47 protein-coding genes, 1 tRNA gene and 1 pseudogene (1 of these 49 running past the window's edge) are annotated in these 57671 nt (G+C 66.1%); 30 read left to right on the top strand and 19 right to left on the bottom strand.

Annotation, left to right across the window (positions count from 1 at the left end):
• The 6 genes from B9Y64_RS17450 to B9Y64_RS17425 all read left to right on the top strand — a co-directional run.
• Positions 1 to 492, top strand: partial view of a hypothetical protein gene (locus tag B9Y64_RS17450; protein ID WP_100441802.1) — the 3' portion only. It extends 396 nt beyond the left edge of the window; 492 of the gene's 888 nt are visible here — the last part of the coding sequence; its start codon lies off the left edge, out of view; it ends in the stop codon at positions 490 to 492.
• A gap of 14 nt (positions 493 to 506) precedes the next feature.
• Entirely contained in the window at positions 507 to 1352 is an 846-nt protein-coding gene (locus B9Y64_RS17445; protein WP_100441801.1) for a hypothetical protein, read from the top strand.
• Positions 1349 to 2668: an XVIPCD domain-containing protein gene (locus B9Y64_RS17440; protein ID WP_100441800.1), complete on the top strand. Its 1320-nt coding sequence runs from the start codon at positions 1349 to 1351 to the stop codon at positions 2666 to 2668. The genes B9Y64_RS17445 and B9Y64_RS17440 overlap by 4 nt, the downstream gene beginning before the upstream one ends.
• 143 nt (positions 2669 to 2811) lie before the next feature.
• Positions 2812 to 3483, top strand: coding sequence for a ComF family protein (locus B9Y64_RS17435; RefSeq protein WP_100441799.1), 672 nt, complete (start codon positions 2812 to 2814; stop codon positions 3481 to 3483).
• A gap of 58 nt (positions 3484 to 3541) precedes the next feature.
• Positions 3542 to 4093, top strand: a complete 552-nt coding sequence (locus B9Y64_RS17430) for an HdeD family acid-resistance protein (RefSeq protein WP_100441798.1) — start codon at positions 3542 to 3544, stop codon at positions 4091 to 4093.
• Positions 4090 to 4560 (top strand): SecDF P1 head subdomain-containing protein, encoded by a 471-nt coding sequence (locus tag B9Y64_RS17425; protein ID WP_100441797.1) that lies wholly within the window; start codon positions 4090 to 4092, stop codon positions 4558 to 4560. Before B9Y64_RS17430 ends, B9Y64_RS17425 begins: the two co-directional genes overlap by 4 nt.
• 135 nt (positions 4561 to 4695) lie before the next feature.
• Here the strand turns inward: B9Y64_RS17425 and B9Y64_RS17420 are convergent, their stop codons facing one another.
• The 6 genes from B9Y64_RS17420 to B9Y64_RS17395 form a co-directional block, all read right to left on the bottom strand.
• Positions 4696 to 6474 carry an MFS transporter gene (locus B9Y64_RS17420; RefSeq protein ID WP_100441796.1) on the bottom strand — a complete coding sequence of 593 codons (1779 nt, stop codon included), beginning with the start codon at positions 6472 to 6474 and terminating at the stop codon, positions 4696 to 4698.
• Between the two features lie 163 nt (positions 6475 to 6637).
• Entirely contained in the window at positions 6638 to 7753 is a 1116-nt protein-coding gene (locus tag B9Y64_RS17415) for an N-acetylglucosamine-6-phosphate deacetylase (RefSeq protein ID WP_100441795.1), read from the bottom strand.
• Complete coding sequence (locus B9Y64_RS17410) at positions 7750 to 8526, bottom strand: DeoR family transcriptional regulator (protein WP_100441949.1); 777 nt, start codon at positions 8524 to 8526, stop codon at positions 7750 to 7752. Before B9Y64_RS17410 ends, B9Y64_RS17415 begins: the two co-directional genes overlap by 4 nt.
• 33 nt (positions 8527 to 8559) lie before the next feature.
• A complete protein-coding gene (locus tag B9Y64_RS17405; protein ID WP_100441794.1) occupies positions 8560 to 9894 on the bottom strand; it encodes a D-tagatose-bisphosphate aldolase, class II, non-catalytic subunit in 1335 nt (444 codons plus the stop codon).
• A 16-nt stretch (positions 9895 to 9910) separates the two neighbouring features.
• Positions 9911 to 10849, bottom strand: coding sequence for an ROK family protein (locus B9Y64_RS17400; protein WP_100441793.1), 939 nt, complete (start codon positions 10847 to 10849; stop codon positions 9911 to 9913).
• Complete coding sequence (locus B9Y64_RS17395; RefSeq protein WP_100441792.1) at positions 10842 to 11996, bottom strand: SIS domain-containing protein; 1155 nt, start codon at positions 11994 to 11996, stop codon at positions 10842 to 10844. The genes B9Y64_RS17400 and B9Y64_RS17395 overlap by 8 nt, the downstream gene beginning before the upstream one ends.
• Before the next feature lie 322 nt (positions 11997 to 12318).
• On the opposite strand from B9Y64_RS17395, the gene B9Y64_RS17390 reads away from it, so the two are divergent.
• The 12 genes and pseudogenes from B9Y64_RS17390 to B9Y64_RS17335 all read left to right on the top strand — a co-directional run bounded on the left by B9Y64_RS17390 (position 12319) and on the right by B9Y64_RS17335 (position 29759).
• A complete protein-coding gene (locus B9Y64_RS17390) occupies positions 12319 to 15678 on the top strand; it encodes a TIM-barrel domain-containing protein (protein ID WP_100441791.1) in 3360 nt (1119 codons plus the stop codon).
• Between the two features lie 134 nt (positions 15679 to 15812).
• Complete coding sequence (locus tag B9Y64_RS17385; protein WP_100441790.1) at positions 15813 to 18788, top strand: TonB-dependent receptor; 2976 nt, start codon at positions 15813 to 15815, stop codon at positions 18786 to 18788.
• Positions 18789 to 18853: 65 nt separating this feature from the next.
• A complete protein-coding gene (locus B9Y64_RS17380; protein WP_100441948.1) occupies positions 18854 to 20209 on the top strand; it encodes a Gfo/Idh/MocA family protein in 1356 nt (451 codons plus the stop codon).
• A gap of 317 nt (positions 20210 to 20526) precedes the next feature.
• Positions 20527 to 25241, top strand: a pseudogene (locus B9Y64_RS17375) (RHS repeat-associated core domain-containing protein).
• A 4-nt stretch (positions 25242 to 25245) separates the two neighbouring features.
• Positions 25246 to 25611 (top strand): hypothetical protein, encoded by a 366-nt coding sequence (locus B9Y64_RS22020; protein WP_157804536.1) that lies wholly within the window; start codon positions 25246 to 25248, stop codon positions 25609 to 25611.
• A gap of 276 nt (positions 25612 to 25887) precedes the next feature.
• Positions 25888 to 26277 carry an ankyrin repeat domain-containing protein gene (locus B9Y64_RS17365; protein WP_100441788.1) on the top strand — a complete coding sequence of 130 codons (390 nt, stop codon included), beginning with the start codon at positions 25888 to 25890 and terminating at the stop codon, positions 26275 to 26277.
• Positions 26278 to 26305: 28 nt separating this feature from the next.
• A complete protein-coding gene (locus B9Y64_RS17360; protein WP_100441787.1) occupies positions 26306 to 26725 on the top strand; it encodes a hypothetical protein in 420 nt (139 codons plus the stop codon).
• Between the two features lie 115 nt (positions 26726 to 26840).
• Positions 26841 to 27338 carry a hypothetical protein gene (locus B9Y64_RS17355; protein ID WP_238379934.1) on the top strand — a complete coding sequence of 166 codons (498 nt, stop codon included), beginning with the start codon at positions 26841 to 26843 and terminating at the stop codon, positions 27336 to 27338.
• Between the two features lie 686 nt (positions 27339 to 28024).
• Positions 28025 to 28318: a hypothetical protein gene (locus B9Y64_RS17350; RefSeq protein WP_100441786.1), complete on the top strand. Its 294-nt coding sequence runs from the start codon at positions 28025 to 28027 to the stop codon at positions 28316 to 28318.
• Positions 28319 to 28523: 205 nt separating this feature from the next.
• Entirely contained in the window at positions 28524 to 28790 is a 267-nt protein-coding gene (locus tag B9Y64_RS17345; protein WP_100441785.1) for a hypothetical protein, read from the top strand.
• Between the two features lie 88 nt (positions 28791 to 28878).
• Positions 28879 to 29313: a hypothetical protein gene (locus B9Y64_RS17340; protein ID WP_100441784.1), complete on the top strand. Its 435-nt coding sequence runs from the start codon at positions 28879 to 28881 to the stop codon at positions 29311 to 29313.
• A complete protein-coding gene (locus tag B9Y64_RS17335) occupies positions 29310 to 29759 on the top strand; it encodes an adhesin (RefSeq protein WP_100441783.1) in 450 nt (149 codons plus the stop codon). The genes B9Y64_RS17340 and B9Y64_RS17335 overlap by 4 nt, the downstream gene beginning before the upstream one ends.
• Positions 29760 to 29850: 91 nt before the next feature.
• Here B9Y64_RS17335 and B9Y64_RS17330 read toward each other — a convergent pair whose 3' ends face one another.
• The 3 genes from B9Y64_RS17330 to B9Y64_RS17320 all read right to left on the bottom strand — a co-directional run bounded on the left by B9Y64_RS17330 (position 29851) and on the right by B9Y64_RS17320 (position 33088).
• Positions 29851 to 31728 carry an aspartyl protease family protein gene (locus tag B9Y64_RS17330; protein ID WP_100441782.1) on the bottom strand — a complete coding sequence of 626 codons (1878 nt, stop codon included), beginning with the start codon at positions 31726 to 31728 and terminating at the stop codon, positions 29851 to 29853.
• Between the two features lie 82 nt (positions 31729 to 31810).
• A complete protein-coding gene (locus B9Y64_RS17325) occupies positions 31811 to 33001 on the bottom strand; it encodes a helix-turn-helix domain-containing protein (RefSeq protein ID WP_238379933.1) in 1191 nt (396 codons plus the stop codon).
• A 10-nt stretch (positions 33002 to 33011) separates the two neighbouring features.
• Positions 33012 to 33088, bottom strand: a tRNA-Arg gene (locus tag B9Y64_RS17320).
• A gap of 149 nt (positions 33089 to 33237) precedes the next feature.
• On the opposite strand from B9Y64_RS17320, the gene ubiA reads away from it, so the two are divergent.
• The 3 genes from ubiA (at position 33238) to B9Y64_RS22170 (ending at position 36167) form a co-directional block, all read left to right on the top strand.
• Complete coding sequence (ubiA, locus tag B9Y64_RS17315; protein ID WP_100441780.1) at positions 33238 to 34131, top strand: 4-hydroxybenzoate octaprenyltransferase; 894 nt, start codon at positions 33238 to 33240, stop codon at positions 34129 to 34131.
• Between the two features lie 176 nt (positions 34132 to 34307).
• Complete coding sequence (locus tag B9Y64_RS17310) at positions 34308 to 35732, top strand: short-chain fatty acid transporter (protein ID WP_100441779.1); 1425 nt, start codon at positions 34308 to 34310, stop codon at positions 35730 to 35732.
• A gap of 273 nt (positions 35733 to 36005) precedes the next feature.
• Positions 36006 to 36167 carry a hypothetical protein gene (locus tag B9Y64_RS22170; protein ID WP_010482135.1) on the top strand — a complete coding sequence of 54 codons (162 nt, stop codon included), beginning with the start codon at positions 36006 to 36008 and terminating at the stop codon, positions 36165 to 36167.
• Positions 36168 to 36221: 54 nt separating this feature from the next.
• Here B9Y64_RS22170 and B9Y64_RS17305 read toward each other — a convergent pair whose 3' ends face one another.
• Positions 36222 to 36848, bottom strand: coding sequence for a YiiX/YebB-like N1pC/P60 family cysteine hydrolase (locus B9Y64_RS17305; protein WP_100441778.1), 627 nt, complete (start codon positions 36846 to 36848; stop codon positions 36222 to 36224).
• An 81-nt stretch (positions 36849 to 36929) separates the two neighbouring features.
• Here B9Y64_RS17305 and B9Y64_RS17300 point away from each other — a divergent pair, with 81 nt between their 5' ends.
• Both B9Y64_RS17300 and B9Y64_RS17295 read left to right on the top strand, forming a co-directional pair.
• Positions 36930 to 37457, top strand: a complete 528-nt coding sequence (locus B9Y64_RS17300) for a hypothetical protein (RefSeq protein ID WP_100441777.1) — start codon at positions 36930 to 36932, stop codon at positions 37455 to 37457.
• Positions 37458 to 37530: 73 nt separating this feature from the next.
• Entirely contained in the window at positions 37531 to 39375 is a 1845-nt protein-coding gene (locus B9Y64_RS17295; protein WP_100441776.1) for a M3 family metallopeptidase, read from the top strand.
• Between the two features lie 9 nt (positions 39376 to 39384).
• On the opposite strand, the gene B9Y64_RS17290 is transcribed toward B9Y64_RS17295, so the two are convergent.
• Genes B9Y64_RS17290 through B9Y64_RS17280 form a run of 3 tightly spaced genes read right to left on the bottom strand, consistent with a single transcriptional unit; the run spans position 39385 to position 42031 of the window.
• Positions 39385 to 40056 carry a VOC family protein gene (locus tag B9Y64_RS17290; protein ID WP_100441775.1) on the bottom strand — a complete coding sequence of 224 codons (672 nt, stop codon included), beginning with the start codon at positions 40054 to 40056 and terminating at the stop codon, positions 39385 to 39387.
• A gap of 54 nt (positions 40057 to 40110) precedes the next feature.
• Positions 40111 to 41190 carry an alpha/beta hydrolase family protein gene (locus B9Y64_RS17285; RefSeq protein ID WP_100441946.1) on the bottom strand — a complete coding sequence of 360 codons (1080 nt, stop codon included), beginning with the start codon at positions 41188 to 41190 and terminating at the stop codon, positions 40111 to 40113.
• A 13-nt stretch (positions 41191 to 41203) separates the two neighbouring features.
• Complete coding sequence (locus tag B9Y64_RS17280) at positions 41204 to 42031, bottom strand: AraC family transcriptional regulator (RefSeq protein ID WP_100441774.1); 828 nt, start codon at positions 42029 to 42031, stop codon at positions 41204 to 41206.
• Positions 42032 to 42231: 200 nt separating this feature from the next.
• Here B9Y64_RS17280 and B9Y64_RS17275 point away from each other — a divergent pair, with 200 nt between their 5' ends.
• Positions 42232 to 44634: a TonB-dependent receptor plug domain-containing protein gene (locus tag B9Y64_RS17275; protein WP_100441773.1), complete on the top strand. Its 2403-nt coding sequence runs from the start codon at positions 42232 to 42234 to the stop codon at positions 44632 to 44634.
• Positions 44634 to 45935, top strand: a complete 1302-nt coding sequence (locus B9Y64_RS17270; protein WP_100441772.1) for an aminotransferase class V-fold PLP-dependent enzyme — start codon at positions 44634 to 44636, stop codon at positions 45933 to 45935. Before B9Y64_RS17275 ends, B9Y64_RS17270 begins: the two co-directional genes overlap by 1 nt.
• Positions 45936 to 46244: 309 nt before the next feature.
• Here the strand turns inward: B9Y64_RS17270 and B9Y64_RS17265 are convergent, their stop codons facing one another.
• From B9Y64_RS17265 to B9Y64_RS17250, 4 genes are read right to left on the bottom strand one after another with little or no spacing between them, the layout of a single operon-like run.
• Positions 46245 to 47759, bottom strand: a complete 1515-nt coding sequence (locus B9Y64_RS17265; protein WP_100441771.1) for a PLP-dependent aminotransferase family protein — start codon at positions 47757 to 47759, stop codon at positions 46245 to 46247.
• A 9-nt stretch (positions 47760 to 47768) separates the two neighbouring features.
• A complete protein-coding gene (locus B9Y64_RS17260) occupies positions 47769 to 48368 on the bottom strand; it encodes a DUF6436 domain-containing protein (RefSeq protein ID WP_100441770.1) in 600 nt (199 codons plus the stop codon).
• Positions 48368 to 48646 (bottom strand): hypothetical protein, encoded by a 279-nt coding sequence (locus B9Y64_RS17255; RefSeq protein WP_238379932.1) that lies wholly within the window; start codon positions 48644 to 48646, stop codon positions 48368 to 48370. The genes B9Y64_RS17260 and B9Y64_RS17255 overlap by 1 nt, the downstream gene beginning before the upstream one ends.
• A gap of 55 nt (positions 48647 to 48701) precedes the next feature.
• Positions 48702 to 50117: a PLP-dependent aminotransferase family protein gene (locus B9Y64_RS17250; RefSeq protein ID WP_100441769.1), complete on the bottom strand. Its 1416-nt coding sequence runs from the start codon at positions 50115 to 50117 to the stop codon at positions 48702 to 48704.
• A 182-nt stretch (positions 50118 to 50299) separates the two neighbouring features.
• On the opposite strand from B9Y64_RS17250, the gene cyoA reads away from it, so the two are divergent.
• Genes cyoA through B9Y64_RS17225 form a run of 5 tightly spaced genes read left to right on the top strand, consistent with a single transcriptional unit; the run spans position 50300 to position 54845 of the window.
• Entirely contained in the window at positions 50300 to 51205 is a 906-nt protein-coding gene (gene cyoA / locus B9Y64_RS17245; protein WP_100441768.1) for a ubiquinol oxidase subunit II, read from the top strand.
• A gap of 5 nt (positions 51206 to 51210) precedes the next feature.
• A complete protein-coding gene (gene cyoB, locus B9Y64_RS17240) occupies positions 51211 to 53187 on the top strand; it encodes a cytochrome o ubiquinol oxidase subunit I (protein ID WP_100441767.1) in 1977 nt (658 codons plus the stop codon).
• Entirely contained in the window at positions 53184 to 53819 is a 636-nt protein-coding gene (cyoC, locus tag B9Y64_RS17235; RefSeq protein WP_100441766.1) for a cytochrome o ubiquinol oxidase subunit III, read from the top strand. The genes cyoB and cyoC overlap by 4 nt, the downstream gene beginning before the upstream one ends.
• Position 53820: 1 nt before the next feature.
• On the top strand, positions 53821 to 54153 hold the full coding sequence (gene cyoD / locus B9Y64_RS17230; RefSeq protein WP_006399830.1) for a cytochrome o ubiquinol oxidase subunit IV: 333 nt from the start codon (positions 53821 to 53823) through the stop codon (positions 54151 to 54153).
• Between the two features lie 11 nt (positions 54154 to 54164).
• Positions 54165 to 54845, top strand: a complete 681-nt coding sequence (locus B9Y64_RS17225; protein ID WP_100441765.1) for an SCO family protein — start codon at positions 54165 to 54167, stop codon at positions 54843 to 54845.
• Positions 54846 to 54961: 116 nt separating this feature from the next.
• On the opposite strand, the gene B9Y64_RS17220 is transcribed toward B9Y64_RS17225, so the two are convergent.
• On the bottom strand, positions 54962 to 55540 hold the full coding sequence (locus B9Y64_RS17220; protein ID WP_100441764.1) for a DNA breaking-rejoining protein: 579 nt from the start codon (positions 55538 to 55540) through the stop codon (positions 54962 to 54964).
• On the bottom strand, positions 55540 to 57306 hold the full coding sequence (locus B9Y64_RS17215; RefSeq protein ID WP_100441763.1) for a S8 family serine peptidase: 1767 nt from the start codon (positions 57304 to 57306) through the stop codon (positions 55540 to 55542). The genes B9Y64_RS17220 and B9Y64_RS17215 overlap by 1 nt, the downstream gene beginning before the upstream one ends.
• Between the last annotated feature and the right edge of the window lie 365 nt (positions 57307 to 57671).

Raw genomic sequence — 57671 nt, 5'->3', positions numbered from 1 at the left:
ACTCCGCGGGGGTCGCAGAAGGGCAATCCGGGTGCCTCGCTGGAGGAGCGTGTTATGGGAGCGCCAGTCTTTGGGCTCACACCGTACTACGCTGATTTGCCGCGGATTCGTGCCTATGAGCGCTCTCTGGGAGGACGGACCGGTGAACGTGATCAGAAGACGACAGCCGAACACCTGCCGGTCGTACGGCCCTTTCTGGATATGGACTGGTATGTCACCCGGGATGAGCGGGGCGAGATTGATCGATTGATCAAGTGCACCACGCGGGAGATGCACGGCACAGGTATAGAGATTCGTGATGGCAGGATCTTCAAGCGCAAGGATGAGCAGACCCCCTATTGCGACCACATGTTCATGGTTCCTGCAATGAACGCTTGGGGCGATATCAGCTACCCACGCTTCATGTTGGACCGCTGGCAGGACATGGAAGAGCGCGCGCGCGAGCTGCTGGCGCAGGGTTTGAAGAAAGATTTCGGTGAGGTGAGCAAATGAGTAGGCAATGGCGCATGTATCTGCTGGCGCTGCTGCTGCCCCTGGCGGGGTGCGCGCAGGACGCGCCGGTGCCGCTGACCCAGTCCAACGAAGAGGGTTGCACCTGGCTGCGCAGCCTCGGCCCGCAGGACCCGTATGCCGACCCGGTGCCGATCAAGCAGGCCTGTGTGGGACCGTACCTGCTGGAGTTCCCGCAGAACTACTTCGACGAGCAGATGGGGGCGGATTTCCAGGGCAGCTTCCGTCTGGCACTGGAGTATCCCTCTCTGCAGCCCTTCAAGGCGGGTGAGCGGGCGAGGCGGGATGTGGATATGGCGATGCGTACGGTCAAGATTGGGTACTCCTATCCGCGGAAGCCGGTACGGGAGGCGATGCGCAGCGTCTACACCCCGTGGGAGTCGCAGAAGGACAATCCAGCCGAATCCCTGGAGGGGCGGACCGAGGGAGAGCCTGTGTTTGGCCTCACGCCCTACTACGCAGATATGTCGCGCATCCACGCTTACCAGCGGAGCAAGGGACAGAACGAGACTGCCCCGGTCATGCGGGCCACCTGGCATGTGGACTGGTACGTGACCCGCGACGCAGCTGGTGAGGTCGAGCGCCTGATCAAGTGTGATTCTCGCGCGATGCCGGGAACTGGCGTTGAGATGCACGACGGAAAGATAGTCAAGCGCAAGGATGAGCAGACTCCCCTGTGCAACCACAGGTTCATGGTGCCGGAGATGAATATCTGGGGCGCCATCCGCTACCCACGCTTCATGCTGGACCGTTGGCAGGACATGGAAGAACGTGCGCGCGAGCTGCTGGCGCAGGGTTTGAAGAAAGATTTCGGTGAGGCAGGTAGAGAGGAGGGGAAATGAGCGGGTTGTCGCAGAAGGATCTGGATGTTCTGAGGTTCTATCAGGACAAGGGGAATCGGGAGCTCTACTTCAACTATCTGGCGCAGAAGGAGGGCAACGACGGCTACGGTCTGCTTGCATTGGGTGTTGTGCGCAATGATAACGTTCCCGGTGCAGTGGCCAACAGCTTCGCCGCAAATCAGGCGCGCCAGGATGGCGTACGTCTTGGATCACGTGATTGGCAGGCGGTGGGCATCGACTTGATCAGGAATGACTTTGCTCTGCGCGAAGAATACGTTCGAAATGGGCAGCCAGATGTAGCCCTGAACCTCCGCGAGGTGGATATACGAGATTCGCATGACCCCATCTTTGAGAATCGCGGAATCAGCGCCGACGCCTGGACTCCGCGCCAGCTGCTGGAGGCCGCCCGCCGCAAGGGGGGCAGTGAAGAGGCCGAGAAGATCTGGTCGATGATGCTGGACAACCGCTGGATGGGTGTGGCGCGCGGCATGGGCACGCTGGCGGCCGTCGCCGAGCGCTACGAGGACGCCGAATTCAGGGCTGCACCGTATGTGGCGGCAATGGCCCAGGCGCGCGCCGGCGTCGGCGTCGTCGATCCACACGCCCATCAGGACCCTGACAGGATCGTAATGGATGGCAAGGAGTACACCTTCCATCGCGAGGCGGACGTCTGGCGCGGCCCTGCCCGGATTGAATCGCGGATTTCGATCAAGCTGGAAGTCAGTGATCCGGCAATCATCCAGACCCTGAACGAAGAGCGTGAAGTCCGCCTGGAGCGCGAGCAGCTGCGCATGCAGTTCCATCCCGATGATCCCCATCGTGATCGGCCACTGATGCCCAGTCCACGCCTGTTCTCCGCTGAGGACATCGAGCCGGGCAGGCCGCAGCGCCTGGCGAGCGACCCGACGTCGGCCGACCATCCGCGCCATGCGCTGTACCAGCAGTGCGCCACCGGGGTGCGTGCCGTCGATGCCAGCCTGGGACGGGCCTGGGATGCGCACAGTGCCTGCATGGCGGCCAGCCTGACCACCCTGGCTGCCCGCCATGGGCTGGAGCGGGTCGACCATGTAGTGCTGAGCCAGGCAACGCCGCAGCTGGCGGCAGGTGCCAACGTGTTCGTAGTGCAGGGCGCGTTGGCCGACCCGACGCAGCTGCGCGCGCACATGCCCACGCAGGAGGCAATAGCGCAGGCGCCGGAGCGGTCTTTCCAACAACTGCAGGACATCGATCTGCAACGTTCGCAGCAGCTGTCCCAGCAGCGCGAACAGGACGAGCAGCTGCAGCAGGCACGCAGCAGCCCGCTGATGCACGCATGAACGCACGCCTGCCCCCGCGTGTGCCAGGCGATGCCTGACGCATTGTGAGGAGGTGATCCGGTACGCCCAGGGGGCGACACCTGATCCTGCGTGCGCTCACTTCCGGAAATACTGGAGCCGGTCCTCCCGCTGGAAACCTCGCCGTGCATCTTTCCCTGCAGGCCCTGCTTCGCCTGCTGCTGCCACTGCGCTGCCTGGTCTGCGGTGATCCCGGCCACGACGATCTTGATCTCTGCCGGGCCTGTTACGCCGATCTGCCCTGGCCGGGCCGCAGTTGCCTGCGCTGCGCGCTGCCGCTGCCCGACACTGCGCTGGTGGTCTGCGGCAGCTGCCGCGAGGAAGCACCGCCGCAGGCGGCCACCCATGCCAGCCTGCTGTACCTGCCGCCGGTTGACCAGCTGCTGGTGCGCTACAAGTTCCATCAGGACCTGGCAGCCGGTCGCCTGCTGGTGCAGCTGATGCAGCGGGCAGCGCCGCCGTGGTCGTGCCTGCCGCTGGTACCGGTGCCATTGCACCGCCGGCGCCTGCGCCAGCGCGGCTACAACCAGGCCGCCGAGCTGTGCCGGTTGCTGCCGATGCCGGTCTGGCACGGGCTGTACCGGCGGCGGCACACCGCACCGCAGTCCGAACGCACGGCCGAACAGCGCAGGGAGAACCTGTTCGATGCGTTCGATGTACGTGGGCCGGTGCCCACGCGCCTGACCGTGGTCGATGATGTGATGACCACCGGCAGCACGGTGATGGAGATTGCCGAGACCCTGCGCGGGGCCGGAGCGGGAGAGGTGCGGGTGTGGGTCTGTGCGCGGGTGCCGTGATCGCCCCCTTCATCGCCAAGGGCTAGGATGAGGCCGTTTCCGGACCGAAGGAGTCGCCATGAATTCCCCCTTGTCTCCCCTGCTGTCGGCGGTTGCACGCAGCTGGTGGATCCTGCTGCTGTACGGGCTGGTCGCGTTGGGTTTCGGCATCGTTGCCGTCGGCTGGCCGCTGTCGGCGGCGATGGCATTGGCGTGGACGCTGGGCGTGGTGGCCATTGTCGAAGGGGTGATCAGCCTGTTCGCGCTGGTGACCGGCGGTAGTGGCGCGCCGCGCGGCTGGCTGGCGCTGTATGCCATCGCCTCGCTGGGCTTCGGCATCCTGGCGGTGATCAATCCGCTGGCCACCGCCAGCGTGCTGGTGCTGTTCCTGGCGGCGTGGCTGCTGGTGGCCGGCATCTATCGCATCGTGTTCGCGATCCGGGTGCGCAAGCAGATCCAGGGCGAGTGGTTGTTGATTCTCAGTGGCGTGCTGGCGGTGGTGCTGGGCCTGCTGTTCGCGGCCAACCCGTATGCGGGCGTGGCGGTCACCACGCTGTGGATCGGCATCGGCAGCCTGCTGTATGGGCTGCTGCAGGTGCTGGTGGCGTTCAAGCTGAGGAAGCTGAAGTGAGGATTGCGCTTCCGCTCCTGCTGGCGGCGGCGCTGGTGCTGGCCGGATGCATGCCGGGTGCCACGCCCGGTGCGCTGGCCGGAAAGGAACATGCCCCCCGCCCCGGTGTGGACGTGCGCCTGAGCGCGGTCGATGCGGCCGGCAAGGGCACACCGGCGCAGTGGCAGGGCCAGACCCTGGCGCTGCGCGAGCCGCCGATTGCCGGCAGTGCCGACATTGCCGATGTGCGCTATGTACTGGACGAGGGCAGGCAACCGGGCCTGCAGATCCGCTATCGGCCGGAAGCCCGCCAGCGCATCCACGACGGCACCGCGGCGCTGGTCGGCCAGCGTGCCGCGATCAGCGTGGATGGCCGCCTGCTGATGGTGGCGACCGTGCAGGGGCCGTTCGGCGAATCGATGATGCTGAGTGGGCTGTCCAGCGTTGCCGAGGCGCAGGCGCTGGCCAGGCACATCACGGGCCAGTGATGCGCGTTTGACCTGCTTCTGCAGACTCGGCTGTCGGTCGACTGCGCGTTGATCCCGCCATGTGACCTCCGCGCTGCGCGCGGAGGTCGACCAAGGTCGACCGCTACCGGCAAGCCGCGCTTCGATGGTCGACCGCTACCGGGCAAACCGCGCTTCGATTTCTTCCAGCGACTTGCCCTTGGTCTCCGGCAGCCAGAAGGCGGCCACCAGGAAGAACACGAAGGTGCACGCTGCCCAGAACACGAACATGCTGGCGTAGCCGTAGTGGCCCACCGTGGGCAGGAAGATGGCGGCGATGGTGGTCGACACGAACTGGTTGATCAGCAGCGCGATGCTCATGCCGTTGGAGCGGATGCGGTTGGGCATCAGCTCTGACAGCGCCAGCCACACGCATACGCCTGGGCCGACCGCAAAGAACGCGACGAATACCAGGATGCAGGCGGCCACCGCCCAGCCATGGGCCGGTGGTGGCACCGGGCCGATGCGGGCCTGTGCGATGCGCAGCGGTGCCTGCGCAGCACTGGCCGGGTCGGCAAACGGGTTCAGATGGAGTTTGCGGAAGAACGCGCCGATCACACTGTCCGGCTGCACGGTGCCGGTGCGCTCGATGCGCAGCTCGCGGTCGGTCAGGTTGTCGCTGCGCAGCGCGCGCACATTGGTGAAGTCACCATAGGCATAGGACACGATCAACTGCAGTGGACGGCCGTCGCTGTCGATGCCGCCGCCCAGGCGCTGCCACTGCGCATCGTCCAGCACCAGCTGCAGGCCGCCACCACTGATGGCTGCCTGCAGTTGCGGCTGCACGTCGGCGCGGCCGCGTTCGGCCTGGAAGAACAGCGTGGCGGCGGCCAGCAGGGCCACGCAGATGCCGCCACTGCCGAGCATCAGCAGGAACTTGCGGCCCTTGCGGTCGACCAGCAGCAAGGCGACCACGGTCATCACCGCGTTGAGCAGCTTGATCGCCACATCGGCGCCGTTGGCGACTGAGCCGGACAGGCCGGCCTGGTTGAGGATGTTCACCGCGTAGGCCAGCACCGAGTTGATGCCGGTGGCCTGGGTGCAGGCCAGCACCACGCAGGCCAGCACGAACGGCACCACGTAGCGGCGGCTGAGCAGCGGGTCACGCTTGCCATCGCTGCTGCTCGATTCCGGCGCCTGGATCTGGGCCAGCGTGGGTTCCACGTCGGCGGCGGGAAGCACGCGCTGGAGGCTGCGGCGGGCTTCATCGATGCGACCACGGCGGACCAGCCAGCGCGGCGATTCGGACAGCCAGAAGATGCCGGCGCAGAACAGCAGGCCCGGCGTCAGGCAGGTCCAGAAGATGGTGCGCCAGGCGTGGTCCTTCACCGTGAACAGTTCCTGCGCCTGCTGCGCGACCGGCAGCGAACGCACGGCTTCGGCGGCGGCATCCACTGCGTGGGCGTGGTACAGGCCGATCAGGGCTGCCAGCACCAGGCCAACGGTCAGCAGCAGCTGGAACATGGCCGCGCCGCGCCCGCGCCGTTCGGGGCTGAGCACTTCGGCCAGGTACAGCGGAATCACCACGCCGATCAGGCCACCGCTGACGCCCTGCAGCAGGCGGCCCAGCAGCAGCGGTGTGTAGCCGGAAGCCAGCGCCATGATCGGAATCGAGGCGGTGAACAGCACGCCGGCCAGCAGCATCGCGCCGCGGCGGCCGATCAGGTCGGCGACCATGCCGGCGAACAGCGAGGACAGCACGCTGCCCAGCAGGACCGCCGCCACGACGAAGCCAAGTTGCTGGCTGCTGAGCTGCCACCCGTGACTGGCCGTTGCCTCCAGGTAGGGCAGGGCACCGGCAATGATGCCGATGTCGATGCCGTACAACAGGCCACCGAGGCCGCCGATGAAGAGCAGGTAGCGTACGGGCCAGCGTGGGGCGGTGCTTGCAGTCATCGGCAGGTTCCCAAGGGGTGGAGTGCTTTCTGTAGAGCCGAGCCATGCTCGGCTGCATTTCGTTCCGATACCCGGGTCCGCCCGTGCCGCGCCTTGCGCGGTGAGCCGAGCATGGCTCGGCTCTACAGGGAGCCCGCACGGCATTCCGGCCGCATCGAGTGGGTCAGTTCAAGTCGACTACGCGGCCGCCGATCACCACCTGCTGCAGGCGAAGTTCGGCATCCAGCACCACCAGGTCGGCACGGGCGTCGGGCGCGATGCGGCCGCGATCGCCCAGGCCCAGGTAATCGGCCGGGAAGGTGGAAACGCGCTGCGAGGCATCGGCCAGCTCCAGGCCGACGCGCACCAGGTTGCGCAGCGCCTGGTCCATGGTCAGCGCGCTGCCGGCCAGCGAACCGGTGGCCAGGCGCACGCAGCCGCCGCACTTGTGCACGCGCTGCTCGCCCAGCGCGTACTCGCCGTCGGGCATGCCGGTGGCGGCAGTGGCGTCGGTTACCGCGTACAGGCGCGGAATCGCGCGCGCGGCCAGGCGGATCACGCCGGGATGGATGTGCTGCAGGTCGGGAATGATCTCGGCGTACTGCGCATGCGCCAGCGCCGCCGCCGCGATGCCCGGGCGATAGTGATCGACGCCGGTCATGCCGTTGAACAGATGGGTGAAGCCGGAGGCACCGGCCTGCAGCGCGGCTACGCCTTCCTCATAGGTGCCGGCGCTGTGGCCGAGCTGGACGCGGATGCCCATCGCCGAAAGCGCGGGAATCAGCGCGGTGTGCCCGCCGATCTCCGGCGCCAGCGTCATCACCCGGATCGGCGCCAGCGCATGCAGGCGCTGCACCAGTGCCAGCGTTGCCTCGATCGTGCGATTGGGCTGTGCGCCCAAGCGCTGCGGGCTGATGAACGGTCCTTCCAGATGCACGCCGGCGATGCTGGCGGCGTCGGCATCGGGGGCGAGCATGGTGGCGGCCACACCCTGCAGCGCGTGCTCGATCTCCTCCAGGCCGGCGGTCATCGTGGTTGCCAGCAGCGTGGTGGTACCGAAGCGCAGATGGGTGCGGGCGATGGTGCGGGCCACGTCGCCGCCCTGCATCAGGTCCACGCCGGCCGCGCCATGCACATGCAGGTCGATGAAGCCGGGCAGGATCACCGGCAGCTGCGGCTCATCGCCGCCGCTGCAGTCGTCCACCTGCAGCTGGCGCACGTGCGAATCGAAGTGGACGCGGCCCCGCCGCCAACCCAGCGGTGTGAGGATGCGGCCATGCAGGGAGCGGGTGTCGGTCATGCGGGCGGCTCGGCGATGATCACTTCAATGCCCACCCGCTGCAGCCCTTCGCGGGTTGCGTCGTCGATGCCGGCGTCGGTGATGATGGCGTGGATCTGGTCCAGGCGGGCGATGCGGTGCAGGCTGACGCGGCCGAATTTGGAGGCGTCGGTCAGCACCACGATGCGGCGCGCGCGCTCGACCATGCGGTGGTTGAGGCGGGCTTCGGCTTCGTCATGGGTGGTCAGGCCAAACTGCAGGTCCAGGCCATCCACGCCCAGGAACAGGGTGTCGAAGCTGTACGAGTTGAGGCTGGCTTCGGCCTGGCTGCCCTGCAGCGACAGCGACTGCTGGCGCAGCAGGCCGCCGGTCAGCAGCACGTTGATGCCCGGTGCGTTGGCCAGCTCCCAGGCAATGTTCAGCCCGTTGGTCATCACCGTGACGTCGCGGTGCGCGCGCAGGTGGCGCGCCAGCGTCATCGTGGTCGAGCCGGAGTCGATGATGATGTTGTCGCCCGGCTGCACCAGGCGTGCGGCACAGCTGCCGATCGATTCCTTCAGCGGCAGGTTCAGCGCGTCCTTCTCGTGGATGTCCTGTTCCTGCGGCGGCGTACGCACCAGGGTGGCACCGCCGTGGGTGCGGTTGGCCAGGCCCTGCGACTCGAAGTGGGTCAGGTCGGCACGGATCGTCACCGCCGACACGCCGAAGCGCTCGACCAGATCGGCGACCTGCACCGAGCCGTGCTCGATCAGCAGCTGCAGGATCTGTTGCCGGCGGGAGCGGGTGTTGCGCATGGCCATTCTCGGTTTCGCGGGGAAAGGTAGAGATTAGCCGTTCGCAAGAACGCTGGCAGCCGAGCTTGCGTTCTGCTTGCGGGTTCCGGCCTGGTTGGCACTGCAGGCACGCGCGTACTCGCCCAGGCACAGGCCGATGCGGTGCTGTACCAGTGCGGTGGGGGTGTTGGCCAGGATGCCTTCGCGCACGGCGCGGTACTGCTCCGGCAGGTACTGGCTGAGCAGCACCAGCGGCGGCGCGTGCTGTTCCAGGTTGGCGAACAGGGTCTGCACCGCCTGCACCAGCGCGGGCTCGCCCCAGTAGTAGCGGCAGCGGTCGCTGAAGGAGTAGCTGCGCAGCAGGCGCAGCGCGGCGTCATCGCCCTGGTAATAGGACTGCCAGTACTTCGGCTGCGCCACCATCACCTCGTCCAGCACCTGCGGCAGGCGCGAGCACTGTGCGGCCGGCAGCAGTTCGGCTTCGATCGCGGCCAGCGCGAACAGCGCCTCGCGGTAGGCGAAGGTGGCGGCCGGGCCGACCTTGAGGATCGCGAAGTGGTCGCGCACCAGCGCGTGCAGGCCGCTCTCGCGCTGGTAGTCGGTGGAATGCGCTTCAAACACGATGCGCGGCTGCTGCTCGAGGAAACCGGCCAGCGTGCTGGCGGCGGCCGCGTCATATTCGTGCACGCTGCTGTGGTCGAAGTCCACGCCCGGCTGCACCACCATCGCGATCACGCGCTGCCAGGCATCGCGCAGCTGCGGCGTATCGAACGCCTGCTGGTGGATGGCCAGGGTCTGCGCGGCGGCGGCCGGCGTGGTCACCTGCAGGCCTTCGGCCAGCGAAGCTTCGCCCCCGGGAATCGGCACTTCGGTACCGATCACGTAGACCGGCGGCGGCAGGCCGTGTTCGGCGGCGGTACGTTCGGCGATCCCGGCCAGCTCGGCCGAGCGCGCGGCGACGATGGCATCGGGCAGCGGCACCGGGTCATCGGCGCAGGACATGCTGCAATCCAGGTGGATCTTGTGGAAACCGGCGGCGACATAGGCCTCGATCAGCACGCGCGCGTGGGTCATCGCTTCGGCGGCCGGGCGCTTCTGCCAGGCATTCGGACCGAGGTGGTCACCGCCCAGGATCAGCCGCTCGCGCGGGAAGCCTTCTTCATCGGCCAGCGTGCCGACGTAGTCGCGGTACTGCGGCGGGGTCATGCCGGTGTAGCCGCCGAACTGGTCGACCTGGTTGGAGGTGGCCTCGATCAGCAGCACGGTGCCATGCGCCAGGGCCACATGCATGGCCGCGCGCAGCACCTGCTCGTTGCTGCAGCAGACGCTGTACAGGCCGACGTTGGCACCGGCACGGTGGGAGGCAAGCAGGGTCTGCAACGGGGACATGGTCAGGCTCCGGACATCAGGAAAACGAAGGTTGGCAGGCGAGCAGGGCGGCACCACGCGCGCCGCCGGCATCGCCGAAACGCGGCGGCACGATCGGCGGTACCTGCACGCCGTTGAACAGATGCGCGGCGATGGCTGCCGGCAGCTGCTGGTACAGCGGTGCGTACTGCGAGAGGCCGCCGCCGAGCACGATCACGTGCGGGTCCAGCGCCAGCACCAGCGCGGCCAGGCTGTGGCCGAGCAGGTCACGGTGGATGTCCAGCGCTTCGCGCGCGCGCGCATCGCCGGCCTCGGCCAGGGCGATCACCGCGCTGGCATCGGCGGCGCTACCGCCCAGGTGGCGTTCGATCATGGCCACGCCGCTGCCGGAGACATAGCGCTCCACGCAGCCCTGCAGGCCGCAGGCGCAATCGATCAGCGGCAGGCCATGGCGCTGCAGCAGGTGGCCGGGCACGCTCCAGTGGCCCCATTCGCCGGCCAGGCCGTTGAAGCCGGACAGCAGCCGCCCCTGCAGGCAGAAGCCGCCGCCGGCACCGGTGCCGAGGATGGCGCCGAACATGCTGGGGTAACCGTCTGCCGCACCGCCGTGTGCTTCAGAGAGGGCAAAGCACTGCAGATCATTGCCGAAGTGCAGCGGGCGCTGCAGGCGTGCCTGCAGGTCCTGCGCCACGCATTGGCCGGTCAGTGCAGGCACGTTCGCGCTGAGCTGGCGGCCGCTGCGGCGGTCACGCACACCGGGCAGGGCGACACCGATGGCCGCATCGCTGCGGCCGAGCGCGGCGTCGGCCTCGGCCACCAGTGCCACCACTGCCCGCAGGAAACCGTCGTAGTCCCCCTGCGGGGTGGCCACGCGGCGGCGCCAGGTGACCTGCATCGCCGCATCGCACGCCACCAGCTCGATCTTGGTGCCGCCGATGTCGATGCCGTAGCAGGCGTGGGCGATCAGCTCAGCCATGGTGGATGGTGACGCCCTTGACGACGCGGTTGACGGTGCCGTCCGGGAACGGGTTGTCCGGGGTCAGGCCCAGCGCGGCCGAGCGCTGCAGCGCGAACAGCTGCGCGAAGCCCAGCCACACCGGTGCCAGCCACGGGTCGTCCAGTGCCGGCACGGTGAGGGTGTATTCGTCGTCGGCACCGATATCCGAATGTGGCCCGATCGCCAGCACCTGGCCAGCCACGCCGTCGCGGCGCAGCTCTTCCAGCAGGTCCTGCTCGTAGCGGCGCGCCAGCGGCTGCACACTGCGCAGCACCACCACCAGGGTGTTGCCATCCAGCGTCGACTTCGGGCCATGGCGGAAACCCAGCGGCGTGTTGGCCAGTGCCAGCACGCGGCCGGCGGTCAGCTCCAGCACCTTCAGCGCGCACTCGCGGGCCAGTGCTTCCAGCGGGCCGCTGCCGAGGTAGATGATGCGGTTGAACGGGCGCTGCGCCAGTGTCGCCACCGGTGCATCCCACTGCGCCTGGCCTTCGCGGGCCAGCGCGGCGATCTGCTTCAGGCGCGCCACGCGCGCATCCCACGGCGAACGATCGAATACGGTCAGTGCCGCCAGCAGCATGCAGGTCAGGCTGCTGGTCATGGCGAAGGCGCGGTCGCAGCTGGCCGACGGCATCAGCAGGGTGCAGGTATCGGCACGGCCGGCGCCACGACGGGCCAGTTCGCCATCGGCATTGCAGGTGATGTCGAGGAAGCGCGCGTCATCCACGTCGCTACGCACGCGGTCCACCGCCGCCACGCTTTCCGGGCTGGAGCCGCTGCGGCCGAACGAGACCAGCAGGGTCGGGCGGTCGCGCTGCAGGTACAGCGCCGGGTGGGTCAGCAGGCTGGTGGTGTGCACCACGCGCACCTCAGCCGGCCACTGCGCGTTGATCGCATCGGCCACCATCTCGGCAATGAAGCCGGAGCTGCCGGCGCCGGTGAACAGCACGCGCTGGTTGGGGTCGTTGAGGCTGTCGCCGAGGAAGGCCTGCAGGCGGTCGCGGGCACGCGACAGGTCCTGCGCGAGGGCCTCCCACAGTGCAGGCTGCTGGGCGATTTCGGTAGCGGTATCAGCTCCGCCAAGGCGCTGCCAGGCGGACACATCGGAAAGCAGGGTGACGTCCATTCAGAGGTTCCAGTTGGGCCAGCGCACCATCTGCGTTTTCTTTCGAAATGTCAAACATCGAAAGTAAAAGGAAAGATAATGAGGCAGTGGCTTTTCCCATCGTGAGGTGCCCGGGAAAACGAAAGGCGCGGTGAAATGCCGTATCGCACAATGCTTAACAGGCACCTGCAAGCGCTTACACAAAGTATTGCGGCGCAACAACTTTCGTTTCAGTGGAATATATCTTCCTTTTTCCTTTCAATTTGTTGACATCTTTCGAATCGCTGCCCTAGAGTCGGCCCAACCGCTTTCGAAACGCCCGGTGAACGGGTTGGGAGTCCGCGTGGAAAACTGCGTTCGTCGCTCGCCGCTGATGCTGGCCCTGTTGCCGGCATTGATGCTGGCGTCCATGCCGGCCCGGGCCGAGCCGGTCGGCAACCTGCGTTCGGTCAGCGCCAGCGCCAGCCGCGACGGCGTGCAGGGCTGGGACCTGCAGACCGACAAGGGCGCACGCATCCGCATCGAACTGCCGGCCACCGACATCATCCGCGTGCAGGCCGGCCGCAATGGCACGCTGACCGGTGCCGGTGACAAGGCCGCACCGATCGTGCTGCCGCAGCCAAAGGCGAGCGTGCAGGCGAAGCTGGAAGAAGACGCACAGGAAATCCGCGTGCGCACCGATGCACTGGTGCTGCATGTGCAGCGCCAGCCGCTGCGGCTGCGCCTGGAACGCCTGGACAACGGCCAGCCCACCGCGCTGTGGCAGGAACTGCAACCGTTGGACCTGGATGCCACACAGAGCGTGCAGGTGCTGTCCTCGCAGGCCGACGAAGGCTATTACGGCGGCGGCCAGCAGAACGGCCGCTACCAGTTCAAGGGTCGTGAGCTGGAAGTGTCCTACTCCGGCGGCTGGGAAGAGGGCGACCGCCCCAGCCCTGCACCGATGCTGCTGAGCAGCCGTGGCTGGGGCATGCTGCGCAACACATGGAGCGATGGCAGCTACGATCTGCGCGAGCCCGACCAGGCCACGCTGCTGCATCGCGAAGACCGCTTCGATGCCTATTACTTCGTGGGCGCCGATCTGCCGAAGCTGATCGAGCGCTACACCCAGCTGACCGGCCGCCCGAACATGGTGGCGCGCTGGGCGCTGTCCTACGGCGATGCCGATTGCTACAACGACGGCGACAACAGCAAGAAGCCCGGCACGGTACCGGAAGGCTGGAGCGATGGCCCCACCGGCACCACCCCCGATGTGATCGACAGCGTGGCCAGGCAGTACCGTGCCCACGACATGCCCGGCGGCTGGATCCTGCCCAACGATGGCTACGGCTGTGGTTACAGGAAGCTGCCCGAAACCGTGCAGGGCCTGGCCAAGTACGGCTTCCGCACCGGCCTGTGGACCGAGAACGGCGTGGACAAGATCGCCTGGGAAGTCGGCAAGGCCGGCAGCCGCGTGCAGAAGCTGGACGTGGCCTGGACCGGCAAGGGCTACCAGTTCGCGATGGACGCCAACCGCCAGGCATTCAACGGCATCCTCGACAATTCCGATTCGCGCCCGTTCCTGTGGACGGTGATGGGCTGGGCCGGCATCCAGCGCTATGCAGTGGCGTGGACCGGCGACCAGAGCAGCAGCTGGGATTACATTCGCTGGCACGTGCCGACCCTGGTGGGTTCGGGCCTGTCCGGCATGGCCTACGCCAGCGGCGACGTCGATGCGATCTTCGGCGGCAGCGCCGAGACCTTCACCCGCGACCTGCAGTGGAAGGCGTTCACGCCGGTGCTGATGGGCATGAGCGGCTGGTCATCGAACGCGCGCAAGCATCCGTGGTGGTACGACGAACCCTACCGCAGCATCAACCGTGATTACCTGAAGTTGAAGATGCGCCTGACCCCGTACATGTACGGGCTGGTGCACGAGGCCGCACAGACCGGCGCGCCGCCGGTGCGTGGCCTGATGTGGGACAACCCGCGCGATCCGCATGCGCAGGATGAAACCTACAAGTACCAGTTCCTGCTGGGCCGCGATCTGCTGGTCGCGCCGGTGTACCGCAGCCAGGCCGCCAGCCGTGGCTGGCGCCGCGACATCCATCTGCCGGCCGGCGGCTGGATCGACTACTGGGATGGCCGCCGCGTGCAGGCCGGCGCCGAGGGCCGCCAGCTCGACCGCCAGGTGGACCTGGCCACATTGCCGGTGTTCGTGCGTGCCGGTGCGATCCTGCCGATGTACCCGTCGATGCTGTTCGACGGTGAGAAGCCCCTTGATGAAGTGACGTTCGACCTGTACCCGCAGGGCGATTCGCAGTACACGCTGTACGAAGACGATGGCAACACGCGCCGCTACCAGCAGGGCGAGTCGAGCACGCAGCAGGTCCGCGTGCAGGCGCCGGTACAGGGCAGTGGCCCGGTGCAGGTGCAGATCGACGCCGTGCAGGGCCAGTACCACGGCCAGCTGGCGCAGCGTCGCTATGGCCTGCGCGTGCTCAGCCGGCAGGCGCCGCGTGCGGTGCAGGCCGGTGGCCGCGCGCTGCCCGCGCTGGCCGATGCCGCCGCCTTCAACAGCGCGCCCGAAGGCTGGTACTTCGATGCCGCCGAACGCCGTGGCACCGTGCATGTGCGCACCGCCCCCCAGGGCATCCGCCAGCCGCTGCAGCTGCAGCTGGACTTCGCGGTGGCCGCCGCGGCCGCCGACGATGCCTATCCGGCCGCGCCGGTGCTGGGCCGCGAACTGCCGGCCGACAGCCTGCTGGTGGTCAACCGCCCGGCCGAAGAGCCCGGCCATGCATTGGAAAATGCCTTCGACGACGATCCGGCCACCTGGTTCCGCAGCGTGCGCAACCAGGCCGTGCGCACTGGCGCGCACGAGTGGGTGATCGGCTTCGGCGAGCGCAGGATGATCGATGGCATCGACATCGCGCCGCGCAACGACAAGAACTGGAAGCACGGCCAGGTACGCGACTACGAGGTGTACCTGGGCGACAGCAACGGTGAGTGGGGCGAGCCGATCGCCCGTGGCCGCCTGCAGCTGAAGGAAGGCGTGCAGCGCATCGACTTCCCGGCCCACGCCGGCCGCCTGCTGCGCTTCCGTGTGCTGAGCGTGCAGAACCCCGAGGGCGACGGCGCCAGCAGCACCGACCCGATGGTCACCGCCGCACAGGGCAGCGCCCGCGCGTTCGACGCGTTGCAGCCGCGCGATGTCGGCCCGATCGCACTGTCCACCTTCCACATCCTCGAACACCAGGAACCGGAGCGACCGGCCCGGCAGCGCTATCTCTCCGAGCTGCCGGTGCCGGCCGCGCTGGCCAGCCAGGTGCGCACCGACCAGTCGTTCCGTGGCGACGCCGGCATGCGCATGAACGGCCTGCAGTTCCGCCGTGGCCTGGGCGTAGGTGCCAACAGCCGCATCGACCTGCGCCTGCAGGGCGGCTGGCACCTGCTGCGTGCCGACCTCGGCATCGACGACGCCTGCCGCAGCGCCGGTGGCCTGCAGTTCCAGGTATGGGGCGACAACCGCCTGCTGTACGACAGCGGCCTGGTGAAGGCGCCCGGCGTGGTCAAGCCGGAGCTGGACATCCGTGGCCTTTCCACCCTGAGCCTGCGCACGCTGGGTGCGCAGGGCAGCCAACCCGCCCAGGTCTGCGCCAACTGGGCCAACGCCGTACTGATCGGCCAGGAGGGCGACTCCGCCAGCATCGTCGCCCCATGACCCCCACGTAACACCGCTCCTCCCCCCGCCCAATCCGACTACGGCCTTCATGGCCGTGGCCCGGGAGCGTTTTGCCCGCCGAACGCCCACGCGCTCACTCAGTTGCGCCGCACCCCTGCCAGGAGAGAACCCCGATGTTGCCCGCCCGCCACCACCGCCCCCCCTGTCGCTCGATCGCTCCGCTGACGCTGGCCATCGCCGGCGCGCTGTTCTCGATTGCTGCCCCTGCCCTTGCCCAGGAGAGCAAGGACAAGGCCACCGACCTGGCCCGTATCGAGGTCACCGGTTCCAACATCCGCCGCACCGACGTTGAAACCGCTTCGCCGGTGCAGGTGATCAGCAAGCAGGACATCCAGAACATGGGTGCGCGCACGCTGCTGCAGGTGCTCGACAACCTGCCGGCCGCACGCCCGGCGCAGCAGGATGCACGCTCGCTGTTCACCGGTTCCGATGGTGCCTCGCAGGCCAACCTGCGCGGCCTGGGCGCACAGGGCACGCTGGTGCTGCTGAACGGACGTCGCCTGTCGTACTACGGCGCACCGGCCGGCTTCCAGACCCAGTTCGTCAACATCGACGCGATCCCGGCCGCAGCCATCGAGCGCATGGAGGTGCTGACCGACGGTGCCTCGGCGGTGTACGGCACCGATGCGGTGGCCGGCGTGATCAACGTGATCACCAAGCGCAACTTCCAGGGCGCCGAGATCAGCTTCACCAACGACACCTCCTCACGCATCGATTCCTACGGCGAGCGCCAGGCCAGCATTACCGCCGGCTTCGGTGACCTGACCGAGAACCGCTTCAACATCTACGGCGCGGTCAACATGTACCGCCGCGACGCGATTCCGCTGAGCGATTTCTACGACAAGCGGCCCGACCAGTACTACGTCAACAACCCGAACTACCTCAACAACCTGCGCCTGGGCGTGGGCAGCAAGCCGGGCGAGTTCAACCCGGGCAGCTACTTCGCCTTCGATCCGGTCACCGGCCGCCGCGTGCAGGAAGCTGCGCCGGGCTGCAAGAACGTGCTGACCAGTGAAGCGGCCGGCCCGCGTTGCGTCTGGGAAACCTGGATGAACAACGAGATCGATGCCGGCGCCAAATCCGAGCGCAACACCGCCTACCTCAACGGTACCTTCCTGGTGGGTGACAGCACGGAGATCTTCGCCGAGGCGACCTACACCGACATCGACCTGCGCGCCAACGGCGGCACGCCGCGCACCTACGGCACCACCACCGGCAACCCGACCAGCTGGTTCTCGCGCAACACCGGCAACACCGTCAACCAGTTCCTGTACCCGTACCTGGGCCCGAACAACGAGTACAACCACGCCAGCCCGGAAATGAAGGCGATGATGGGTGGGGTGGTTGGCCTGAACTACCTGCTGCAGGATGCCGGCCCGAGCTACTTCGGCCAGCGCAACACCGACAAGAGCTACCGCGTGTTGGCTGGCGCGCGTGGCAATGTGGGTGACTGGAACTGGGAGACCGCCTTCGCCAGCGCCGGTACCCACTCCACCACCTATCAGACGATCAACGTCAACACCAAGGGCTTCGAGAAGGCGTTCGGGCCATACACGATCGATCCGGGCACCGGCCGCGTGATCATCTCCGATCACCCGGCGTACAAGTTCGGCGAGATCAGCGAAGCCAACGCCGCATTGATCCGTGAAGCGTTCCCGACCTTCGACATCCAGTCGTGGACCCGCCTGCACACCCTGGACGGCAAGATCGAAGGCCCGCTGTTCCAGCTGCCGGCCGGCGAGATGCGCGCCGCGTTCGGCTTCAACGCCAGCCGCGAAACCTTCTACACCCCGGGCAACGCCGATGCGGCCAACGGCCTGATCTCCCAGCAGGGCGGCTCGTGGTTCGACGGCAAGCGCAACACCTACGCACTGTTCGCCGAAACGGTGGCACCGATCACCGACAAGCTGGAACTGGACGCAGCGGTGCGCGTGGACAAGTACCCGAACTTCAGCGCCAACGTCGCACCGAAGATCGGCTTCAAGTACCAGGCGTTCGACCAGCTGATGCTGCGCGGTACCTACTCCACCGGTTTCCGCGCACCGAGCCTGGCCGAGTCCGGCAACGGCGGCGTGTTCGCCCAGCTCGGTGGCTTCCGTGACGAGCTGCGCTGCAACGAGACCAACGCCATCGCCAACCTGCTGTTGAAGTCGCAGCGGCCGGGCGATGTCGATCTGGGCAAGAACATGCTGAACGTCGACTGCAGCCGCACCGTGGCCCGCATGACCCAGCCGAACAAGGACCTGAAGCCGGAGAAGGCGAAGATCGCCACCCTCGGCTTCGTCTACGAGCCGGCGAGCTGGCTGTCGGTGTCGGCCGACTACTGGTTCATCTACCGCAACAACGAAATCGTCGCGCCGGACTATCGCCGCATGGAAGACATCATCTCGATGTCGCGCTCGCCGATCACCGACAGTGACCGTGCCAACCTGGCCCAGCTGGCGGCGATGTGCGCCGATCCGGCCAGTGGTGTGAGCTGCCCGGCGAACCTGCCGGGATACTCCGCCGGCAACGTGGCCAGCGTGGTCGGCCAGTACAAGAACCGCGGCAAGACGCTGATCGACGGCTTCGACATCGACGCGCGCAGCCGCTTCTCGCTGGGCGACTGGGGCAACCTGAACATCGGCCTGGCCGCCACCATCGCCAACCGCAACCGCTTCTACATGGACGCGGAGAACGGCTGGTACTACGGCGACGTGGTGGGCTACTACAACAACCCGCGCCTGCGTGCCACGCTCAATGCCGACTGGACCTACAAGCAGGTGACCACCAGCATGTTCGTCAACTACGTGGGCGGCACCAAGTGGGCCACCGACCAGGTCGACGAAGTGAGCAACAACAAGGAAACCTGCACCGGCGGCTACCTGGCCCTGCAGAAGAGCAAGTGTGATGGTGCACCGTCGTGGTGGACCGCCAACATGAGCGTCACCTGGCGCCCGGATGATGCGTGGAACCTGAGCTTCACCGTCAAGAACCTGTTCAACCGCCTGCCGTTCTACGACCCGAACAGCTTCCTGGGTGACTCCAGTGACTACGCAACCATCTTTGGTCGTGGTTACAGTGTGACCATCGGCTACCGGTTCAAGTAATTCCGTTTGCGTGACCTGGCGTGCCGGCTGCGGCCGGCACGCTGCCAAGAGGAGAGATGTTTGCCATGAAGCGTAGGGAATTCATCGCGGCCAGTGCCGCTGTCGCCGCCAGCAGCCTGCTGCCGCAGACCCCGGCCTGGGCACGCGGGCGCAAGGTGCGCCTGGCCATGATCGGTACCGGCATGCGTGGCCTGGTGCTGCTGAAGGAACTGGTACGCCGCGACGACGTCGAAGTGGTCGCCGTCTGCGATATCGAGCCGATCATGCTCGGCCGCGCCACCGAAATGGTGGCCAAGGCGGGCAAGCCGGCGCCGAAGACCTATGGCCAGGACCGCGACGCCAATGCGTGGAAGCGACTGCTGGAACAGAAGGGCATCGATGGCGTGATCATTGCCACGCCGTGGGAATACCACGCGCCGATGGCGATTGCCGCGATGCAGGCCGGCGTGGCGGTGGGCTGCGAAGTGGTGGCCGGCATCACCCTGCAGGATCACTGGGACGTGTTGAAGACCCAGCTGAGCACCGGCACCCCGTACATGCTGCTGGAGAACGTCTGCTACCGCCGCGACGTGATGGCCGCGCTGCAGATGGTGCGCCAGGGCCTGTTCGGCGAGCTGGTGCATCTGCAGGCCGGATACCAGCACGATCTGCGCGGCGTGAAGTTCAATTCCGGCGACCCGAACCAGCCGTACGACAGCGGTGTGGAATTCGGTCCCAAGGGCTGGAGCGAAGCACGCTGGCGCACCGAACATTCGGTGGAGCGCAACGGCGAGCTGTACCCCAGCCATGGCATCGGCCCGTGCGCGATGTACACCGGCATCAACCGTGGCAACCGCTTCACCCACATCAATGCCTTCGCGACCAAGGCCCGCGGCCTGCACGAATACACCGTGGCCAAGAGTGGCGGCACCACCCACCCCAGCACCAAGGTCAAGTTCAAGCTGGGCGATATCGTCACCACCACGCTGGCCTGCGAGAACGGCGAGACCATCCTGCTGCAGCACGATACGTCGCTGCCGCGTCCGTACTCGATGGGCTTCCGTGTGCAGGGCACCCATGGCCTGTGGATGGATGTGAACCACTCGATCCACATCGAAGGCCGCAGCCCGCCGCACCAGTGGGAAGAGTTCAAGAAGTACCAGGACGAGTACGAGCACCCGCTGTGGAAGCAGAATGCCGATACCGCCGCCAGTGCCGGCCACGGTGGCATGGACTGGTTCGTCATCCATGCGTTTGTCGAAGCGCTGAAGGCCAAGGCACCGATGCCGATCGACATCTACGACGCGGTGACGTGGAGCGCGATCACGCCGTTGAGCGAGCAGTCGATCGCCAACAGCTTCCAGACGCTGGAGTTCCCGGACTTTACTGCTGGTGCGTGGAAGCAGCGCAAGCCGATTTTTGCGTTCGACGGGAAGTATTGAGGTTTACACCCTTCCACGCTGTGACAGAGACGCCGGGCACAGCCCGGTGTTTCTGTTTCTGGAGGCATTCGCCTTGTAGAGCCGAGCCCACGCTCGGCTGAATTTCCGACACGCCTCCCCCCTGCATCAGAAAACTCTGAAATCCGACCCATTCCACACTTTCTGACTTGAATGTGTAAACCACATCGGAGATAACGTTCCCCATGCGGTCAGACCGCATTCCGGACCAGGGACGATCCGAAGTATGACGTGGTGAGGCAACCGCCCCGCGTTCTCGTTCCTGCCGGTGCTGTGTTCGTCCAGGAAGGAGAACAGGGATGTTGGAACGACTGAAGACCATTTCGTATGCCGCACTGGCGATGATCGCGCTGGGCAGCTTGGCTCCCGGGGCTGCGCAGGCGCAGGAGGTGCAGAAGAAGTGGGAGAGCTACCTGTCGATGGGCCAGCCGCGAGCCACCGAAGCGGCGGTGCAGAAGGACATCAAGTCGCTCTTTTCCCAGTACGAAAAGGACAAACCCTTCGATTGGCATGTCAAACGCCAACGCGTCCTTGGAAAGAAGGTCATCTACGATTACCGGGTGAGACCCGAGAAGATCGTTACTACCGACTGGGTCTACATCCACTCAGGGCAGGAGTACTCATCCGAAGATCAGATTCGTAGCGTGATCCTCGCTGCCCGCGTCAGCGACCCGCAGTGCCCGGCGACTTCACTCACGGAGGATCCTTGGGTGGAGCTCCTTGGACTTGGCAGGGGCGACGACGGTAGCGTCACCAACGAGGAGAAGGATTTCCATTACACCTTGAACTTCTATCATCAGAGCACTCAAGAATGCTCGTCGATAGTGGGGTGGGAGCGTGTGCGCCGGGCCAGAACGGCGCTTTGTCCGAATCGACCGTCCCTGACGTGGAATGAGGCCCTGCAGATGTGCTCACTGGTCCAGCAGGACGAGCCGCACATGTCGCCCATGCTCTCCTACACAAGCGGGCCGCTGCCGCAGCAGCAGTGTCCTGTTGGTAACCCGTGTGATCCGACCACTGGCGATAAATCCCAGCCTGAGCCGGATTTCAACCTTGGATGGGTGAGCTTCCAACGCCACTATCACTCCCTGACAAGCACGGCGGGCGGCGCGTTGGGTACGGGCTGGACCCATTCCCACAATCTGCGGCTTACCGCAGGCGTAGACGATTCCACCTTCCCTCCCAGCCCCGAGCTGAAAGTTGGGCTGGTCGGCGCCGATGGCGGGCAGACGGCATTCCAGAAGGTGGGAGCAGGCTACGAAGCCATGGACGGAAGCGGTGATCGCGCTGTCCAGCAGGGCACCAATTGGCAGCTTTCACGTGCTGGGCAGCGCATCCTGTTCGATGCTGCGGGTCTGATGCAGCGCCGCGATTTCGAAGACGGAACTTCGCTGAGCTACGCATATGACAGTCGTAGCCGTCTGCTCACCATCACCCATTCAACCGGTCGGCGCATGGACGTCCAGTACCTCGCGCCGGGTGACGATTCATTGATCTCTGCACTGGTGGTCGCTGGCCAGCCCGTGGTGAGCTACACGTACTCTCCTGCTGGCGAGCTGACCACTGCGACCTATGCAGATGGCGCCAGCCGTACGTACCACTATGAGGACACACGCTTCCCGGGGTATCTGACCGGCGTGACCGCCGAAGACATGCAGCGCTACAGCTGGTTCGGCTACGACGCCAAGGGGCGGGTCACCTGCAGCCGCCATTCCGGCGATTGCAGCCAGGCCGACGTGGGCATTGATGGCGTGCGCCTGGAGTACACCCCGGCGGGCACTACCATCGTCACCGATGCACTGGGCAAGCAGAGCACCTACGCCTTGACCGCCAGCGGCGCCAGCGGCCTTCCGCGCAAGGTCAATGGCATCACCGAGAGCAATGGCAGCATCAGTCGGACCTATTTGCCCGAGGGCACCGATTTCCGGCGTCGGCTGCAGTCGGTGACCGACCGCCGTGGCGTTGTCACCCAGTATGCCTATGCCGAGGCCAGCGATCCTGCCGCAGGCACTGTGAGCGTGACCACCACCACAGAAGCGGCCGGTACTTCGGACCAGCGCGTCAGCGAGACGCGCGTAGCCATGGACAGTAATCGGCTGGTGCAGCAGACCGTCGGCAACCGTGAGATCCGCATCGCACGCAATGCGCGCCTCCAGCCAACCACCATCACCGTGCGCGACATGGTGACCGGTGACACCCGCATCACCACGCAGACCTACTGTGAGGCCGAAGGGCCGGAGTGCCCGCGGGTGGGACTGCTGCGTAGCGTGGATGGCCCGCGTAGTGATGTGGCGGATGTGTCCACCTATGCCTACTACACCGCGGACGACGCGGGATGCGCGGCCAATGGTGCCTGCAGCTACCGCAAGGGCGACCTGCGCAGCGTGACCAATGCGCTGGGCCAGACGATCGAGAACTTGGCCTATGATGCGTTCGGGCGGCCGTTGTCGGTCAAGGACGCCGACGGCGTGGTGACGGATTACACCTATCACGCCCGTGGTTGGCCGACCTCGGTCACCGTGCGCGGTGTCACCACAGCCGAGGACCGGGTGACCCAGATCAGCTACTGGCCGACCGGCCGGGTGCAACAGGTCACCGAGCCTGATGGCAGCAGCGTTACCTATGTCTACGACGCCGCTCAGCGGCTGACGGACATCGCGGACAGTGCGGGCAACACCATTCACTATGCGTTGGACAACGCCGGCAACCGCCTCAAGGAAGACCCGCTGGATACCGGCGGCACCCTGCGCCGCACCCTGGCACGGACCTTCAACACGCTCGGCCAGCTGACCGCGCTGAAGGACGCGGGCAACCACGCTACCGGCTTTGCCTACGATGCCAACGGCAACCCGCAGACCGTGACCGACGCCTTGCAGCGGGTGACCAGCCAGCAGTACGACCCGCTGAACCGCCTGGCCCAGACCCTGCAGGACGTGGGTGGCGTGGCGGCGGAGATCCGCAGCCAGTACAACGCGCTGGATCAGCTCACCCAGGTCACCGACCCGAAGGGCCTGCATACCACCTACGCCTACAACGGCTTCGGCGATCTGACTGGACAGGTCAGCCCGGACAGTGGCGCCAGCAGCTTCACCTTGGACGCAGCCGGCAACCGCAAGACGGCCACCGATGCGCGCGGCGTCACCGCGACCTATCACTACGATGCACTCAACCGCCTGATCGGCATCGCCTATCCAGACCCAAATCTGGATGTGGGCTACAGCTATGACGTGGCGCCAGCAGCCTGCGCCGCAGACGAGCGCTTCGCCAAGGGGCGTCTGGGGCAGGTGCTGCACGCCAATGGCAGCACCCAGTACTGCCATGACCGCTTCGGGCAGGTCACCCGCAAGGTGCAGACCGTCAATGGTGTCGTCAGCACGCTGCGCTATGCCTACAGCAAGTCGGGTCGCCTGACCGAGTTGACCTACCCCGACGGCACCGTGGCCGACTACGTGCGCGATACTCAGGGCCGCATCAGCCAGATCGGCCTGACCCGAACCGGCCAGGCGCGCCAGATCGTGGTGAACAACGTGACCTACGCGGCCTTCGGCCCGGCCACTGGCTGGACCTACGGCAATGGCCGCCAGCTGCAGCGTCCGCTGGATCTGGACTATCGCCCGCAGGCGGTGCATGACCCGGCCGCAGGCGGCCTGTCGCTGGGCTATGGCTATGACCCGGTCGGTTCGATCACCGAACTGAAGAACGGCACAGGCTCGACGGTGCTGGCCAAGTACGCCTACGACACGCTGGGCCGCCTGACCCAGACCCAGGACGGTACGACCGGCACGCCGATCGAAACCTATGCCTACGACGCCACCGGCAATCGCACTGCGCTGACCACCTCGGCAGGCACCGCCAGCTACACCTATCCCGCAACCAGCCATCGCTTGACTGCGGTGGATGGCGAAGCGCGCAACCATGACGCGGTGGGCAACACCACCAGCATCGGCAGCAAGACGTTCACCTACAACGATGCCAACCGCATGAACGCGGTGAAGCAGGGCAGTGCGGTGCTGGAAAGCTACAGCTACAACCATCGCGGTGAACGCGTACTGCGTACCCCGGCTAGTGGCGCAGCGAAGATCACCCTGTATGACGAAGCAGGGCAGTGGCTGGGCAACTACTCGGCCACGGGCCAGGCGCAGCAGCAGGCGATCTGGCTGGACAACTACCCGGTGGCGCTGATCAACGTGCCTGGCACCGGCGTGCCGGAGCTGGCCTACGTGCAGCCGGATCATCTGGGCACGCCGCGCGTGGTGATCGATCCGGTGCGGAATGTCTCGATCTGGGAGTGGAGCAACAAGAGCGAGGTGTTCGGCAACCAGATTCCGAGTGCAGACCCGGACGGGGATGGTGTGGCGTTCGAACTGGCGCTGCGCTTCCCGGGCCAGCAGGCCACGGATGCGAGTGGGTTGTTCTACAACTATCAGCGCGAGTATGACCCGGCTGTGGGGCGCTATTCGCAGAGTGATCCGATCGGGCTGATGGGGGGGTTGGTAGTTACGCGTACGCGAACTCCAATGTTGCATCGTTCCTGGACCCATTTGGGTTGCAGTCTTCGATTGCCCGTGCCGTCCGCTCGCCCCCAGCAGGCTACTACGGGGGCGGAGACGGTCAGCTCCAGCAGCAAAACCCGGACCTTCCCAATTACGGTCGCAACGAACCGCCTGGGTTATATATCTATCCAGAGAAAATTGCAGAATCGATCGTGGCCAATGCACTCATTGCGTTGTCGAAATCCAAGGACCTTGTCTTCCCTGGGTTGATGATGAACAAGAGTGAGGATGGCTCAGCTTGTCCAATTCCGGGCCAGCGCGGCTTGCCGGCGAGTGGTGAGCCGAATACATGGTCAGATCACCCGACAGGCAAACAGTCTCGTTACTATGGGGACGATGGAAGTCCCAAGTTCGACGTGGACAGAGGGCACGATCATGGCCAAGGAAATCCACATGTTCACGAATGGGAAAGTGGGGTCAGAAAATCGGGGGTTCCGGTAAGTGATTGGCCGAAGAGGTGAGCCTATGAGTATTGATATTCATGATTTCCAGTTGGCTGGAATTCGTCTTGATCCGGTGTCAGGTGTGACCGTTTCTCTGTTTGATGATTCTTCGCAGGGATCCTATGATTTAGTCTTTGGTCGAGTCAGAAAAGCGAGCATTGATGGTTTCTCTAGCCAGAATGTCGTGCTCGATCTTAAGGTCTTCAATCGAAAGGATGATTCCTTTGAGTTCCAGCGGTGTTGCTTCCTCCTTGGTTTAGACCCAGTGGCTGCCCGGGAAATCGTCGATGGCGACACCTTGGTCTTCATTGAGGCCTCTGTCGGTGCGGAGATTGCACTTCTGGTAGAGGGCACTTGGGAAGGCCGGTTGATTCCTGTCAAATCATGATTCTTGAGCAGAGCTTCCCGGGGCGATCGAGCTATCGATCACGGGGGCAACAGCAGATGGATACGCCGGATGGGGAGGGAATTTTCATTTCTACGCAAATCCATCGTGAGTGCGGAGTGATCAGTTGAGGGCATCGCTCCACGGCGCACTCACCGCTTGGCTTGAACTGGGACGGGCTGTGGGTCATGTGGGCCGGCAGAGAGCTGACGGAGAGATGGATTACAGGACGGACCACCATCGGGCCAACGCAACGGGCCCTACCGTGCGTGCAGCCCGATGAACATCATCGATCCTGTACTCAGCGAACTGCTTCCCCGGCTCGGTGTCGACACTGACTTCGGCGATACGGTGCTGACTTGTCCGGACACCCAAGGAGCCTATGAGGACACGCCCCTGCATGTGGTGGCCTATTACAACGATGTGGCCCTCCTCAGCGCATTGATGCCCTTCGTGACCAACATCGATGTGCGTGGTGATCTTGATCTGACGCCGCTGGCAAGCGCGGTGGCACATGGCAGCGTCGCGGCAGCGGCCTATCTCCTCTGGTGTGGTGCAGACCCACACGCAGGGAATGAGCTTGATCGGACACCACTGGAAATGATGTGCCAGGACCCGAGGTTTGATGATGTCGTGCGTATGGTCGACGCCGCAGATGGAGCCTGGTGATGGAAATTTCTGAAAAGAGGCTCTACCGATGCGCCTGATGACCTTTGTCTGCCCACTTTGTGGCGCTAGCGGGCAGCGCTTTCCGCTGGGATCTGCTGGAAGGCGTCAAGCGAAGACGTCCTGCCAGGGGTGTCGCGTCGAGCTTCGTTCAGACCCGCGGTTGGGCACGTACACGCTCTATCTTCTGTACACACAGGTCATCGTCCTGGTGGCGGCATTGCCGCTGATCGGGGCCAGTGTCGCGGGTGAATGGGCACGGCTGGGCATGATCTGTCTGGTAGTGCTGGTGCTGTGCTGGTTCCCGGGCATGATCAGGCACGCACGAAGTCCGATCGTGCGCGCCTGCCGGGATCCCGATTACAGCTATGCGCGCAGGCCGGGTGCTTCGACTACGCACGCTGCCGCAAACCCGGAGCAGCGTAGCGATACGCCAAGCGCCAGCCCATGATAGGGAAGTCAAGAGATGACATACCATCTTGGGCACGAGGTACAGTTCCTGGATCGTTTTGCAGAACGGGTTGCAGATGGCACTTAGAATATGGCCGGCCCCTTCTGGAGCTCTGATGTCCATGCCGAAGGCTGGCATCTTGCGTGCAGCGGTGCTGCTCTTGCCAATGCTAGGAGGCTGCAGCATTCACCAGTTTCAACATACGGAATGGAAGTCGGACTGGGTAGATGTTTCGTCCGGTGCGATTTTCCCTGGCAATTCAACGACTCTGCCGCTTGACCGCATTTCCACGCTTGATCCTGATGGTGAAGCAGCCATTGCGAAGTGGATGTTGGAGCATTTGCTGGTCGTGGTATCGGCATCAGAGGTTGAAGCGAAGATCGGTCCAATGCCGTTGAGTGACCTGAAGCCAGCGCCGGGGGAGAGCGTCTATCTCGTCAGGGCCGCTTCGGATGAAAGCAGGGGCAAGTTCATCGGCTATGTCAACGACAAGGGACTTCTCATCATGTACGGGGTGATGGGGGGCTGCGGTGAGCAGAAGCAACGGGTGGTTGCCGTGAGCCTTCGGGAGAAGCCCGCCAACGTATTCGGTCGATGCTCGGCGGCGCTATAGTGCGCTGAAGCGTCGAGCTCCGCCTACTGCTTGGCGGATGACGCCAGGTGTGCGACCAATGGCGTGTTCGGCAACCGCAAGGGGGAACTGCGCAGCGCGACCAATGCGTTCGAGCAGATTGTTCTGGGGAGCTAATGGAAAGCAGTCAGATGAAATCGAGGTTGCTCAGGAGTTCTCTCGATGCCAGAGGCTTCTTCCTACGCGCTTTGTCTTTCGCGTCCGTCTGCGTGCTCGCCCTGAGCGGATGCGAGGATGACCGGTTAGGGGAGCTGCAGCTGAAACCCATCTGCGCTGAGCTGAGTAGTGCGTACTACGGTGGGATGTGCGAGGGTGCAGCCGGTCCAGACGCCAGTATCGAGAAGGTTCGTGCGGTGCGCATTGGTACGATCGCTGGTGATTGCGCAGTGCTCTATTTGGATGGAGTAGATAGGAAGGGTGAGCCCGTGATCTATGGAGCGAAAACTGGGGATCGGCCTGAATGTGCTGGATTGATACGGAAGCTCGAAGTCGGACGGGCAAGTGCGGCCGTTCTCGGCAGGGCGCGGGAAATATGCAGATAGTGATTTTCAGATATTCTCCGTATGACCCCCACTGTTACGGGGCGCAGATGCCCGCTGTGGGGCGGCAGTCGCGATCTTCTTTTCAGTGCCACCCTGGCCTTATGAAATTCGAATTTGGCGTCTAGCATGAAGATGAATTTGGGCGCCTTGGAAAAGGTCTCATCAGTATTGTTCGACGAGCTCCGCTCCAGGGGCTTGCAAGAGATTGAAGTGGAGGACGTGTTCTACCGCGTGGTGCCATGGTCGGAACGCCACTCCATGGGCGGTGAGCGGGTGGAGCTTGAAGTTGGAAGTCTTTTCGATGACTACTCTGATATTCAAAGAGTCGCATTGGGGCAGCAGGAACCACTGGCCTATCATCTTTCCGCCCTGGCCTGCCTCCTCTACGAGATAGGGGGGAGGTTGAGTGAAGAAGTGTGATTGCAGATATGCGTGCAGGTGCCGGAGCCTCCCATGCGCCGCGTGGACGCTGTGAGCTTGAAGAAGAAGCCCACCAGTGTCTTCTCAGGATGTTCTGCAGCGCGTTGACAGCTCTGTTCGTTGTCGCTGCTCCAGAGTAATCAGCGCAAAGGCTGGAATGGGGCGGGTCATTCAAATGACTTGGTTGAATGGACGGTGATTTGCCATGGAGCTTGAAGCGAAAAGGGTAATTTTCTTTTCTCAACAGGATGAACGGTTCTTCTTCGAGTGGATCGGTCGAATCGGCTGCATCGGGAATGTAGTCGGCAGAGGGGATGTCATCTATCTACCTCTGGATCCAGATGCAGTTCTGGAGGAGGAGGTCTGGGAACTGGCCGCACTGTTCAGGAGGTATCGGATTCCACTAGCCCAGCTGCGAACGCTGGAGGCAGGCAGGTACTCTCGAGCACTGCGCGATGCGTTGCGCGAGTAGGGCGCCAAGCGGGAGGCAAGGTGCATGAGCTCCCGCGCTCCTCCACAAAAGAACGCGATCGGCCTGCACGCCCTCGGAGAGGTACAAGATGAAAGCCAGGCAGATTCTTCGGTACGGGCTGGCCTACGCGGTGTCGTGTGGAGCACTCTGGCTGTTCCTGCACTTTGTGGGCAGGGCGCTTTACGCCTTCGACTCACATCAAGTTTTCTTCTGGCTGTATGCCGTCAGCCTTCTGTTGCTGGGAATTGGCGCACGGGTTCCCGCCGCTGGCCGCCTGACGATCAGGCGGTTTGCCAAGGGGGCTGGCTTGGGGCTGCTCGCGGGCCTTCTGGCCCAGGTCGTGGTGCTTGTACTGGAAGCCTATAGATTCAGCGGATTCAGGCCATCGCTGCTCTGGCAGGTACCGGTTTCGCTGACGGTGATGAGCGTCGTGCTGCTCACGCCGCTCTGGGGCGTAGTGCTGGTTGCCCTCACCGTCGCATGCCGCCGCGACAACAACCCACATCAGGCCTCGAACCCATGAAGCGCCTGACTGCCTTTTGCCTCGTGGTTGCACTGACATCCTGTGTGGCGCATCCGAAACGCACCACGAAGTGTCCGCCAGCCCATTTCACCTACGTCGGTACCGAGAGAGTCGACGGACTGACCTACGGGCGCTTCCAGATCACCCACAACGCTGATCAGCCGCTTCAGCTGTGGGTGGATGAGAGACGCAGGTTGAACTCAAGGACCGCTCGCGCTGAGATGAGGCGCACAGGCGAGGATGCCTGGCGGCCCTACAACGTGATCCTTGAGGAAATCACACCGGGAGCGATCGGGCTGTCGATCGGGCGGGGTGAACAGCAGAGCGTTCTGTTCGATGGTGATGGCGTGTTCCTGCCCGGCCAATCCAGCGCGGACACGGAGTACTCCATCTTGGTACGGGATGCAGCCGGTTGCGAACATCGCTCCGCGTCATTCATCCCCTGACGTTCCCGCGAGTGTGCGAGATTCACGGTCACCCTCGTCCAGCAGCACCCGCCGCATGTACAGCGGGTGCCCCACAGCGGTCAGCACGATCTCAATCGGCACGCCAACCCGCAGCCACCCGGTCCGCCAGCACCAGCTCGGTATCCACCTGCTGGCCATCGCGCAGATAACGGATGCCCACGCGCGTCCCAACCGGACGCTCACGCAACAGCGCCCGCCAGTCCGCCAGCATCCGCGTGGCAATCGGCTCGCCTGAAATCATGACGATGCGATCATCCCTGCGCAGCCCGGCGCGTGCACCGGCGCTGGACGGCGCCACATCGGCCACACGCAGTGCATCGTGTTCGGCCTGCAGCCACAGCCCGCTGCGGTCGAAGGCATCGGCCTGCGTGCTTTCGGCATTGGGTACCAGATAGAGGCGCTTGGCATCGTAGTCGATGCCCATGGAGAAGCGCCGCAGCACGCCGCCACCGAGAATCGCGCCATAGTCGGCCAGGGCCAGTGCACCCTTGTCCGTGGTGGACAGATCCCCCACCAGGCCGGTGACCTCGATGCTGCCCATGCGCAGCACACCAAGCCGGGCCGGTCGCGCGCGTCCCGGGCCACCGAGGCCCCATCCAAGCACTGCCTCCTCACTGGCCTGGTACTTTTCCAGCAGTCCATGTGCGCGCACGAACGGGCTGCTCAGGCTCAGAGAATTGCGTGAGCCGGTGTCCAGCCACAGCCGCAGCGGGATGCCATCCAGCTCCCCGTTGAGTACCGGTGCACGGTCGTCCTGTTCGAACGGCAGCATCACCGCGTTGGCGGGCGGCTGGTACTGGCCGCGACGGGTAAAGCTGAGGATCCGGGCACCATAGTCGAAGGTGGTGACGAAGCGCAGGAATGTCTCGTAGCCGATGAAGCCATCATGCGGCACACCCATCGAGTTGATCTGCTGGCCGAGATCGATGATGTGGAACACCGGGTTGGCAAGGTGCGCGCCACCGATGCGCAGGTGGCGGGCCTGTGCCAGGCCCAGGTCGCTGGCGTTGTCGCCGGCACCATGCACGCTCAGACGGCCCGTGGCGGTCAGCCCCAAGCGCTTGGCGGCGGTGGGGGTGAGCAGGTTGATGGCACCCGTGTCGACCAGGAATCGCGCGGGCTGGCCGTCCACTTCGGCCTCGATGTACACATGGTTGTTGATCAGGTCGAACGGAACGCGCGTGGTGCCGCTGGCATCGTCGATGTAGCTGTCGTGGGCCATCGCCGGGGGTGCATACCGCGTGTCCGGCGCCGGGCCATCCACCAGGTAGTGCCGCACGCGCACGTCGCTGCGCAACCGTGGATCGGCACGGCCCTGCGCATCGAGGGTGTCGGTGATGATGCGATGGGGCAGCAGCAGGCCATCGACCGCCCGGTAGTCCTCCAGTGCGGTGGCGGTGGGGGTGCGAGCGGATGCAATGACCACGCGGCCGAGCAGGCCGCTGCCTGTGTCGAACCAGAGCTCGATCGGGTCGGCGCCCTCCGGCGTGGTGGCCAGGACGGTGTAGCGCCGGCCGTCCAGCGTGTCGCTGCGGGGCGTGGTGAAGCGCGTCGCTGGATAGCCGCTGGACCAATAGGCGCGCGTGGCCAGCCACGACTGCGTGCGCGCTGCCCGGCGCGGCACGGTGCCATCCAGCAGGCCGACCTCGCCGCCGTAGTCGCGCCGCCAGGACCGTTGCCCGTCAAAGCCCTGCGCGACGCTGAAGTCCCCCAGCTGCGCCTGTTCCACATAGCGCCCGGCGCGCAGGTCCTGGTTGAGCTGCCAGCGCCCGTGCAGGCCGCCCACCGACTGCTCGCCCTGCGCCTGCAGGCGCTGTGTCGCCTGCCAGCGGTCGCCGCCACTGGCTGCGTGAGCCCTGGCAAGCACATCGGCGGCATCCACCACCGCGGCCTGTACTGGAACCGCCAGCATCCACAGCAGGCCGCATAGCATCCATCGCAAACGCATTGCTTCACCTCCTTCGTTGGGTCGGAGGCTGATGGCAGCGCAGGGACGGGGGATATTCGACCGGGCGTGAAGGATTGGACGTTCAGCCGGACGTGGCGCGACTGCGGCGGTACTCGCTGGGCGTCTGCCCGGTGGCGCGCTTGAACGCGCTGTTGAAGGTGGACTTGCTGCCGAAGCCGGCGGCCAGGCCGATGTCCAGCACGCTACGTGGGTCCGCCGGGTCGGAAAGGAAGGACTTCGCGGCCGTGATGCGGAAACCGGTGACGAACTCGGAGAAGCTCTGGCCCAGGCCCTGGTTGAGCGCCTGCGAGACCTGGTTGGGTGACCAGCCGCTGTGCTGGCTCAAGGCCTGGAGATCGAGTCCCGGGGCCTCATGCAGGCGTTCGTCCTGCATCAATGCGGTCAACGCGCTGGCGATGGCCGCGCACTGCGTTGCGTCGACGCCCGAGCGCTCGTAGCGTGCGACGGCGACGTCTTCGTTGGGAGCAGGGACGGGATTCCCCATGCCCGGTGCTGCGATGCTCACTGGCGCGCGCAGGTGCTGGCGCACCACCCGGCACGCCAGCAGGTACATGCCCACGGTGGTCACGAGACTAAGCACGATGCTGACCAGCAGCGGAACTGCATCCGGCGGCCATCGGTTCATCGCGCTGGCCAGCCAGCAGCCCGCCATCACCACGGCCAGCCCGCAAAGCCCGGTACGCTTGACTGCATTTCCGCGCTGGGCCGAAGGCGCGTGCAGTGACAGCCACAGCGTGGCCAACAGATACGGCGCACCCTGCAGCAGCCAGCCATGGAAGCTGAGCTGGAACAGCACATTGCCCCACGCTGAGGCGTCGAAATGCGTGACTGCGTTCAACAGGGAAATGACCAACGCGAGAACGGCGGGCAGCAGATGCACGAGCGGCAACGACGATGCGCGGTCTGGCGCAGGTGACAGCAGCGCACGCGCGTGGCCGTACAGCAGCGGACCGAGCAGATAGACCAATGGCACTTCGATGACGCGCAGCCAGCGCACCGCGTCGGGCGACAACCAGGCCTGGCCACCCAGCAGCACCAGTCCGAACAGATTGGCCGCAGCGAAACAGGCGAAGAACGTGGTGAGCAGGTGGCCACCCCGAGTGCGGCCGTAGCTCACTCCGGTGGACAACACGGCCAGGCCCAGAATTGCGGCACCCGCCGCCAGCTTCAGCAGATCCGGTGGCGTCATGCGCGCAGTGTTGATGAAGCACGCGGCAACGTCCAGCGTGGGCTGGCGGCGTGCAGGCAACAAGCAGGGAAGATGGCGCGCCCGGAGGGATTCGAACCCCCGACCAATGGCTTCGGAAGCCACTACTCTATCCGGCTGAGCTACGGGCGCGTTGTAGAACCGCCGCGCCACCGACCAGTGCCGGGGCGGGCATCGCAGCGCCATGAGGCGGTGCGGGACCGGCATTCTATCCAGTTTCGCCGAACAAATCTCCCCCCACGGGCAAAGCCCTGCCGGAGGGGCAGGAGTATCCTATCGCCATGGCTGATACCCCCCTCACTTCGCCGCAGTCGCCGGCGACGCCGCGTTGGCGGCATTACTGGAGTCTGATGCGCGCTGATCGCCCGATCGGCACGCTGCTGCTGCTGTGGCCCACGTGGTGGGCGTTGTGGCTGGCCGCAGGTGGCCTGCCGCCGCTGTGGACCCTGTTCGTGTTCACCGCTGGCGTGTGGCTGACCCGCTCGGCCGGATGCGTCATCAACGACTACGCCGACCGCTGGCTCGACCCGCATGTGGAGCGGACCAAGGCGCGCCCGCTGGCCACCGGTGCGATCAGCGGCCGCGCCGCGCTGGCGCTGTTCGCGGTGCTGATGCTGGTGGCGTTCGGCCTGGTGCTGACCCTGAACGGCCTGACCATCGGCCTGAGCTTCATCGGCGTGTTCCTGGCCGCCAGCTACCCCTACCTGAAGCGCTACACCCACCTGCCGCAGGTCTACCTGGGCATGTCGTTCGGCTGGGGCATCCCGATGGCGTTTGCCGCCGTGCAGGGCGAAGTGCCGATGCTGGGCTGGCTGCTGTACGCCGGCAACATCCTGTGGTCCACCGCCTACGACACCTGGTACGCCATGGTCGACCGCGAGGACGACCTGAAGATGGGCTCGCACTCCACGGCGATCCTGTTCGGCGACCTCGATCTGGTGATCCAGGGCGTGCTGTACGCGCTGTTCCTGGCCACCATGGCGCTGGTGGGCGTGCGTGGCGGGCTGGGCGGTTACTACCTGGCTGGCGTGGCCGTGGCCACGGTGCTGGTGGTCTACGAGTTCTGGATCTGCCGCACCCGCGAGCGCGGCCCGTGCTTCAAGGCATTCCTGCACAACAACTGGGTGGGTGCCGCGCTGTTCGCCGGCATCGCCGTGGACCTGGCGCTGCGTTGAGAAGCGCAGCCGAGCGTAGGCTCGGCTCTACAGCTGACAGTGCTTCTGTAGCGCCCGAGCCCATGCTCGGGCGGCGGCGCACAGCGCCGGGCCTTCCGCCACCTACGACCAATAGGTGGCAGACAGCCCGCAACCTACCGCCCAGAATCGGGCCATCGAACCTGGGAGGGTAGGCGATGGCCTCGACGGCAGCAGTACAGGACGGCTGGATGGCGCGCGCAGCGCTGCGCTCGGCCGCCTGGGCGGAAAAGTGGTTCCCCGATGCGTATGTGTTCGCGGTGCTGGGCGTAGTCATCGTCGCGCTGGCCGCGACGGGCTTCGGCTCGACCCCGCAGGCCACCGCCAGCGCCTTCGGTGACGGCTTCTGGAGCCTGATTCCCTTCACCATGCAGATGGCCTTCGTGGTCATCGGCGGATACGCCGTAGCGACCGCGCCGATCGTTGCGCGCTTCATCGATTTCCTGGCCCGGGTGCCGCGCACCGGCCGTGGCGCGGTGGTGTACGTGGGCCTGGTCAGCATGCTCGCCTCGCTGCTCAGCTGGGGTTTCTCGCTGGTGTTCGGTGGCCTGCTGGTACGCGCGCTGGCACGCCGTACCGAGCTGCGCATGGACTATCGCGCGGCCGGTGCTTCGGCCTACCTGGGTCTGGGCGCGGTGTGGGCAATGGGCCTGAGTTCGTCGGCCGCACAGCTGCAGGCCAACCCGGCCAGCATGCCGCCAGGGCTGGTCGAAATCACCGGCGTTCTGCCGTTCACCGAAACCATCTTCCTGTGGCAGTCGATCGCGCTGACCTCGGTGCTGATCCTGGTCTCACTGCTGATCGCCTGGCTGACCGCACCGGCGGCCGGCAGCGCACGTACTGCCGAGGAATTCCCCGGCGCTGCGCAGGCCGAGCCGGAACCGCTGCAGCGACGCACGCGCCCGGGCGAATGGCTGGAGTACAGCCCGCTGCTGACCGTGCTGCTCTCGCTGCTGGCATTCGGTTGGCTGTTCAACGAGTTCGCCAACAAGCCGGTGATCACCGCCATCGCCAACCTCAACACCTACAACTTCCTGTTCATTTCGCTGGGCCTGCTGCTGCACTGGCGCCCGCGCAGCTTCCTCAACGCGGTGGCCAAGGCGGTGCCGAGCACCACCGGCGTGCTGATCCAGTTCCCGCTGTACGGCGGCATCGCGATGATCCTGACCCACGCCGCCGGCGGTGATGGGCAGACCCTCGCACACCGGCTGTCGAGCCTGTTCGTGCACGTGGCCAGCACCGATTCGTTCGCGCTGGTGATGGGCGTCTACTCGGCGGTGCTGGGCTTCTTCGTGCCGTCCGGTGGCGGCAAGTGGATCATCGAAGCGCCGTACGTGATGCAGGCGGCCAACGAACTGAAGGCGCACCTGGGCTGGGCGGTGCAGGTCTACAACGCGGCCGAAGCGCTGCCGAACCTGATCAATCCGTTCTGGATGCTGCCGTTGCTGGGCGTGCTGGGGCTGAAGGCGCGCGACATCGTGGGCTTCACCTTCATCCAGCTGCTGGTGCACATCCCGCTGGTGCTGGGCCTGCTGTGGCTGCTGGGCATGACCCTGGCGTATGTGCCGCCGGTGATGCCCTGAATGCCGGGCTGGCTTTCTGCGCGACCGGGGAAGCCAGCCGCGTTCAGCGCGTGTTTCCGGCAGCGATCGCCATGAATGCGGGCGGTCCGTGTATCGGCATGAACACATGCCGAACCCGCATGAATCCTTCAGTGGCTTGTGCCGCAAGGGCCTGTGCGCGTTCATTCACGCGCGTACACACAGGTGTAGCCGTCCGCCAACGCGCGATTAACTCTTTGCTGCAGACGATGGCCCCGTCCACCGCATCCCGCGCGTGGCTTTCGGAGAACGGACATGGCACAGCAGAACCAGAACCCGAACCAGAAGCAACAGGGCCAGCAGAACCAGCAGGATCAGCAGCAGGGTCGTGGCCGCGACCAGCAGCAGCAACAGCAGCAGGAACAGCAGAAGCGCAACCAGAACCAGCAGCAGGGCGGCCACGACGAAGAAGAATGACCGGGCCGCGCAGGTGGTGTGACCGTCCAAGCCCCGCCCTGCGCGGGGCTTGGCTTATTCCAGCACGCCGATACGCTGCAGCACCGTCGCCGCCGACATGTCGTTCGGATTGGTGCCGGGCTGATCCTGCGGCACCTCCATGCCCATGCCGCGATAGAGATCGACCCAGTGCTGGGCGATCTCGCCGGTCTGCGGGTTGCGGAAGTTCATCGGTTGCAGTGTGAAAACGTGGTGCGCACGGAACGCACGCTCGATGAAGTCCGAGCAGTAGTAGCTGTCCTCGTTCAACACGTATGACGTGTTGTACGGCTTGCCCAGCATCGTGCGTGCGGTCGCGACCGCATCCTTGATGGCTGCCGGTTGCGGCGCGCGCAGGCGATAGACCACGATCTGCCGCTGCTTGGCCCGGGCGTCCTGACGGAACTCGACCAGCGATTGCCGGCGCGATCCCTTCTCGTCGGCATGCAACACGTCCCAGCCCTTCGGCGCGGCGGCGACCAGGGCCACGTGATCGAAGCTGGGCGATCCCTGCTTTCCGGTGGCATCGTCGATGGCCGCACTGAGACCGCTGCGGCCGGCGGTGACGAACAGAAGATCACCCTCGTGGATATCGACGGCCATTGCCACGGCCGGCCACAGGGCAGGCACCAGCAGGCCGATCAGGAGCAGGAGGCGGTGCATGGAATTCTCGAACAGGCGGAATGCCGGAATTGTAGGGGGCGCGGTAGCATGGGGCGACCGGACCGGATTCAGGATGAGCCCATGTGTCGATACCGTCCTGCTGCATTGCTGATGCTCGCCTGTGGTGTGGCATTGGTCGCGTGCACGCCGGCGCCGCAGGCTACGCCTGCCGGGACCGCGCCTGCCACGGCGGCGCCACCCAGGGCAGCGCCCGCGACCACCGCTGCAACGGTCGAGCCCACGGCGGTCCATGCCCGCAGCGAATGCCCCTACCCGGAATTCGACGCCTTCCTGAAGCACTTCGGCAACGAAATCACGCTGCAGGAAAAGGCCACCGCCGATCCACTGCTGGACAGCTACATCGATGCCGAGGCCGAGCCGGAACCGCGCAAGGTGGAAAGCCGGCTGGCGCTGGCCGATGTCGAGTGGCCGGTGATGCCCGATCCTTCCACCTTGGCCGGGCAGGGCCGCGAGATGCAGGTCAGCACGCTGGCCGATGGGCAACGCCAGGTGCAGATCCGCACGCCGGACAGCAGCGACCAGCAGACCTACACCTTCGCGCAGACGCCGTGCTGGACGCTGGTCAAGCGTGAGGATGAGTCGATCTGAGGCCTGATCCGGCACAGGCAGGGTAGGGGAGCGCCTGCTAGGCTCGAGGCCTGATCCAGGCAGGGAGAGGCCGATGCAGATTCGCAGGATGCGCACCACCAGCGCCGTTGCCGTACTGCTGGCGATGGTGCCTTTCACCGGCCTGCGCGCGGAGGCGCTGCAGGCTGATGACCGCACCTACTTCGCCAACGCCGCGGCCGAACAGACTGCGCGTGACGCGTTGGGCAAGCAGCTGGAGGCCCTGCAGCATGCTGCAGGCATCGCACCTGCGGAACGCTTCCGGCAGGCCGAGGCCATGGAAGCGCAGTGCCTGCGCCATCACGGCTACCTGCACCTGCAGGCGGCCCGCAACGCGCGCGACCATCGCCCGGCGCAGGCGCTGGATCAGGTGATGGGGCTGTGCAGCCGCATTGCCCGTACCGGTCGCGCCGCACTGCGCGAGGCGCCCGCAGACGCGGCCTGGGCCGCACCGTATGCCTTCCTGCGCACGCGCGCCTTGAAGGAAGCCGCCGCCCCAGCCAATGCCGTGCTGGATGAGGCGGTGGATGCGTTGGCTGATCCGGCGCTGGACGGGTTCGCGCGCCTGCGCGGGCAGATCCTGCGCACGGCCGAGTACCCGCAGATCGAGCGTGATGGGCGGCGCTGGGACACGGGGCGTGACAAGCAGGCACTGGCCCAGCATCCAGACCGCACGGTGCGCGAGGCGGGCTGGAAGGGGTACTGGCAGGGCCTGCAATCGCGCCGTGAGCCGATGGCCTCGGTGCTGCTGGGCCTGGTGCAGGTGAACGATGCCGCTGCGCGCCTGCGGGGCGACGGCTCCGCACCGGCGCGTGGCTACCAGCACATGGGCCTGGATGCATCGACGGTGGCCGCAACGTTGCTGGCGGTCGAGCACCATGCAGGGGATCGACGCACCTACCAGGACATGCTGCTGCGCCATGCCGCACACGCCGGTATCGACGCGCCGCAGATCTGGGATACCACGGTGCCCGATACCGGCTACACGCCGCCGGTGCTGACCCTGGCACAGCTGCGCGACACCGCCGCCGACGCCATGCAGCACCTGGGGCCGGCATACGTCGCCGAGCTGCGCGCGCTGCTCGATCCGGCCAATCACCGCATGGACCTGGCCACCGGGGGTGGTGAGCGCAGCCAGGATGCGTTCCCGGTGAACGCACCCGGCGCACCGGCAATGCTGTTTGTCGGCGTGCGCAGCGGCGATCTGGAGAGCGACGTCGAGATCGCGCATGAGGCCGGCCACGCCCTCCACGGTGAGTGGATGCAGCGTGGCCAGGCATCGCCGCTGCAGCGCAATGGCAGCCCTTGGTTGACCGAGGCCTTCGCCATCTACAACGAACTGCGCTTCCGCGACCAGCTGTACCGGCAGGCGCAGGACCCGCGGGCCAAGGCCTATTACCTGAAGTCGCTGCTGGACGACATGGTGCTGCAGCTGTTCACTTCATCCGAGGAAGCGCAGCTGGAGCAGTCGATCTACCAGGGCGTGGCCGCCGGCACACTGGGGACCGCCGACGATCTGGACGTGCTGACCGGCCAGGTGCTGGCACGCTTCGGCCAGCAGCCGGAGCGCTACCCGCAGCTGCGCAATGGCTGGATCGGCAAGCGCCTGATGTATGACGACCCGAACTACCTGGTGAATTACCTGTATGCGGGGCTGTTGGCGGTACAGCTCTATGTGCAGGACCAGCGCGACCCGGAGGAATTCCGCCAGCGCTACCTTGCCGTGCTTGGCGAAGGCTTCGATCGTGCGCCGAACGAGCAGGTGGCGCAGCTGCTGGGCCATGCACCGGATTGGCCGGCGCTGGTCGATGCCGATCTGCAGGTGTTCAACGAGACGGCCGCGCAGCTGCAGGCGCTGCATGCGCGGATCGAAGTGGCGCAGAATCCGCTCGCGCAGTAGCGCGTCGCGTCAGATCGCGGACACCTGCCAACCCAGGGTGTCGTCGCGCAGTTCACCGCGTCCCGTCACGTCGCCCAGCTGCACCACCAGGCCACGTGCGTTGGGCAGGTCCTTCAGTTCGGGGAACCAGCGGCGATCGGCGGCCACCACGATCAGCAGGCCCTCGTCGTCGCCCATCGGGGCGAACTGCGGCGAAGGCGGGCTGATCGGTTGCAGGCCGAAACGTTGATTGGACTGTTCGCGCACGGCGTCGACATCGTGGCTGGGCAGGCCGACTTCGCTCAGGCAGGTCAGCTCGCTGCCATGGAACTCGCCTTCGCGTGTACTGACGGGCAGTCGGCGGCGACCGATCAGTTCCAGGATCAGGCCATCGGGACCGGTGAAGTACACCGACTGCGACTGCCAGCTGCTTTCCAGTGCGAAGTAGTCCAGCCCGGCAGGATTACGCTGCAAGGGTGTGCGTTCGCGCAGCCAGGCCATCGCCTCGCCGAAGCGGTTGTCCGGCACATTGAAAGCCAGATGCACGCCGCCGACCGGGCGCCCTTCCGCAGGCTGCAGCTCGATCGTGCTCCAGCCGATGTGCACATGGTTGCCGACCACGCGCTGTTGCAGCACATCGTGAAAGTACGCAGCAACGGCGGCGACATCGGATACCGGCAGGGTGAGGTGAAGCAGGCGCATGACCGTTCCTCCATGGACGCGACTACTGTAGCGCCGGGCCACGCCCGGCGGCCACTAGTGCAGCGCGTCTGCGAAGAATCGCGCCGCTGCATCCACCGCCTGGGCATGGGTCTGCGTCTTCGGCACTGATGTAGTGCACAGCTCCGGCAACCGTTGCTGCCCGGTCGAAGTGCACGCGGCCAGGAAATCGTAGTGACCCACTTTCGGCAGGCGCATCAGTACCGCGCCCGGAATCAATGCCTGCGCCGTCTCACCATTGCTCGGCGGCGGCGCAACCGTGTCGGCCTCACCCAGCATGATGGACACTGGCATCCGCAACGAGGAAAGCTGTTCGGGTGCGAACGCCTGCACGATGGCCGGGGCCAGCAGGAACACCGCGCGTACGCCGGGAATCGCGCGCTGTGCGTCGGACTCGGCGATCCAGGGTGCGAGTGCGGGCGAAGCCGCAGCGGCCAGGCGCGCCTGCATCGTGTGCGTTGCCGCTTCCTGTTGCGGTTGGCAGACGCCGTCATCGGGATGCGCGGTACAGAACGCCAGCAGCCGTTGCAGGTCGGGGCGTGCGCCGGCGGCCAGCAGCGCGGTGTAACCACCGGCAGAGAAGCCGACCACGCCCAGCCGCTCGGGATCGACGTGCGGACCGAGAATCGAATCGGCCTGAACCGCCGCCAGTGCCGCACGCAGATCATCCGCGCGCAACCAGCTCAGCACGCTGCCGGGCAGGGTCATCTGGTCGGCACCGTTGTTGCCGGGATGATCGACAGCGATCACCAGATAGCCATTGCGCGCCAGCGCCGTACCCAGCCAGCCCATCATGCGTGCACTGCCGCCGTTGCCGTGCGACAGCAGCAGGGTCGGCAGGCGAGCGCCAATGACCGGGGCGTCCATCGCCGCACGACCGACATCGAACAGCGGCGCATCGGGTGGGCCAATGGTCAGTGCGGTTTCCCGGCTCCCGGCCGGTGCCGGATACCAGACCGTGTAGCGAAGGGTGTCGCGGTGCTGCGCATCACGCACGGCGGCGCTGGCCACCGTCGTGATGCCATGGCGTTCGCCGGTCGGCCCGGCTTCGCCGGCGGCGGCGGTGCTCGCCAGGCCGATCAGCATCATTCCCATCACAGCGGCGGTCACGCGCATCTTCAACTCCCTGTCAGCGGCGGCATTCATCAACCGGCAGCCAGATTTCCACGCCACCGTTGCCGGTGTGCTCGTCGAAACGGGTGTCGTAGCGTTCCAGGTCCGGTGCATCGGCCAGGCTGAGGCCGGAGCCGGGCAGGTAATGGTCCAGCAGCCAGAACCAGGTCGAGCGGATGGCCGAGATGTGCCCGCCGTGCCAGGCCACCAGATAGCGGCGCGCCGGCACGTCCACCCGTTGCCAGTGCGCGGGCATGCTCGACAGTGTGCTGGCGGGCAGCGCGGCGACGTAATCGAAGCCGCCATCGTCGTCGCTGTTGCAGCACACACCGAAGCTGATCGGAGCGGGCGCCGGCCATTCGCGGTTGAGCTGCGCCCATTGCCCGGGAATCGCACCGCCACTGTCGCGGGTATGCCGCATGCCGATGCCCACCACCTGGAAGGCCGGCGTGTCGAGCAGGCGCGGCGCTTCACCGCAGGGCGCCGGCGCATCATCCACGCGGATCGCCTGTACCAGCGCCAGGCCAGCGGTGCCCTGTTCGCGTACCCGCTCTGGCGTCTGCCCGAACTGTTCGCTGAAGGCACGGGTGAACGCTGCATGGGTGGTATAGCCGGCGCCCAGCGCGACCTGCAGGATGTCGCCCGCGCCGCTGGCCAACCGCTGCGCGGCAGCGGTCAGGCGCCGTCCGCGCAGATAGCGCACCACCGAGGTGCCGGTGCGGGCCTGGAACAGGCGTGACAGATGGAACGGCGAAAGCCCCGCGGCGGCGGCAATATCGGCCAGCGCCAATGGCTGCTCCGCATGGGTTTCGATGTACCACAACGCCTTGCCTGCCGCGCTCATCCTGCCGTTCCCCGAATCCAATGCCGGCACAGTAGCGGATCGGCCGTCGCGGCGTTTAGCAGTTCTTGCGCTGGTACGGCATCAAGCTGTCGTACTGACGTCATGCCTCCTTCACACATCGCGCCGAGACTGCGCGCCTTGTCCAGGCCTGTTGTGTCCGCACAGGTGCTGGCCCTGTCGCGTCCTCCCGGAGCCCTGCCGTGCATCGTTCGAAGCTTTCGCGTTCCATCCTCCTTGCCCTTTCCATGGCCAGCGCAGGAGGCGCGATCGCTGCACAGGCCGACGCGGCCGATGCTGCGGGCAGCAGCCGCGCGGCACCCACCCAGCTCGACGCGATGCTGGTTACCGGCACCCGCGCGTCCAACCGCACCCAGTTCGAAACGCTGGCGCCGGTGGACGTGTTCACCAAGGAAGACATCAGGTCCGTCGAATCCACCGACCTGAAGGACGTGCTGGCCCAGCTGGTGCCATCGTTCGTGGTGCAGCGCCTGCCGATGGCGGACGGCCAGGTGTTCGTGCGTCCGGCTACCCTGCGTGGCCTGTCGCCGGACCAGACCCTGGTGCTGGTCAACGGCCGCCGCTTCCACCGCAGCGCGCTGCTCGGCAACCGCGGTGCGCAGGCGGCCGATCTGGCACAGATCCCAACCAGTGCGATCAAGCGCATCGAAGTGCTGCGGGATGGCGCATCGGCGCAGTACGGCTCGGATGCCATCGCCGGTGTCATCAACATCATCCTCGAGGACGGCCCAGGCACCGAGATCACCGCCGGCTACTCGCAGTACGCGCAGGGCGATGGCGCGTCGCGTGACTTCAGTGCGCGCACCGGCTGGTCGCTGGGCGACTATGGCAGCCTGGTGCTGTTCGCCGAATCGTCCAACTCCGACGCCACTTCGCGGTCCCGTCAGCGCCCGGATGCGATCGCCTTCCAGGCTGCACATCCGCAGCTGGATGTGCCCAATCCGGTGCAGCGCTGGGGCCAGCCGGAGCTGGAAAGCCGCCGCGTCGGCTTCAACGTGAAAGCCAACGCCAGCGATACGCTGGAACTCTACGCGTTTGGCCTGTACAGCCACAGCGATGGCGTCAGCGATTTCAACTGGCGCAACCCGGACACCACCACCGGCGCGTATCGGAACACCGCCATCTTCCCCGGCTGGAACCTGCGCTCGCTGTATCCGGTGGGCTTCAGCCCGCAGTACGGCAACACGCAGAACGATCTGCAGCTGGTCGGCGGCCTGCGCGGTGAGATCACGCCCAAGCTGCGCTGGGATGTCAGTGCCTCGTATGGCCGCAACGCCATCGACTACAGCCTGAAGAACTCGATCAATGCCTCGCTCGGGCCGGCCAGCCCGACCGACTTCGATCTTGGCCGCCTGACCCAGACCGAGAAGAACGCCAACGCCGACTTCAACTACGAGTGGGATGTCGGCGCGCTGTCCAAACCGATCAACGTCGCCTTCGGCGGCGAGTTCCGCCAGGAGACCTACCAGGTGCGTGCCGGTGACCCGGCCTCGTATGCGGTGGGTCCGGGCGCGGCCGCGGGCCTGGAAGCCAACTCCAACGGTGCACCGGGGTTCTCGGCCAGCCAGGCCGGGCAGTGGAGCCAGCGCAGCAAGGCGGCCTATGTGGATATGGAAGTGCCGCTGGGTGAGCGCTGGAGCATCGGTGCGGCCAGCCGCTACGAGGACTTCTCCAGCTTCGGCAGCACGCTGGACGGCAAGCTGTCGGCGCGCTTTGCGATCACCCCGGACGTGGCGCTGCGTGGCACCGTGTCCACCGGCTTCCGTGCGCCGACGCCGGCGCAGCTCAACACCACCAGCACCACCCAGGGGCTGGACACGCGCACGCTGCAGATCTTCACCAGTGGCCGCCTGTCGCCGAACGATCCGCTGGCCCAGCTGCTCGGTGCCAGGCCGCTGAAGCCGGAAGAATCGCGCACCGCGTCGCTGGGCCTGACCTGGCGCACCGACCTGGGCCTGTCCGGCTCGGTGGACGTCTACCAGATCAAGCTCACCGACCGCTTCAGCCAGTCGGCCAGTTTCGCCCTTCCGGCCGGCACTCCCAATCCGCTGGGGTATACCTCGGTGAACTACTTCACCAACGACTTCGACACCACCACCACCGGTGTGGACGTGGTCGGCAATTACCTGCGCGACCTCGGCGCCGGTCGCATGACGCTGACCCTGGCCTACAACTTCAACCGCACCCGCGTGGATAACGGCAGTACCTCGGTGGCCACCAACGAGACCCAGCGCGTGCTGTTCGAAGATCGCCTGCCCGAGCACAAGGGCAGCCTGACCGGCAGCTGGGATGTCGGCGCCTGGTCGCTGATGGCACGCATGCGCTACTACGGCGCCTGGACCGACTCCAGCGGCAATGCGGTAGGCGATATCTACCAGCGCTTCGGCGCGATGAGCTTCCTCGACCTGGCCGTCGGCTATCGCATCAACGAGCACCACAGCCTGCGCGTCGGCGCCGACAACGTGCTCGACCGCTACCCCGATGAGGCCGTCTTCCAGGCCAGCCGTGGCCTGGTCTACTCGCGCAACGCGCCGTATGACACCGACGGCGCCAACCTGTACGCACAGTACCGGCTGAGCTTCTGATGGACCCGGCCCGCCGCTCCCTGTTGCGTGCCGGCACCTTGCTGCCGGCCGCAGCCGCACTGTCTTCACTGCCTGCCCTGGCTGCCGCGCGTTACGCTGCACCCATGCAGATTCCCGCAACGACCGTGGCGCCGGACGTGCTGGCCCGCGATGAAGGCTACTGGGCCACCGTGGCCAGCCACTTCGACATCACCGACGAAGTGAACCATCTGGAGAACGGCTACTGGGGCGCGATGGGCCGCGAGACCCTGGCCAGCTACCAGCGCCACACCGCTGAAGTGAACCGTGGCAACGCCTGGTATGGCCGTCGTGAATTCCCTGCGCAGTACATGGCGGTGCAGCGGCAGGTCGCCGAGCTGCTGGGCGTGGGCGCCGACGAGATTGCACTGACCCGCGGCGCAACCGAGGCGATGCTCGCGCTGATCGGCGGCTACAACCGTCTGCAGCCTGGCGACCAGGTGCTGTATGCCGACATCGACTACGACAGCATGATCGGCGCGATGCGCTGGCTGCAGCAGCGCCGTGGCGTGCAGGTCGAGCGCATCGCGCTGCCGGCGGTGCCCGGGCATGCGCAGATCCTGCAGGCCTACGAGGCCGCGTTCGCGCGCCTGCCACGCCTGAAACTGGTGCTGCTGACCCAGGTCAGCCACCGCCATGGGCTGGTATTGCCGGTGGGGGAGATCGCCGAGCGTGCACGCGCACGCGGTATCGACGTGATCGTCGATGCCGCCCATGGGTTTGGCCAGATCGACTACGCGGTGCCGCAGCTCAAGGCCGATTTCTTGGGCATCAACCTGCACAAGTGGATCGGCGCGCCGGTTGGCGTCGGCGCGATGTACGTGCGCAAAGGCCGCGTTGCGGACCTCGACCCGTACATGGGCGAGACCGATGACGGCCGCGTGGGCAGCCGCGTACACACTGGCACGGTCAACTTCGCCGCCTACCTGGCGCTGCCGGAGGCGATCGCGCTGCACCAGCGCATCGGTGTGGCCAACAAGCAGGCGCGCCTGCGCTACCTGCGGGAGCGCTGGACGCTGCCGGCGCGGCAGATGGCGCACATCGAAGTGCTGTCTTCGCCCGATCCGGCGTTGGCCAGCGCATTGGCCAGCTTCCGCCTGCGCGGGCGCTCCAGTGTGGCTGACAACATCGCACTGCAGAAGCGGCTGCTGGACGAGCATCGCGTGTTCACCACGCACCGCGACGGGTTGGAATCCGGCGCCTGCGTGCGGGTGACGCCGTCGGTGTTCACCCGGCCGGAGCAGATGGATGCGCTGGTGCAGGCGCTGGCGGCGTTGGCCTGACCCTGCTTTGGTAGATGCCAACCTTGGTTGGCACCGGTGTTGCCCCTGTGGGTGCCGACCGTTGGCCGGCAAGCCCCCAGGTCCGGTGGGTGCCGACCGTTGGCCGGCAAGCCCCCAGGTCCGGTGGGTGCCGACCGTTGGCCGGCAAGCCCCCAGGTCCGGTGGGTGCCGACCGTTGGTCGGCAATCCCCCCAGGTCCGGTGGGTACCGACCGTTGGTCGGCAATCCCCCCAGGTCCGGTGGGTGCCGACCGTTGGTCGGCAATCCCCCCAGGTCCGGTGGGTGCCGACCGTTGGTCGGCACGCCCCCCTACCGCTCGATCGCCGGTAACGCATCCGACAGCAACAGCCGGTCGATGCGACGCAGTGCGCTCTCCAGCTGCCGGCGATCTGCCGCCAGCCCCAGTGACAGCCGCACGCCGTCCTGATGCAGCACCCCCGGTGGGCAGAATGCCGAGGACGGTGCGATGGCCAGCCCCTGCAGCTGCGCGGTACGCACCAGCGTGGCGTCGGTCCATGGCGCCGGCGCCCGGCACCAGGCGTGCAGGCCTTCGGCGCGCAGCAGCAGCGATGGCGCCAGCAGGTAGCGCGCCATGCGCACACGCTCGCGCGCCTCGGTGCGCACCTGGGCCAGCAGCGATTGCGCCGAACCATCCAGCAGCAGCTGGCTGGCCAGCGCCGACACCAGTGGATGCGCCATCAACCGGGTGGCCCGCAAGGCCGATGCCATCGCCTCGGCGTGCGCGGCGCTCGGGCAGCGCACGAAGGCGGTGCGCAGCCCGGGGCTGATCACCTTCGACAGCGTCGCCACATGGAACACATGGCACGGTGCCAGTGTTGCCAGTGGAATCGGCGCATTTTCGGCAAGGTGCCAGTACGGATCGTCTTCGATCGCCAGCAGCCGCTCGCTTTCCAGTACGCGTGCCAGCGCTTGGCGCCGCTGCAACGGCAACGTCAGTGCAGTCGGGTTCTGGCAGGTGGGGTTGAGATAGACCAGCCGTGCGCCGCTGTTGCGTGCTTGCCGGGCCAGCGCCTCGGGGCACATGCCGTGCTCGTCGCTGTCCACCGGCAGCAGTCGTCGGCCCAGCGCGGCCGCGGCCTGCAGCAGGCCCGGGTAGACCAGCGTGTCGCACAGGATCGCGTCGCCATCACGGCCCTGGCTGACCAGGATGGCGGCCAACGCCACCTGGGCGCCTTCGGTCAGCAGCAGGCAGGCATCCTCTACCGCGCCGAGCATCGGTTGCAGCCAGCGCGCCGCGGCGTGGCGATCGGTGGGGTTGCCGCCGCCCAGGTGATAGGTCATCAGGTTTGGCGCATTGCTGCGCGCAAGCACGGCGGCAGCACCGCGGCGCAGCGTCTCGGCCAGCGCATCGGCATCGGGCACCGGCGGCACGTTCATGCTCAGGTCCACCACCTGGTCGAAGCCGGCCTTGGGCGGTGCGATGAAACTGCCTTGTGGCCCACGCGCCTCGATCAGGCCGCGCTTGCGTGCTTCATCGAATGCCCGGGTTACCGTGGTCAGGTCGACGCCGAGCTGCTGCGCCAACGCGCGCTGCGAGGGCAGGCGTTGTCCCGGCGCAAGTGCGCCGCGGCGCACCGTGCGTTCCAGTGCGTTGACGATGCGCAGGTAGATCGGCCCGTTGTGCGCGAGCACGTCCTGCACCCACTCGCGGGCTGCGACATCCGGTCGCGGCATGTACGGAGCATGTCGGGGCGTATCGTTGCCTGCAACGGCGGGAGCCTGTCCATAACCATCGGTCGGTTCGGACAGGTGACCGCCGTTGTTGTCTGTGGCGGCCGCACCGGCCAGCGTCAGTGATGTCATTGCGCGTCCTCAGCGCTTGGCCTGCCAGGGGCAGTAGCAACCCACGGCAAGCAGTCCTTTCGGGCGCACGGTTTCGCCGCGCACCAGTTTGTCCAGCAGTGGTTCGACGAAGCTGTTGGCCGAGTTGCAGACCATGCCGATGCTGTACGGGCCGGCATAGGCGAGGTGGCCCTGGCGGTCCCAGATCGCCACGGCGGGGCTGGCCGGAATGTGCTCGATGCCATCGATGGTCGGCAGGTTGATCACCTTGTTGCGCAGCGGCCCCGGCAGTTCGCCCTGGGTGCCGGGGCGGCGGATGGCATAGAAATCGATGCCGGCGCGGCGGTACATGCTGATCAGGTAGCTCAGGTGCGCACCGGTTTCGCGGTTGCAGACCGCACACGCCGGGTCCCAGAAATGCACTACGCGGATGCGGCCGGTGTCACCGGCCAGATTGGCCGGCAGGCGCAGTTGCGAGTCGTCGAAGACGATGGCCTGTTCGGTGAAGGTGGACTGCGCGCTGTAGCCGAAGTACTGCCACAGCGCAGCCCCGACGCCGGCCATGAACAGGCAGGCGAGGGCGATCATCGCCGGCAGCAGCCAGCGACGGCGCGGCGCGGCTGCACCCATCAGGACGCTTCCTCGCCGAACTTGTGCACGTACTGCTTGCGCATCTCCCGGCAGGAGTCGGCCTGCGCGCGGCGCTGGATCGCGCTACGCGACGGATCCTCGCTGCGCTGCACGCATTGCTCGATGGCGTGGCGTTCGGCCGCCTGCACATCCACCGTCTGCGGCTGCAGGCAGACCCAGGCCAGTGCGCCCAGCATCACCACCACAAAACCACCACACCCGGCCATCACCAGGTGGAACCTCAGTTTCTCGGCGCGCATCGAGGCACGTCCCTTCATCCATACATTGCATACAAAATATCATCTTGTATGGATAATGCACCATGCGCCCGGTTCAGACGATGGCGTTGTGCCGGGCCTCGGGGGCTTCAGACAGGATCTCGTTGAGCTTGGCCAGCGCCCCGGCCAGCGCGCCCTGGTCGACCGCGCCGCCCAGTGACAGGCGGATGGCGTTGCCCGGTGGCGGTTCTTCCACGCTGAAGGCGTCGGAGCTGGCAATGCCCAGCCCCTGTTCCTGTGCGGCCTGGATCAGCCGGTACTGGTCCAGCCGCGGCGGCAGCGGCAGCCATACGTGCAGGCCGGCCGGGTGCGCCCGCGCGCGGGACGGCAGGTACTGCGCGGCAATCGCCTGGCGCTCGCGCAGCTCCTGCTGGAAGCGCTGCACCATGTCCTGGGCCTGGCCGCTGCGGATCCACTGCGAGGCCACCGCCACCATCGACTGGGTCGGCATCAGCGCGATCGCGCGCAGGGCGTCCAGCACCGGCTCCATCGGCTCGCCGGCCGGCACCACCAGGTAGGCAGTGCGCAGGCCCGGTGCCAGGCACTTGGACAGGGTGGAGATGTAATAGACCGGGCAGCCGGCATCGCGGTGGGCGGCCAGCGGTGGTGCGGCGTCCCCGGCCAGCAACCAGTAGGGATCGTCTTCGATCACGGTCAGATCGTGGCGCTTGGCCACCGCCAGCAGGGCCTGCCGGCGCTGCGCCGACATCGTCGCCGTCGTCGGGTTCTGGATGGTCGGCACCAGGTACAGCAGGCGCGGGCGGCGCAGCTGGCAGGCCTCCTCCAGCGCTTCGGGGAGCATGCCTTCGGCGTCCATCGCCACTGGCACCACGCTCCGCTGCAGCACGCGCGCGGCGGCCAGCAGGCCCGGGTAGGTCAGCTGCTCGGCGGCAATCAGCTCGCCCGGCTGGGTGCGGGCCAGGATCAGCGCACACAGCGCGGTCTGCGCGCCGGGGCAGATCACCACCTGGTCGGCACCGACCGTGCCCAGCATCGGCGACAGCCACTGTACGGCGGCGGCGCGGTCCTCGCGGGTGCCGGCGCCGACGTGGTAGCTCATCAGCTCGCCCTGGCCCAGCTGCTGGCCCACGTGCTGGAAGCCGGCCTCCATGCCCTGTGCGAACGGCGCGCTGCCCAGCAGCGGCGGGATGTTCATGCTCAGGTCCACCGAGGTGCTGCGGTTGCCGGCCGACAGCGCGATGAAGGTGCCGCCAGCGCCCTGCGCATCCAGCAGGCCGGCCTGGCGCAGCTCGGCGAAGGCACGGGTGACCGTGGTCAGGTCCACGCCCACCTGCTGGGCCAGGTCGCGCTGCGGTGGCAGCCGGTCGCCGGGGCGCAGCACACCGTCATCCACCGCCTCGCGCACCTGCTGGGCGATCTGCAGGTACAGCGGGCCGGCGCCCTCGCGGAAGGGGCGAACCCAGGTGCGATTGGGGTGTTTCAGGCGGCGGCCGGCGGCAGGTGGCGTCATCGGTCAGTTTTTCCATACGTGCAGATGCACAAGTCCATACAATGCTGTATCTTGTATGGGCTTGATTGGAGTGGATCGCCTGTTTGTAGGTGACCTCGTACCCACAGTGTAGCCGCTCCACGCCCGGGCGCTGCGCACAGGCGAGCCGGTCAAGCGCGCTTCTTCAACAGGGTTGACCTCCAATGAATATCTGCTGGAACCGCATCCGCCTGGCGCTGGTCGCCCTGGCCTGCATCGGCCTGTCGGGCTGTGACTGGGTGCTGCTGGATTCGAAGGGCATGGTCGGGCTCGCCCAGCGCGACCTGATCCTGATCTGCATCGGCGTGATGCTGATCGTGGTGATACCGGCCATCGTGCTGACCTTCGTATTCGCCTGGCGCTTCCGCGCCGGCAACACCAAAGCGAAATACACGCCGGACTGGTCGCACTCCACCAGGGTGGAGATCGTGGTCTGGGGCGTGCCGTTGCTGATCATTGCCGGCCTGGCGGTGATCGTGTGGAAGTCGACCCACGAGCTGGACCCGTACAGGCCGCTGGACGTGGCCGGTGAACCGCTGCACGTGGACGTGATCGCCACCGACTGGAAGTGGGTGTTCGTGTACCCGGACCTGGGCATCGCCACGGTCAACCAGCTCAACTTCCCGGCCAATCGCCCGCTGGCGTTCAACATCACTTCCAACTCGACGATGAATACCTTCTTCATCCCGCAGCTGGGTGGGCAGATCTACGCGATGGCCGGCATGCGCACGCAGCTGCACCTGATCGCCAACGAGCCGGGCCAGTTCCGTGGCATGTCCGGCAACTACAGCGGGCATGGCTTCTCGAACATGAAGTTCATCGCCACCGCCAGCAGCAACGAAGAGTTCGATCGCTGGGTGGCCGAGGTGCGCAGCGCACCGGACGCCCTCAGCTTCGCGCAGTTCAAGGCGCTGGCCGCACCGTCGAAGAATGCACCGGTGCAGCACTTCTCCAGCGTTGAGCCGCTGCTGTTCAAGAAGGTCATCGACCAGTTCATCGGCGTCGGTGAGAACACCGCTGCTGCCACCCCGGCGGGCGCTGCCGGCGGTGCCCAGGTTTCCCAGGAGTAACGAACATGTTGGGTAAATTGACGTGGGAGGCCGTGCCGCTGCACGAGCCGATCGTCGTGGTCACATTGGCGGCCATGGTGCTGGGCGGCCTCGCGCTGCTTGGCGCGGTGAGCTACTTCAGGCTGTGGGGCGTGCTCTGGCGCGACTGGTTCACCACCGTGGACCACAAGAAGATCGGCATCATGTATGTGGTGGTGGCGCTGGTCATGCTGGTGCGCGGCTTTGCCGATGCGCTGATGATGCGCGCGCAGCTGGCCGCGGCTGGGCCGGGCAGTGATGGCTTCCTGCCCCCCGAGCACTACGACCAGATCTTCACCGCGCACGGCGTGATCATGATCTTCTTCGTGGCCACCCCGTTCGTGGTCGGCCTGATGAACATCATCGTGCCGCTGCAGATCGGTGCACGCGACATGGCGTTCCCGTTCCTCAACGCCTTCAGCTTCTGGATCTTCGTGGTCGGCGCAGCGCTGATGATGATCTCGCTGGGCGTCGGCGAATTCGCCATGACCGGCTGGGTGGCCTATCCGCCGCTGTCGGGCATCGAGTTCAGCCCCGGCGTTGGCGTGGACTACTACATCTGGGCGTTGCAGGCCTCGGGCATCGGCACGCTGCTGACCGGCGTCAACCTGTTCATCACCATCCTGCGCATGCGTGCGCCGGGCATGACCCTGATGAAGATGCCGGTGTTCACCTGGACCGTGCTGGTCACCAGCGTGATCATCATCGCCGCCTTCCCGATCCTGACCGTGGCGCTGGGCGCGCTCACCCTGGATCGCTACCTGGACTTCAACTTCTACACCAACACGTTGGGCGGCAACCCGATGATGTACGTGAACCTGGTGTGGGCCTGGGGCCACCCGGAGGTGTACATCCTGGTGCTGCCGGCGTTCGGCATCTTCTCGGAAGTCACCGCCACGTTCGCGCGCAAGAAGCTGTTCGGCTACAAGTCGATGGTCGGCGCCACGCTGGCGATCGGCATCCTGTCGTTCATCGTCTGGCTGCACCACTTCTTCACCATGGGCTCCGGTGCCAGCGTCAACGCCTTCTTCGGCATCATGACGATGATCATCGCCATTCCCACCGGCGTGAAAATCTTCACCTGGCTGTTCACCATGTACGGCGGCCGCGTCGAGTTCAGCGTGCCGATGCTGTGGACCATCGCCTTCCTGGTGACCTTCACCATCGGCGGCATGACCGGCGTGCTGCTGGCCATTCCGGGCGCGGATTTCCTGCTGCACAACAGCCTGTTCCTGGTGGCCCACTTCCACAACACCATCATCGGCGGCGCGCTGTTCGGCTACCTGGCCGGCTTCGCCTACTGGTTCCCGAAGGTGTTCGGCTTCACCCTCAACGAGCGCCTGGGCAAGTGGTCGTTCGCCTGCTGGGTGATCGGTTTCTACCTGGCCTTCATGCCGCTGTACATGCTGGGCTTCATGGGCATGACCCGCCGCATGAACCAGTACGACAACCCGGCGTGGACGCCGTACCTGATCGCCGCCTTCATCGGTGCGCTGTTCGTGTTCGCGGGCATCATCCTGATGCTGGTGCAGATCTACGTGAGCGTGCGCGACCGCAAGCGCAACCTGGACCTGACCGGTGACCCGTGGAACGCACGCACGCTGGAATGGGCCACGCCGTCGCCGCCGCCGTTCTACAACTTCGCCGTGGTGCCCAAGGCCGATGAGCTGGATGCCTTCCACGAAGCGAAGAAGCGCGGCCTGCCGCCGCCGCCGAAGAAGTACGCGCCGATCCACATGCCGAAGAACACCGGCGTGCCGCTGATCCTCAACATCTGGATCCTGGTGCTGTGCTTTGCCCTGGTCTGGCACATCTGGTGGATGGCCGCGGCCAGCTTCATCGCGATGATCGTCACCCTGATCGTGCGGTCCTACGACGAGGACGTGGACTACTACGTCAGTTCCGCAGAGGTGGCGCGCACCGAAGCGGCCAGCCTGGCCAAGTTGAAGGAGGCACGCGCATGAACCTGTTGACCCGCCCGGAGCTGGCCAGCGACACGCAGGCGCACGCGGACCACCACGAACACGACCATGGCCACGAACAGGGCGGCATGAAGGTGTTCGGCATGTGGGTCTACCTCATGTCCGACCTGGTGCTGTTCGGTTCGCTGTTCGCCTCGTACGCGGTGCTCAGCACCGCCTACGCCGGTGGCCCCACCGGCAAGGACCTGTTCTCGCTGCCGTTCGTGATGGCCGAGACCTTCCTGCTGCTGGTGTCCAGCATCACCTACGGCCAGGCCGTACTGGCGATGCATCGCCACGATGCCCCGGCGGTGCTGCGCTGGCTGGGCGTGACCTTCGTGCTCGGTGCCTCGTTCATCGGCATGGAGATCTACGAGTTCTCGCACCTGATCCACGAAGGCGCCGGCCCGAGCACCAGTGCCTACCTGTCGGCGTTCTTCGCGCTGGTCGCCACCCACGGCCTGCACGTGGCCAGCGGCCTGATCTGGATGGCGGTGGTCATGCACCAGGTCTACAGCCGTGGGCTGACCCCGACCAACATCACCCGCGTTTCATGCCTGAGCCTGTTCTGGCACTTCCTGGACCTGGTGTGGATCTGCGTCTTCACCTTCGTCTACCTGATCGGAGCCTTCTGACATGGCCCACGTCGAAACCTCGCGCGCCGGCAATGCGCACGGCTCCACCAAGTCCTACCTGATCGGCTTCGTGCTGTGCGCGCTGCTGACCGTGGTGCCGTTCGCGCTGGTGATGAACCCGGTGTTGTCGCGGCCGCTCACGCTGTTCCTGCTGGTCGGCTTCGCGGTGGCGCAGATCCTGGTGCAGCTGGTCTATTTCCTGCACATGGACCGCAAGTCCGAAGGTGGCTGGAACCTGGCCAGCTTCGTGTTCACCCTGGTGATCCTGTTCATCGTCGTCGCACTGTCGGTCTGGATCATCTGGAGCATGCACTACCACATGATGATCAACTGAGCCTGCGAACCGTGAAAGGCATTGTTTTCCCCCATCGTGGCCTGCGGCTGGCGGCAGGCCTGCTGCTCGGCCTGCTGGCCGGCTGCAGCGCGCAGTCGCGCATGGACTTCTACGCGAAGGACATCGCCTGCGAAGAACTTGGCCAGCGCTGGTCGATGCCCGACAGCCACGGCACCGTGCGTGGCCCGAAGGACCTGCAGGGGCAGGTGACCTATCTGTTCTTCGGCTTCACCAGCTGCCCGGACGTGTGCCCGACCACGATGGTCGAGCTGAGCCAGGTGAAGCACCTGATGGGCAAGGATGCCGATCAGCTGCAAGTGGTGTTCGTCAGCGTCGACCCGGCCCGCGACACGCCGGAAGTCGCGCGCACCTATGTGGAAGCGTTCGACCCCAGGGCGATCGCGCTGGTCGGCAACGAAGCGCAGCTGGCGGCGATGGCCAGCGACTTCAAGGCGTTCTACGAGAAGGAGCCAGGCCAGGTACCGGATACCTACACCATGAGCCACATCGCCGGTGGCTACGTGTTCGACCGCCAGGGCCGCCTGCGCCTGTTCGCGCCCTACGGCATGCCGGTGGACAGGCTGTTCTCCGACGTGCAGCGCCTGCTGCTGGAACCGGCACATCCTGCCGCTGGCAACGACGCACTGGCCAGCTGCGGCCTCACCCACAGCGGTACGCTCGCCGCCCGCTGATGCCGGTCCTGCGCCTGGGCAATATGGGTGGGTGCCGACCGTTGGTCGGCACACCCCTCCCAGATCAATCCCCGGCCGGCCAGGAGAGCCAGCCGGCCGGGGCACCACTCAACGCTTTACCTGGTTTCTTCCCACTGCACCACGTCCGGCTCGGTCGCGCGGATACCGGCGGTGGACAGCAGCTTGCTGGTCGCATCCAGCGCCGCGTTCACCGACGGGTACTCCACGATGGCCTGGCCCGAAGCCTTCGACACCTTCACCACGGTGCCGCCAGTGGCGGTTGCCGCGCGCTGGGCAGACGCTGCATCGGTAAAGAACACCTTGACGCGCGAGGTGGCCACCACCGGTGCTCCGTCATGGGACACCGCCGCTGCGAACTTGCCAGCGCCGGCATCAACGGCCGCTGCCGCTGCGCCATCCAGCGAGCGCTTGGTACGCGAGCTGGTGGTCGCCGCTGCCTGCGGCGTGATCGTGAACTGGCCGCCGCTGGCCTGCTTCACCGTGGTCGAGGGCGACAGCTGGAAACGCGTGCCGCCCACATCGAAGGCGCGGCCGGTGGCGGAGGCCTTCAGTTCCTGTGCATCCACGGTCGACAGGGTCCTGGCCGGAGGGGTCTGCCCCGAGCTCTGCGCCCAGGCAGGGGAGGTCATCGCCGCGAAGGCGAGCGTGCTCAACAGAATGGTCGTCTTCATCATCAGTGCCCCAGAACGCGGATCTTGAAGAATTCGAGGTTGCCGCGCGATGCAGCGGTCGCGGCCTGCCCCATGTCGGTTACTTCCAGCGTCCAGGTGCCGGTGGCATTCTCATCCAGGAAGGCATTGCTGGACAGCAGGTCCCAGCTGGTGAAGTTGCTCTGCGCGCCGCCGGTACCCGAACCGATCGCGGTGAACGCCGGTTGCACCACGCTGCGGGTGCCGCTGGGCGAAACCAGCACGAACTGCAGCTGGCGGGTGTTGCGGTGGTTGACCCGGAAGCCCAGCTGCACGCTTTCGATGTTGCGCGCGCCGTTGGCCAGCTGGAAGGTCAGGCGTGCGGCGGCGGCCGAGGTGTTGCCGATGGCCACGGTGCGCGTCGTGTTGCGCCAGCCACTGTCGACCAGCGGACCCAGCGACTGGAAGTTCTCGGCGACCTCCACCGCACGCGCGGCGTTGACCACGCCAAAGCCGTACCAGTTGCTGTAGGCACGGTTGGCCGCGTTCACCGTCCAGCCCGGCACCAGCGTACGCCCGTCGGCCAGCGTCACCGCCGGCTGGTTCGGGTGGTTGCGGGTGGCGGTGGTGGCCAGGATGTACTTCACATCGCGGTAGGACAGGTTCGGATTGGCTTCCAGCACCAGTGCCGCCACGCCCGATACCATCGGCGCCGAGGCCGAGGTGCCATTCATCTTGGCAGTGTAGTTGCAGGTGCTGTCGATGGCCGACAGATTGCTGTCCAGCGTGTTCTGGCGGTTGGTGTTCTTGTTGCTGCCCTGCGCGCATCCGGTCACGTCGGTGGTGACGATGGCCGGATCGTAGGCGCGTGCCACCAGGCCAGGTGCGTACTGCGCCTGCAGGCCGTACTCGCCACCAAACGCCGAGACCCACAGCGCCGAGCCGGTGGAGGAGTACGACGAGCGCACGCCATCGGCGCGTACCGCCGCCACGGTGATCACGTTGAACAGGTTGTTGCGCGGATCGCGGCCGGCCGGCACGCAGCCGGTGTTGCGGTTCTTGGTGTCGGCGGTGCAGACATCCTGGGTCTGGCTGATCGAGGCATTGTTGAAGTTGTTGCCGGCCGACTTCACGTAGATGCCGCCGCGGCCACCCCGCGTGCCCGACAGCGCCTGCTCGTACGAACGTATCGTGTTCTCGCTGTACGCCAGCGGCAGGTTCGGATTGCCCGGGCCGGCGCCCCAGCTGTTGTTGAACACCTGCACGTCGGCCGATTCCGCGCCGTCCCACCAGGCGTATTCGATGTTGCTCTGCTGGTTGCCCAGGGCCGAGCGTGAAATCGGGTTGAAGCCCTTCAGCGTCGCTGCCGGGGCCACGCCGCGCACGCCCAGGTTGTTGGCGCCCACCGCACCGGCGATGCCGCCGACCATGGTGCCGTGGTTGTCGACGTCCGGGTTGGACGGAGTGGGGTTGTTGGACCCGTTGATGAAGTTCTTGCCAGCCACCGCGGCCACGTTGGCCGCCAGGTCCGGATGCGCGATCTGCAGGCCGTCATCGACGATGGCGATGGTGACGCCCTGGCCGCGGATGCCATTGCGGAACAGGCCATCCACATTCAGATCGTTGCCGGCCACCGGCAGCGTGTCGGCCGGGACTGTCTGCCCGGTGTTGAGCAGGTGCCACTGGATTCCGGCCAGTGGATCGGCCTGCTGGGCCTGGGCGGTGGCGGCCAGGCTGCCCAGCACCAGGGCAGTGGCAAGGGCCAGGCGCGCGGAACGCGGTGGCGCGGAGCGTTGCGTGTGTCGCTTCATACACGAATCCTTCTGTTGTGAATCGGCATGGCAGGACGGCGGGGCGGAACTGCCCCATCGCAACGAGCCAAACGCGACACAACGAAGAACCCCCTACCTCTTCACATCAGCAATCTGCAGATATGCCAATTGCGTCACAAACACTTATGCCGTGCGGTAATGACGCCTGCACATTCCTGCAGCGCCGAGCCCATGCCCGGCTGCCTTGCACATTGGACCGTTCGATCAGCCGAGCATGGGCTTGTATGTTCCTCCCGGCTCCTACGAGGTATGTAGGAGCCAGGGTGGAGGGACCGTCAACATGATATCTGCGGGTACCAGCCGACAGACGAGCCGAGCGATCCCCATCCCGCACCTTAACGTCG

The organism is Stenotrophomonas maltophilia, assembly GCF_002799245.1.
In the GTDB taxonomy this organism is placed as follows: domain Bacteria; phylum Pseudomonadota; class Gammaproteobacteria; order Xanthomonadales; family Xanthomonadaceae; genus Stenotrophomonas; species Stenotrophomonas maltophilia_S.
Note: the sequence above shows the minus strand (reverse complement) of the source record. Positions and strands in the feature narration are given on the sequence as shown.

Excerpts from the sequence above, each read along its gene's own strand:
- cyoD (WP_006399830.1), top strand. The coding sequence starts at position 53,821 with ATGGCCCACGTCGAAACCTCGCGCGCCGGCAATGCGCACGGCTCCACC.
- B9Y64_RS17290 (WP_100441775.1), bottom strand. The coding sequence starts at position 40,056 with ATGCGCCTGCTTCACCTCACCCTGCCGGTATCCGATGTCGCCGCCGTT.
- B9Y64_RS17420 (WP_100441796.1), bottom strand. The coding sequence starts at position 6,474 with ATGACTGCAAGCACCGCCCCACGCTGGCCCGTACGCTACCTGCTCTTC.
- B9Y64_RS17355 (WP_238379934.1), top strand. The coding sequence starts at position 26,841 with ATGTCCATGCCGAAGGCTGGCATCTTGCGTGCAGCGGTGCTGCTCTTG.
- ubiA (WP_100441780.1), top strand. The coding sequence starts at position 33,238 with ATGGCTGATACCCCCCTCACTTCGCCGCAGTCGCCGGCGACGCCGCGT.
- B9Y64_RS17255 (WP_238379932.1), bottom strand. The coding sequence starts at position 48,646 with ATGAAGGGACGTGCCTCGATGCGCGCCGAGAAACTGAGGTTCCACCTG.
- B9Y64_RS17360 (WP_100441787.1), top strand. The coding sequence starts at position 26,306 with ATGCGCCTGATGACCTTTGTCTGCCCACTTTGTGGCGCTAGCGGGCAG.
- B9Y64_RS17385 (WP_100441790.1), top strand. The coding sequence starts at position 15,813 with ATGTTGCCCGCCCGCCACCACCGCCCCCCCTGTCGCTCGATCGCTCCG.
- B9Y64_RS17400 (WP_100441793.1), bottom strand. The coding sequence starts at position 10,849 with ATGGCTGAGCTGATCGCCCACGCCTGCTACGGCATCGACATCGGCGGC.
- B9Y64_RS17280 (WP_100441774.1), bottom strand. The coding sequence starts at position 42,031 with ATGAGCGCGGCAGGCAAGGCGTTGTGGTACATCGAAACCCATGCGGAG.
- B9Y64_RS17415 (WP_100441795.1), bottom strand. The coding sequence starts at position 7,753 with ATGACCGACACCCGCTCCCTGCATGGCCGCATCCTCACACCGCTGGGT.
- B9Y64_RS17215 (WP_100441763.1), bottom strand. The coding sequence starts at position 57,306 with ATGAAGCGACACACGCAACGCTCCGCGCCACCGCGTTCCGCGCGCCTG.
- B9Y64_RS17330 (WP_100441782.1), bottom strand. The coding sequence starts at position 31,728 with ATGCGTTTGCGATGGATGCTATGCGGCCTGCTGTGGATGCTGGCGGTT.
- B9Y64_RS17335 (WP_100441783.1), top strand. The coding sequence starts at position 29,310 with ATGAAGCGCCTGACTGCCTTTTGCCTCGTGGTTGCACTGACATCCTGT.
- B9Y64_RS17260 (WP_100441770.1), bottom strand. The coding sequence starts at position 48,368 with ATGGGTGCAGCCGCGCCGCGCCGTCGCTGGCTGCTGCCGGCGATGATC.
- B9Y64_RS17265 (WP_100441771.1), bottom strand. The coding sequence starts at position 47,759 with ATGACATCACTGACGCTGGCCGGTGCGGCCGCCACAGACAACAACGGC.
- B9Y64_RS17295 (WP_100441776.1), top strand. The coding sequence starts at position 37,531 with ATGCAGATTCGCAGGATGCGCACCACCAGCGCCGTTGCCGTACTGCTG.
- B9Y64_RS17395 (WP_100441792.1), bottom strand. The coding sequence starts at position 11,996 with ATGGACGTCACCCTGCTTTCCGATGTGTCCGCCTGGCAGCGCCTTGGC.
- B9Y64_RS17285 (WP_100441946.1), bottom strand. The coding sequence starts at position 41,190 with ATGCGCGTGACCGCCGCTGTGATGGGAATGATGCTGATCGGCCTGGCG.
- B9Y64_RS17310 (WP_100441779.1), top strand. The coding sequence starts at position 34,308 with ATGGCCTCGACGGCAGCAGTACAGGACGGCTGGATGGCGCGCGCAGCG.
- B9Y64_RS17305 (WP_100441778.1), bottom strand. The coding sequence starts at position 36,848 with ATGCACCGCCTCCTGCTCCTGATCGGCCTGCTGGTGCCTGCCCTGTGG.
- B9Y64_RS17440 (WP_100441800.1), top strand. The coding sequence starts at position 1,349 with ATGAGCGGGTTGTCGCAGAAGGATCTGGATGTTCTGAGGTTCTATCAG.
- B9Y64_RS17250 (WP_100441769.1), bottom strand. The coding sequence starts at position 50,117 with ATGACGCCACCTGCCGCCGGCCGCCGCCTGAAACACCCCAATCGCACC.
- B9Y64_RS22020 (WP_157804536.1), top strand. The coding sequence starts at position 25,246 with ATGAGTATTGATATTCATGATTTCCAGTTGGCTGGAATTCGTCTTGAT.
- cyoA (WP_100441768.1), top strand. The coding sequence starts at position 50,300 with ATGAATATCTGCTGGAACCGCATCCGCCTGGCGCTGGTCGCCCTGGCC.
- B9Y64_RS17365 (WP_100441788.1), top strand. The coding sequence starts at position 25,888 with ATGAACATCATCGATCCTGTACTCAGCGAACTGCTTCCCCGGCTCGGT.
- B9Y64_RS17345 (WP_100441785.1), top strand. The coding sequence starts at position 28,524 with ATGGAGCTTGAAGCGAAAAGGGTAATTTTCTTTTCTCAACAGGATGAA.
- B9Y64_RS17300 (WP_100441777.1), top strand. The coding sequence starts at position 36,930 with ATGTGTCGATACCGTCCTGCTGCATTGCTGATGCTCGCCTGTGGTGTG.
- B9Y64_RS17270 (WP_100441772.1), top strand. The coding sequence starts at position 44,634 with ATGGACCCGGCCCGCCGCTCCCTGTTGCGTGCCGGCACCTTGCTGCCG.
- B9Y64_RS17430 (WP_100441798.1), top strand. The coding sequence starts at position 3,542 with ATGAATTCCCCCTTGTCTCCCCTGCTGTCGGCGGTTGCACGCAGCTGG.
- B9Y64_RS17405 (WP_100441794.1), bottom strand. The coding sequence starts at position 9,894 with ATGTCCCCGTTGCAGACCCTGCTTGCCTCCCACCGTGCCGGTGCCAAC.
- B9Y64_RS17445 (WP_100441801.1), top strand. The coding sequence starts at position 507 with ATGTATCTGCTGGCGCTGCTGCTGCCCCTGGCGGGGTGCGCGCAGGAC.
- B9Y64_RS17350 (WP_100441786.1), top strand. The coding sequence starts at position 28,025 with ATGAAGATGAATTTGGGCGCCTTGGAAAAGGTCTCATCAGTATTGTTC.
- B9Y64_RS17340 (WP_100441784.1), top strand. The coding sequence starts at position 28,879 with ATGAAAGCCAGGCAGATTCTTCGGTACGGGCTGGCCTACGCGGTGTCG.
- B9Y64_RS17220 (WP_100441764.1), bottom strand. The coding sequence starts at position 55,540 with ATGATGAAGACGACCATTCTGTTGAGCACGCTCGCCTTCGCGGCGATG.
- cyoC (WP_100441766.1), top strand. The coding sequence starts at position 53,184 with ATGAACCTGTTGACCCGCCCGGAGCTGGCCAGCGACACGCAGGCGCAC.
- B9Y64_RS17380 (WP_100441948.1), top strand. The coding sequence starts at position 18,854 with ATGAAGCGTAGGGAATTCATCGCGGCCAGTGCCGCTGTCGCCGCCAGC.
- B9Y64_RS22170 (WP_010482135.1), top strand. The coding sequence starts at position 36,006 with ATGGCACAGCAGAACCAGAACCCGAACCAGAAGCAACAGGGCCAGCAG.
- B9Y64_RS17410 (WP_100441949.1), bottom strand. The coding sequence starts at position 8,526 with ATGCGCAACACCCGCTCCCGCCGGCAACAGATCCTGCAGCTGCTGATC.
- cyoB (WP_100441767.1), top strand. The coding sequence starts at position 51,211 with ATGTTGGGTAAATTGACGTGGGAGGCCGTGCCGCTGCACGAGCCGATC.